Raw genomic sequence first — 55,635 nt, 5'->3', positions numbered from 1 at the left:
CGAACCGCACGGAAGCGACCACGTCGATGAGGCCGCCGCCGCCATCGACGCCGCACTGGACGCCGGAATCACGCTCTTCGACCACGCGGATATCTACCGCAACGGCAAGTCGGAGGCGGTGTTTGGCGAGGTCCTGGCCGCCCGGCCGGGGCTGCGGGACCGCATCCGGCTGCAGACCAAATGCGGCATCCGGCTTAGCGAACCCGGGATACCCGGACACTACGACCTGAGCCGGGACGCCATCCTGGAGCGGGTCAATGCCAGCCTCAAGCGGCTGCGGACGGACTACGTGGACATCCTCCTCCTGCACCGCCCGGATCCGCTGGCGGACCCCGCGGAGGTGGCCGGCGCCGTCGGCCACCTCATGGCGGAAGGCAAGGTCCGGCAACTGGGCGTGTCCAACATGTCCGCCGCGCAGATCGAGGTGCTGCAGGACCAGTTGGAGACGCCCGTGGTGGCCAACCAGCTGGAAATGAGCCTGTTGAAGAGGGCATGGCTGGAGAGCCACGTGCTGGTAAACCACTCCGAGCACCTGGACTACAGCTTCCCGCATGGCACCGTGGAGCACTGCATCCGGAACGGCATCACGCTTCAGGCCTACGGGTCGCTGGCCCGCGGGCTATACACGGGCGCCGAACCGGACAGTCCGTCATCCGCCGAAACCGCCACCTCTGAACTGGTGGCCCGGCTGGCTGCGGACTACGGCACCTCGGGTGAAGCCGTCCTGCTGGGCTGGCTGATGAAGCACCCGGCGGGGATCGCGCCCGTGATTGGGACGGTCAACCCCGGGCGGATCCGGGCCTGCCGGGACGCCGGCCGGGTGGCGCAGGCCATGACCCGGGCCGAGTGGTACCAGCTGTGGGTCACGGCGCGGGGGAGCAACATCCCCTGACCGGCGCTGACCGGCGCTGACCGGGCGGGTGGCCAAAGTGGGCTTTAAGTTCTTATTGGTCCCCGCCCGGCGGCCGTTTTCTTGGCACTGCCGGTCTCCGGCCAGATACGGTAGGAACATGACGTCTACCATCGCCGCCGAGACCGTAAGGCCGGAACGCAATATCCCCGCAGAAATCGCCCGCTCCTGGCTCCTCGTGAACGCCATGAAGACGGAACTGTTCGACCAGTCGGCAGTGTCCCGCGCGGACTCGATCATCCTGGATATTGAAGATGCCGTAGACCCGTCCCAGAAGGACCAGGCCCGCGGCCACGTGGTGGACTGGCTGACGGCCGGCGGCAAGGCATGGGTCCGCATCAATGACGCCACCAGCCCGTTCTGGGCCGATGACCTCGCGGGCCTGCGCGGCACCCCGGGCCTGCTGGGCGTCATGCTCGCCAAGACTGAATCCGCGGACCAGGTCACCGAGAGCTTTCACCGCATGGACGGCAAAACCCCAGTGATCCCGCTGGTGGAATCCGCCTTGGGCATCGAAGAAGCCAACCACATCGCCAAGGCCCAGGGCGCCTTCCGCCTGGCCTTCGGCTCAGGCGACTTCCGCCGCGACACCGGCATGGCTGCCACTCCGGAGGCAATGGCCTACCCCCGCGCCAAGCTGGTCGTGGCCAGCCGCGTGGGCAACCTGCCGGGCCCCATCGACGGTCCCACCGTGGGCACCAACCACCCCATCCTGCGCGAGCAGACCGGCATCACCGTGATGATGGGCATGACCGGCAAACTCTGCCTTGCCATCGACCAGACCCCGGTGATCAACGAAGTCATCAGCCCCACGCCCTCTGACGTCGCCTGGGCCACGGACTTCATGAACGACTTCGAAGCCAATGGCCGCGTCATCCGCGACGGCTCCGACCTGCCACGCCTGGGCCGCGCCGAGAAGATCATGAAGCTCGCAGTGGCATTTGGAGTCAAGCCGGCGCTGTAGGCCCCGGCCGGTAGACTGTCACGGTGCTGAACGAATTCTGGGCCACCGCGCCAACCCGCTACAAAGTCCTGGTCTTCAGTGCAATGGGGCTTATCGGCGTCGGAATCATCCTGAGCCTGGTGGGCAACGCCGGCGGCAACCAGGCCTTGGCCATGGTGTCCCTGCCGCTCATCGGGCTGGGCCTGGTGCTGCACATCGTGGGCCTCGTGGTCCGCGGTCAGGCCATCCGCAACAACCTCCGCCGGTAGTTCCGCCTGTCTTTCCTGCAGGCCTGCGGCGGGCGATAGTCTTGAGGCCATGACTATCAATCCGGACCTGCAGGGCCGCAGCTACCCTGCCGCAGAGGTGTACGACGTTGGCCGCGAGAAGATCCGCGAGTTCGCCCGCGCCGTCAAAGCCATCCACCCTGCGCACTTCGACGTCGAGGCCGCCAGGGCCCTGGGCCACGCGGACCTCGTGGCGCCGCCCACGTTCGCCATCATCGTCGCCCAGCGCGCCGACGCCCAGCTGATCGAAGACCCGGAAGCCGGCATCGACTTCTCCCGTGTGGTCCACGCGGACCAGCGCTTCACGCACCACCGGCCCATCCTGGCCGGCGACCGCCTGGTGGCCGAGCTGCATGTGGACGGGGTCCGGGCCATGGGCGGCGGAGCCATGCTCACCACCCGCTCGGAGATCTACGCGCTGGGTGACGGCGACTCCCGGCAGCATGTCACCACCACCACGTCATCCATCCTGGTCCGCGGAGAGGGACAGTAGCCATGAGCCCCACCTTCAACGAACTTAGCGCCGGCCAGGAGATCGGCAGCCGCACCGTCGAGGTCACCCGCACGGACCTGGTCAAGTATGCCGGCGCCTCAGGGGATTTCAACCCCATCCACTGGAACGAGGCTTTCGCCACCAGCGTGGAATTGCCCGGCGTGATCGCGCACGGCATGTTCACCATGGGAGCAGCCGTCCAGCTGGTGACTGACTGGGCAGGCGGCCCCGCCGCCGTCGTCGATTTCCAGACGCGTTTCACCAAGCCGGTACTGGTCACGGACACCACCGGAACACCGGATCCCGGCGCCAGCATCGAGGTCAGCGGCACCATTGGAAAGCTCGACGCCGATGCGGGCACCGCGCGCGTTGACCTCACCGTGGTTTCCGGCGGACAGAAAGTCCTGATGAAGGCCCAGGCCCTCGTCAGGGTCTCCTGAGCCTCCTCCCATGACCGCCCGGACCGGCGTCAGGCCTTCCGCCGTCGAGGTCACGCAATGGCGCAACGCCGTGGTGGTGGCCTATGCGGCAAGTGGCATCGCGTTTGCGTCCTGGGTGTCCCGGCTTCCGGCGATCCGGGACGGGTTGGGCCTGACTCCGGCGAACGTTGGGCTGCTGCTGCTCTGCATGACGGTGGGGTCGTTCCTGTCCGTCTCCGCCTCCGGTCTGATCGTGCTGCGGCTCGGCTCGCGGCGGACCATCCGGACCGGAAGCATCATGGTGGGCGTGGGCCTGGCTGTTGCCGGCTTCGGCACCTCGGTCCTGGTCAGCCCCCTGGCAACGGCGGTCGGCCTGGCCATCATCGGCCTGGGCACCGCCAGCTGGAACACCGCCTCCAATGTGGAGGGCGCCGCAGTGGAGCGCGCCGTGGGCCGGCACATCATGCCGCGGCTGCATGGCTCGTTCAGCATCGGAACGGTGGCAGGTGCCGGCCTGGGGGCGTGGGCCGCCGCAGTTTCCATCCCAGTGTTCTGGCACCTCGCCGCAGCCGGTGCCTTGGTAGCCGTTTCGGTGACGACGGCGGCGGCCCGGTTCCGCGCGGACCTCACCCCGCACGGGGGTGAACGCAGTTACGCGCCGGATGCGTTCGGCGACCCTTCCACCGGGCCCATCCCCGTCATCCCGCCCGGCGGGGCAGCGGCCGGCGAGGAACCGCTGGACAACAAGCGCAAGGTCGCCCAGGCCTGGCGTGACCGCCGCACCGTGCTCCTCGGTGTCCTGGTGCTGGGCCTGGCCCTCGCCGAGGGTGCCGCGGGCGACTGGGTGGCGCTGGCCCTTGCGGACGGGCACGGGCAGAGCGACGCCGCGGGTGCGGCCGGCTACGGCCTGTTCGTGTCGTTCATGACAGTCGGCCGCTTTGCCGGAACCGCGGTCCTGGACCGCTACGGCCGGGTGCCGGTCATGCGGTGGTGCGCGGCCATGGCCGTCCTGGGCCTGGGCCTGTTCGTCTTCGCCCCGGAGCCCTGGGTGGCTTACGCGGGTCTCGCTGTGTGGGGGCTCGGCGCATCCCTGGGCTTCCCGGTAGGGATGTCCGCGGCCGCCGACGATCCCGCCAAGGCCGCCGCCCGGGTCTCTGTGGTGTCCACCATCGGGTACGGTGCTTTCCTGTGCGGGCCGCCGCTGCTGGGCCTGCTGGCCGAACATGTTGGCATTCTGCACTCGCTCCTGGCCGTCATGGTCATGCTGGTGGTCAGCTTCCTGCTCTCGCCGGTGGCCCGAAAGGTTACCTAGTTTTCCCTAGTATTGTGGCAGGGTGACTCCCACGATGCTCTCCCAGCTGACCACGTCCGCCGTCGGCGGCCCCGCCGGCGCCTACATTGCGGCCCGGACCGAGGCTGAAATCATCGACGCCCTCCGTTCCGCGGACGCGGCAGGGGAGCAGGTCCTCATCATCAGCGGCGGCTCCAACCTGCTGATTTCCGACGACGGGTTCCCCGGTACCGTAGTCCGCATCGCTTCCGAGGGGCTCACCGTCAACGCGGAAGACTCCTGCGGCGGGGTCTCCGTTGTAGCACAGGCGGGCCACAACTGGGACGCCCTCGTGGAGCATGCCGTCCGACATGCCTGGTCCGGGCTTGAGGCGCTCTCCGGCATCCCCGGTTCAACGGGTGCTACGCCGGTCCAGAACGTGGGTGCCTACGGCGCGGACGTTTCCCAGACCATTGCCGCTGTCCGTACCTGGGACCGGCAGCGGAACGCCGTGCGGACGTTCACCAACTCCGAGCTCAAGTTCGGATACCGCGACTCCATCCTGAAGCAGACCACGGTCAACGGCTCGCCGCGCTACGTGGTGCTGACCGTGGAGTTCCAGTTGCCGCTTGGCCGGATGAGCGCGCCCATCCGCTACGCCGAACTGGCGCGCTCCCTGGGGGTCGAACCGGGCAAGCGGGCATACGCCAACGATGTGCGCCGTGAAGTGCTGCGCCTGCGTGCCTCCAAAGGCATGGTGCTGGATGCCCGGGACCGGGACACCTACTCGACGGGTTCGTTTTTCACTAACCCGGTGGTGGCCGCGGATGTTGCTGCCACCCTTCCCGAGGGTGCTCCACGGTACCCGGCGGGTGAGGAAGGGCTCGTGAAGCTCTCTGCGGCGTGGCTGATCGACCAGGCCGGCTTCGGCAAGGGCTACGGGCTGGAACCGGACAGCGTCTCCGGGGGCCGCGCGTCGCTCTCCACCAAGCACACCCTCGCCATTACCAACCGCGGCTCAGCCAGCGCCGCGGACATGCTGTCCGTCGCGCGGGAGGTGCGTGCCGGCGTCGAGCGCCGTTTTGGCATTCTCCTGCACCCAGAACCGCTGCTGATCGGCCTGGAACTCTAACCCCGCCCCATAACCGGCCCGCCCCAACATAACCGGCGTCGGCGGACACCGCTTATGCTGCCCCGGGCCGCCCATGCCCGCAGATCGGTCGGCGACCGTAGGATGGGGGCATGGCTCCGCTGGCGGGAAAGCGCCTCAACGGCAGGATCATGGGACGGCTCAGACTCGCCTCGCAGTGGCTGCTGCCGTCTTTCACCGGTGAGCGTCCGGAGGCGGCTGACATAGTCCGTTGGATGACGGCCATGCAGGCGCAGGATCTTCAGGCTGCACTCTGGGCTGTCGGTGTCCGGCTCCCGGTGGGGGGCCTCATGGCGGTTCGGGCGGCCCTGAACTCGGGGACCATTGTCCGGTCCTGGCCGATGCGTGGCACCCTGCACCTGGTGGCGCCCGAAGACCTTCGCTGGATGCTGGAGCTCACTGCGGACCGCCTGACCAAGGGCATGGCCGCCCGCCACCGGGAACTCGGCATCACCTGGGCGGACGTGGAGAAATGCCGGGACCTCGCCCTGGACCATATCTCGGCCGCGGGACCGGTCAGCCGCAGTGAGCTGTTTGCTGTGTTCGATGCCGCCGGCCAGGCCACGCAGGGCCAGCGCGGCATCCATATCCTCGGCACACTCTGCCGCTATCGCTGGCTGGTTCTGGGACCGCTGGCCGGCAACCAGCAGCTGATGGTGGCCTTTGACGACTGGATTCCAGCATCGCGCCGGCTGGAGCGTGCGGAGGCGGTTGCCGAGTGGCTGCTCCGGTACTTCCGCAGCCATGGGCCAGCCACCGTCCATGACTTCGCCTGGTGGACGCAGTTGCCGCTCACCGAGGTCCGGGCCGCCCTGGAGGAAGTCCGCGGGCAACTGGCGGAGCTGGAGTTCGATGGTTCCGTCTACTGGATGTCGCCCGGGACGGCGGCGCTGCTGGACGGGACAGTCCCCGGAGGCCGGTCAGTCCTGTTGCTGCCCGGTTTCGACGAGTTCCTCCTGGGCTACAAGGACCGGAGCCTGGTGCTGCCGGCGGAGTACGCCAACCATATCGTTCCCGGCGGCAACGGAGTATTCAAGAAGACAGTTGTGGCTGCTGGCGAGGTGGTTGGCACCTGGGCCGTGGAGGGAAAGGGCCGCCGTGCCGCCGTCGTACATGATCTCTTTGTTGGCGGGCAGCCCGGTCCGGCCCCGCAGGCTGCCTTCGACCGCGCCGCCCGACGGTACCTGGAATTCCTGGCCACCTGACGCACACTCCCGTATAACCGGCCCGCGCCGGCTTGACCGGCGTTGGTCAACCGCGCTCATGCGGCCACGGACCGCTCATGGCGCCGGGGTTTATCCACATAGCCGCGCCCGGGGTACCCGTCCAACAGCCGCCCGGCGAGTGTTGAACCATGAATTCCAAAAAGATCCGGGCCGTAGTGGACGGCCGGTGGCCGCAGGTGGATGTTGCGTCAACCCGGCACCTGGCAGCGGCCGGCCTGGAGAGCAGGCTGGTCAAGAAAGCAACGGACGACGGCGCGCTGCTGCGACTTCGCAGGGGTGCCTACGTTCGGCGGAGCTACTGGGACAGCCTGAAACCGTGGGACCAGGACCTGCTGCGGATCCTCGCGCACTTCGAATCGACGGACGGCGATTCCCGGTACAGCCACATCAGCGCGGCCCGGCTGCACCGCTGCGATGTGTGGGAGGTGGGCCCGTTGATCCATGTCACCACCGGCTACTCGAACTCCCGGGCCAGCGCAGGTAACGATGTCAGGACGCATCGGCTGCCGTTGGCGGAGCACGAGCTGGCCACGGCGCGGACAGTGGACGGCCGGGAGGTCCTGACCACCAGCCTGGAACGGACGGTGCTGGACTGCACCCGGATCCTGCCGCTGGACCGGGCCGCGGTGATCGGGGACCACGCCCTCCGCAAGGGTGCCAGCCTGGAGCGCATGCGGCAACTCCTGGATGAGAGTCCCACCAAGCGCGGCAGCAGGAGGGCTGCGGCCCTGCTGGAGGTGATCGACGGGCGCTCGGAGTCGGCCGGGGAGACCCGGACCCGTCTGCTGCTGCGCTCCTTTGGCCTGGACAGTTTCATTCCGCAGGTGGACATTCCAACGCCCCAGGGCCTGTTCCGGGCGGACTTCGCGGACCCTCAGGCCAGGGTCATCATCGAATTTGACGGCCGCGCCAAGTACTCCGACTACAAGCCCGCAGAGGAAGCCCTCCTCAACGAGCGGTGGCGGGAAACAGCGCTGCAGGAGCTCGGCTGGTCAGTGTTCCGGATCAAGTGGCCGCAGCTGGACCGGCCCGGCGAACTCCGGAGGCGGCTCTTCGCGTTCCTTGCCACGCAAAAGCGGCCCTGACCCGCATGAGCGGCGCTCGGAAGCACCGGTTATGTGGGCCAGGGCCGCTTATGGCGGACAAAAACTACAGGTTCCCGGTGGCGATGTTGAGCATGCGGCGCAGGGGCTCGGCGGCGCCCCAGAGGAGCTGGTCGCCCACGGTGAAGGCACTGATGTACTGCGGGCCCATCTCCATCTTGCGGATGCGGCCCACCGGGATGTCCAGGGTGCCGGAGGCCGCAACGGGCGTGAGGTCGGCCATGGAGGCTTCCTTGGTGTTGGGAACCACCTTGGCCCACTCGTTATCCTCCGCCAGGAGCTTCTCGATCTCCGCGACGGGCAGGTCCTCGCGCAGCTTGAGCGTCAGCGCCTGGGAGTGGGAGCGCATGGCGCCGATCCGGACGCACAGCCCGTCCATGATGATCCGGTTTTCCTCGGTCGTGCCCAGGATCTTGTTGGTCTCCACCCCGGCCTTCCACTCTTCCTTGGACTGCCCGTTGCCCAGGTCGGCGTCGATCCAGGGGATCAGCGAGCCGGCCAGCGGCACGCCGAACTGGGTGGCGTCGATGTCGGTGCGCTGGTGGGCGAGCACCTTGCGGTCGATCTCCAGAATGGCCGACGCCGGGTCGTCCAGTTCCGTGCTGACCTCGGCGTTTAGCGTGCCGAACTGGCTGAGGAGCTCGCGCATGTGCCGGGCGCCGCCGCCGGAGGCTGCCTGATAGGTCATGGAGGTGCCCCACTCGACCAGCCCGTTCTTGAACAGTCCGCCGAGGCCCATGAGCATGCAGGAGACGGTGCAGTTGCCGCCGATGAAGTCCCGGGTGCCGTTGACCAGGCCCTTGTCGATGACATCGCGGTTGATGGGGTCCAGCACGATGATGGAATCGTCGTTCATCCGGAGGGTGGAGGCGGCGTCGATCCAGAGGCCGTCCCAGCCGCGGCCGCGCAGCTCCGAGTGGACGCGCTTGGTGTAGTCCCCGCCCTGGGCGGTGACGATAATGGGCAGCTTGGCCAGGGTGTCGAGATCGAACGCGTCCTTGAGCTTGCCGGCGCTGCCCCCTGCTGTTCCAGCAATAGACGGCCCGGCACCTCCCGCGTTGGAGGTGGAGAAGAACACCGGGTTGATGTTGGCGAAGTCGCCCTCGTCCTGCATGCGCTGCATGAGGACGGAACCGACCATGCCGCGCCATCCGACCAGGCCGACGGAAGGGGTAGCTGCTGTAGTCATTGGATCAGTTTAGACTTCGCAACCGGCCCGGCGCAGTCGGTTACGTCACGCGGGACGGGCGGAACAGGGGGCCTAGCGGCGCTCCGGGTCCTCCAGCACGGCGGCCTTGCGGGCGCGGAGGGCGAAGAAGGCGCCAAAGGCGAAGACCTGCGTCACCACCACCAGCACGATGGCGCCGGCGATCTTGTTCCCGCCGAGGATCATGGTCAGTCCCACGATGGCGGACAGCAGGGCCAGCAGCGGCAGGAGCATGTAGCCCAGGATGAAAAGCGTTTCGGGTTTTTTCAGCATGTTCCTAGCCTTCGGTCCGTGACCATTTGGTGAAGCGGTAGCGCGTGCCGTTGGCGCCGGTCAGCCATCCGTCCGGTGGGACGGAGGCAGTTGCCTCCCAGCCTGGGCCGAGTTCGGGGGCGTAGGTGTCGCCGTCGGCTTTTACATCGATGGTGGTGACCACCGCGGTGGTGGCGAGGTCGGCGGACTGCCGGAATATCTCCCCGCCACCCACAATCCAGACCGTTTCACCGCCGTCCACGAACTGCGACTCGAGCAGGGCGTCATCCAGGGAGGAAACCACGACGGCGCCCTCCGCCTCGGGCGTTTCGGCCCACCCTTCCTGCCGGGTAATGACGATATTGGTGCGCCCGGGCAGCGGACGGTATTTGGCCGGGAAGGACAACCAGGTTTTGCGGCCCATCACCACGGGGTGGCCCATGGTGAGGCGGGTGAAGTGCTTCAGGTCCTCAGGAAGGTGCCAGGGCATGTCCCCGCCCTTGCCGATGACACCGTCCGGGGTCTGCGCCCAGACGAGTCCGACGCCGGTGATGGAGGCGGCGAGCTCCTCCGTGAATGCCTGCGGGTTCCCGGTGTTCATACGGCGATCGGGGCCTTGATGGTGGGGTGGTGCCGGTAACCGACCACGTCGAAGTCCTCCAGTGTGTAATCGAAAATCGAGGCGGGCCTGCGGGTGATCCGCAGCTGCGGGTATTCGTATGGTTCCCTGTCCAGCTGCTTGAGCACCTGGTCCATATGGTTCTCGTAGATGTGCACGTCGCCGCCGGTCCAGATGAACTCGCCCGGTTCCAGGCCCACCTGCTGAGCGACCATGCACGTGAGCAGCGCGTAGGAGGCGATGTTGAAGGGAACGCCCAGGAACATGTCCGCGGAGCGCTGGTAGAGCTGGCAGGAGAGCCTGCCGTCCGCCACGTAGAACTGGAAGAACGCATGGCATGGCGGCAGGGCCATGTCCTTGAGCTCCGAGACATTCCAGGCGGAGACGATGTGGCGCCGGGAATCGGGATTGGACTTGAGCCCCTCGATGAGCTCGGCAATCTGGTCGATGTGGCCGCCGTCGGGGGTGGGCCAGCTGCGCCACTGCACGCCGTACACGGGGCCGAGATCGCCGTCCGCGTCCGCCCATTCATTCCAGATGGTGACGCCTTGGTCCTGCATCCACCTGACGTTGGTTTCCCCGCGCAGGAACCACAGGAGTTCCACGGCCACCGACTTGAAGTGCACCCGCTTGGTGGTGATCAGCGGGAAACTTTCGCCGAGGTCAAAGCGAATCTGCCGGCCGAAAACGCTGGTGGTCCCGGTGCCGGTACGGTCCGATTTATGGGTGCCGTTGGCCAGGACGTCGCGCAGGAGGTCTTCGTAGGGGGTTGGGATGCTCACGGTTCAAGTCTACTTTCGAAAGCGCGGGGTCTGGTGGGCAACACTAGTCGTCAAAAGGCTTGAACTGCTCCACCGCCACAATCCGGTCCTTGCCGCCGTGGGCCACGTGGCACACCACCAGCTCGCCCGGGCTCAGATACGGCTCCTCCGCGGGCAGCAGGACCTGCAGTTGCTTGGCCATGTGCTTGGCCAGCTGTCCAAAGACCGTCGGAAGTGCCGGGCGGTGGGTGCAGACCACCACGGGCCGCTGCTTGTCGAAAAGGTTCTCGATCACGCCCGCGGTCTTCTTGGGACTGCGGTGGTGCCGGTGCTCCGTGAGGGCTTCAGCGAGCTTCACCTTGGCACCGCTTGCCTTGGCGTAGGGCGCCACCGTGGCAACGCAGCGCAGCCACGGGCTGGTCACGACCCGAACCGGCTGCCAGGCCTGCAAGAGCCTGCCCACGGCCTGGGCCTGCCTGGTGCCGGTGGCAGCGAGGGGCCGCTCGCCTTCGGCCTTGGTCCAGGAAGAGCGCGGTTTGGCCTTGGCATGCCGGAGCACCAGCAGTGGCCAGGTGTCCAGTTCCCGGCGCCGGTACATTTCCCACAGGTATTCGAGCGGCAACAGGTCCGAAGGATTGGACAGGAGGGACGCCGCCTTTTCCGGCGTGCACCACATCACGCTGTCCACCTCCTTGCCGTCGGGCTGCAGGCGGTTTCCGTTGACCTTGAGGGCCCAGTAGTGGACCACTTTCAAGCCCGACTGGACGTGGTAATGGATGGGGGGAAGCGGAATCCCCAACTGCGCGGTGAGGCCGATTTCCTCCCGGACCTCACGCACGGCGCACTCAGGGATGGTCTCGCCGTCGTCGATCTTTCCCTTAGGCCATGACCAGTCGTCATAGCGCGGCCGGTGGATCAGCAGGACTTCGAGCCGGTCCCTGGCAATCCGCCACGGGACGGCCCCAGCCGCCGTAATGGCGATGGGTTCTCCCGGGTGGTCCGTCTGGTCAGCTACGAGTGCATCGCTCGACAAAGCGGGGCCCTTACCGGCGGCTGAGGCTGCGCTGCCGGGGACGGGATGCGAGCAACCAGGACTGGACGTCCTCCAGCGGCCTGCCCTCGTCCGAAAGGTGGTGGCGGGTCCAATTCCCTTCATTGTCCAGGTGCCAGCTGGCGGTTTCCGGGGCCATGTAGCGCTGCAGCAGGGCCAGCACGTAAGCGATGTCGTCCGCGCTGCCCAGCTGGACCAGGGCTTCCACCCGGCGGTCCAGGTTGCGGTGCATCATGTCCGCTGAACCTATGTACACCACCGGGTCACCGCCGTTCGCGAACGCAAACACGCGCGAGTGCTCCAGGAACCTGCCCAGGATGGAGCGGACCGTGATGTTTTCGCTCAGGCCCGGCACGCCGGGGCGCAGGGAACAGATGCCGCGGACCACCACGTCCACCTTGACCCCGGCCTGTGATGCCCGGTACAGCGAATCGATGATGGCCTCATCCACCATGGAGTTCACCTTGATCTGCACCCGGCCCGGAATGCCGGCGCGGGCGTTGCGGATCTCGGTCTCGATCCGGTCAATCAGGCCGGACCGCACGGACCGCGGTGCCACCAGCAGGCGCTTGAACGTGGACTTGGGCGCGTACCCGGAGAGCTGGTTGAACAGCTTGGACAGGTCCTCACCCACCTGGTCATTGGCGGTGAGAAGGCCCAGGTCCTCGTAGTAGCGCGCGGTGCGGGGATGGTAGTTGCCGGTGCCGATGTGGCAGTAGCGGCGCAGCCCGTCCACCTCCTGGCGGACCACCAGCGAGAGCTTGCAGTGCGTCTTGAGTCCTACGATGCCGTAGACCACGTGGACGCCGGCCTGTTCAAGCTTGCGGGCCCAGGAGATGTTGGCCTGCTCGTCGAACCGTGCCTTAATCTCCACCAGGGCCAGGACCTGCTTGCCGGCCTCCGCGGCGTCGATGAGCGCGTCCACGATGGGGGAGTCGCCGGATGTCCGGTACAGGGTCTGCTTGATGGCCTGGACCTTCGGGTCCGCCGCAGCTTGTTCCAGGAACGCCTGCACCGAGGTGGAGAAGGAGTCGTACGGGTGGTGCAGCAGGATGTCGCGCCGCCGCATGGCGGCGAAAACGTTGGCTGCCTTAGAGGTCTCGGACTCGTTGAGGTACCGCGACGTGTGCGGGACGTGCTTGGGGTAGTGCAGGTCTGCGCGGTCGATCGCTGCAATCACGGACAGCCCGCGGAGGTCCAGGGGCGCCGGGACGGAATAGACCTCGGCCTCCTCGACACCCAGTTCCCGGATCAGGAGCGCCCGGATGTTCGGGTTGATGTCGTTGGTGACCTCGAGCCGGACGGGCGGGCCGAACCGGCGCCGCAGCAGTTCCTTCTCCAAGGCCTGGAGGAGGTTCTCTGCGTCATCCTCTTCCACCTCCACGTCCTCGTTGCGGGTGACGCGGAAGGTGTGGTGCTCCAGGACTTCCATTCCGGGGAACAGCCGGTCCAGGTGGACGGCGATGACCTCTTCCAGCGCGATGAAGCGGGCCACCCGGCCCGGTACCGCGCCGGCACGGGGCCCGTCAATGGAGATCAGCCGGGGCAGCTGGTCCGGGACCTTGACACGGGCAAACAGTTCCTTGTCGCTCACCGGGTTCCGGACCACTACCGCCAGGTTCAGGGAAAGGCCGGAAATGTAGGGGAACGGGTGGGCCGGGTCCACTGCCAGCGGGGTGAGGATCGGGAAGACCTTCTCCGCGAACATGACGGTCAGCTGCTGCTTGGCGGCGTCGTCCAGTTCATCCCAGTGCATAAGGTGGATGTGTTCGTAGGCCAGGGCCGGCCGGATCTGCTCGGCGTAGACCTGCGCGTGGCGCTGCTGCAGGCGGTGTGCTTCCTCGCTGATGCGCTCCAGGACCTCCACCGGGCTCAGTCCAGCGGGCGAGGGGACGGCCAGTCCGGTGGCGATACGGCGCTTCAGCCCGGCCACCCGGACCATGAAAAACTCATCCAGGTTGGAGGCGAAGATGGACAGGAAGCCCACGCGTTCCAGCAGGTGAAGGGTGGGGTCTTCCGCCAGTTCCAGGACTCTGGAGTTGAACGCCAGCCAGCTCAGCTCACGGTCCAGGAACCGGTCCGGGCGGATGTCACCCTCGGGCTGCAGGTTGGGTGCGAATTCGGGGATGTCGATCCGGTCCTGGGTGGCCCGGGAAGCCGGAACCTCGGAGGAGCCGAAGCGGGCGCGCACAGGTGCCGCAACATCCTGGGGCGTGGCGGTTCCGGACGGTTCCGGGGTCATGGCATCTCCTTTACCTGGCGCCTGGACCGGCTGGTCCGGCCCGCGCGCCCTGCTTCAACCTTACAAGTTTTCCGGCCGGCAGCAGGGGCGGTTTGCACCCTTCCCCGGCCCGCATCCTCAGGCGGTGGCCCGGCCGAGCGGTCCGTACATGACATCCATGTCCCAGCGGGTGAACCCCAGGCTGCGGTAGAGGGCCACGGCGGCCGCGTTATCCGCATCGGTGTAGAGCATGACGGCATGCAGTCCCAGGTCCTGCAGGTATCTGATGCCGGCAACGGTGAGGGCTTTGCCCAGCCCCATGCCCTGCGCCTCAGGGGCGACGCCCACCACGTACACCTCGCCGATCGCCGGATGCGGCCCGTGCTTGGGGTGGACCTTGGTCCAATGGAAACCCAGCAGCCGGCCGTCCCGGTCCTCAGCCAGCAGGAACCCGGCCGGGTCGAACCAGTCCTCCGTCATGCGGGCCTCAAGGTCTGCCCGGGTCAGGCTGCCCTGCTCCGGGTGGTGCGCGAACGCCGCCCGGTTTACTTCCAGCCAGGCGTCCTCGTCCCTGCCCGGCAGGAACGGCCGGAGCGACACGCCCTCCGGAAGCGCCGTCCCGGGAAGGCGGGTCCCCGCCGTCGTCATCCGCATTTTCCAGAGCTCGCGCACAGGGCCGAAGCCATAGCGGGCGGCGAGGTCCGCGGCGGCCTCATGGTTGCCGTGGGACCAGGCCTTCAGGCCGTCCAGTCCTCGGGCTTCCTTGAGCGCGCCCACCAGGCGGTCCGCCACGCCCTGGTTGCGATAGCTGGGGTGCACGGCAATTTCCAGGACGCCGGTGCCGTCAGGTTCATCGATGACGACGGCGAATCCCGCCAGATCCTCGCCGGTGGCCGGGTCGGAATCCTCGTCAGGGGCGTAGAGGGCCAAGGTGAGGAGCGCGTGGGGGCCGGCAGCGGCGGAGCGCATGGTCACCAGGGTCTGCTCCGAAATGGCCGGGTTCCCGTCAGACTCTTCGGCGGCAGCAAGGAGGTCCCGGCAATCCTTCAGGAGCTGCCGGTCAACCCCGCCGCGGATAACCTGGACGGGCCATTTCTCGGGGTGCGCTGCAGTCATGAGGCAAGGCTATACGGGTTGGGCCGGATCCGGTCGAGGCTGCGTCAGGCCTCGGTGAGTTCGTCTTCCTGCTGGCGTACCAGGGTGAGGCGGTAGCCCACGTTCCGGACCGTGCTGATCAGGTTTTCGTGGTCGGCACCCAGTTTGGCCCGCAGCCGCCGGACGTGGACGTCCACGGTGCGGGTGCCGCCGTAATAGTCGTAACCCCACACCTCTGTCAGAAGCTGCTGGCGGGTGAACACGCGGCCCGGATGCTGTGCCAGGTACTTCAGGAGCTCAAACTCCTTGAAGGTCAGGTTCAGGGCCGCGCCGTTGACCCGGGCCGTGTAACTGGCTTCATCGATGACCACACCGGCGGCGCGGATTTCGGTGGGGGTCTCGTCCGCTTCGGGCACTGCCCGGGCAACGGCGAGCCGGATCCTGGCTTCCACCTCTGCGGGCCCCGCGGAATCCAGCACGATGTCGTCAACGGTCCATGCGGAGGATACCGCCGCCATGCCGCCCTCGGTCAGGATCAGCATCAGGGGTGCGCTCAGGCCGGTGGCCTTCAGGAGCTGGGTGAGGGACCGGGCGCCCACCAGGTCTTTGCGGGCGTCGAGCAGGACGATGTCGCACGGATCCGTTTCCAGCAGTGCGGTGGGTTCCGCGGGAAGGATATGGACGCGGTGGTTCAGCAGTTCCAAGGCAGGAAGGATGTCCACCGAAGAGCCGGTGCTGTTCGTCAGTAACAGGATGTGCGACATTGTTCCTCCAAGGGCTGTCCGCGCATCATTGGGCGACTGAACCGGGTTTCCACCGGCTGGTACTGTCTCCCTGCGCCGGTTCCGGCCGCTGCGAAAACGGGCCGGCGAGCCACCGAAACAGGAAGCCTAGCTGAACTTTGAGTATACCCGGCAGGCCTTTCCAAGCCACGGATCCTGCCCTCATGCGGGGACGTTTTACGACATATCCGATTCATATAGGGCAGGATTGGGACAGGGGCCGCTTGCCCCGCAACCGGCGCTGCCGCCCTGCACCAGGGCATATGCGCCCAGCCACGGTCCACGCCACGATGGGAAAGCAACGCAGTGAGTGCACAGACTAAGCCCCGGCCGGTTTCCGCATGACGGCCGGGCTGCAGGCGCCAGTCCGCTCGCTGGGCTCGTGGGTGGTCGGGGTTATCGGAATCGCCGGACTCGTGGCGATCATCGCCGGCGTCTATTCCTCCACGGGCGTGCTGGTGACCGTAGCCGTCCTGATCGCCGTCGCCGTGGGCATCGGCTGGCCGCATTTCCTCCGCATCCCTGCCAAGAAGACCCTTGCCGCCGTCATCGCGCTGCCGGGCGCGGGCTCGGCGCTCGCCGCCGCCTCTGCGCCCGCCCCCGGCTACCTCGACCGGACGCCGGCCTTCATCGCCTTGGGCATCATGGCGGTCTTCGTGGTCCAGCTGATCCGCGGAACCGGCCAGGCCCAAAGGCTGGAGTCCACGCTGGGCTGCTGTGCGGGCGTGCTCCTGTCCTGCCTGGGTGCCGGCTGGATCGCCGGATCCCGCTTCAACGGCGTCCGCGAGATGCTGCTGGTGGCCGCCATCAGCGCAGCCGCAGCCCTGCTGGCCGGGCTGATCCGCTGGCCGGACAACATCGTTGCGCCGCTGGAAATCTCCCTCGCCGGACTGGCCGGGCCGCTTGCCGGGCTGGTGCTCTCCGACATTGCCGTCCTGCCCGCGGCGATCTTCGGCGTGGTGGTGGGCGCAGTGCTCGCCAGCTTCCGCCGGCTGGTCACGCTCCGGGGGGCGCCGCTTAACATTCCCTCCGCCGTAGCCATCGGGCTCGCCCCCGTCTCTGCCGTCGGGTCACTCGCCTACTTCATAGACAAACTACTCATCTACTAGCGGTTAGGATGGCATCATGTCCGTACTTGCATTTGAAATCTTCTTCCTTGTCCTGCTCGGCATCGCGAGCCTGGCCATGGCCTGGTTCGCAGGCTTCGTGGTCTACCGCCTCTTCAAGGGCCAGAAATAGGCTGCTGGGTTCCGAGCCTTTCCATACCGCGAGGTAAATGCTGTGCCCATTGAGATTCCCACAGACCTGACACCCGAACTCGTTCCTCTTTCCTGGCTCATCGGTGAGTGGGAAGGCCGCGGCCGGCTGGGCAGCGGGGACGAGGACTCCGAGCATTTCCTGCAGCACGTTTCCTTTACGCACAACGGTCAGCCTTACCTTCAGTACCGCGCGGAGAGCTGGCTGACGGACGACGACGGAACGCGCCTTAGGCCCCTCACCGTCGAGACGGGTTTTTGGTCGCTGGAGCGCAAACAGCTCGAAGCCGACGGCGGCCCGGGACTCGTCCCCTCAGACATCGTCCCCGTGCTCAAGAGCGCGGAAGAGGTCGAGGCCCTGCGGAACAAGGACGGCGGGTTCGATATTTCCGTCTCCATTGCGCACCCCGGCGGTATCTCCGAGCTGTACTACGGCCAGATCAAGGGCCCGCAGATCCACCTGAGCACGGACATGGTGATGCGCGGCAGCCACTCCAAGCCCTACACCGCCGCCACCCGGATTTTCGGACTGGTGGACGGGAACCTGTTGTGGCGGTGGGATGTGGCCACCGGCTCGGAAGGCGGCAAGGGCCTCGAAGCCCACGCTTCGGCCTTCCTGAAGAGAGTTGCCTGAGCCGGGCAGCACCAGCCAACCGGGCAGTACCAATGCGAGGGAGCGGCGCCGTGGAAGATGCAGGCAAGACTGGCAAGTACAGCGGCCTAAAGGCTGTTTTCTTTAACGGCACCCTGAAGAAGTCGCCCCAGACGTCCAATACGGACGGGCTGATCACCATCAGCCGCCGCATCATGGAAAAACAGGGTGTCAGCACCCGCCTGATCCGCACCGTGGATCATGACATCGCCAGTGGTGTCTATCCGGACATGACCGAGTACGGCTGGGCCACGGACGAGTGGCCGGAACTGTACCCGGCGGTGCGGGAAGCCGACATCGTGGTGCTTGCCGGCCCCATCTGGCTCGGCGACAACTCCTCGCAGACCAAGAAGCTGATCGAACGGCTGTACGCGCACTCCGGTGAACTTAACGGGAAGGGCCAGTGGGCGTTCTATCCCAAGGTGGGCGGAGCCCTGGTCTCCGGCAACGAGGACGGCATCAAGCACTGCGCCATGAACCTCCTCTACAGCCTGCAGCACATCGGCTTCAGCATTCCGCCACAGGCGGACGCCGGCTGGATCGGCCCGGTGGGCCCCGGTCCCAGCTACCTGGATGAAGGGTCCGGCGGGCCGGAGAGCGACTTCACCAACCGCAACGTCACCTTCATGACCTGGAACCTGATGCACCTGGCCAGCATCCTCAAGGCAGCGGGCGGGTATCCGGCCTACGGCAACCTGCCCGAAGAATGGGATGCAGGCACCCGGTTCGATTTCGAAAATCCGGAATACCGCGCACCCTAAAGGACGTTTCCCCAGTATGACTACCCCCAGCCCCCTGTTGTCGCGCCCGGGCGCGGTCGAAGCCGCCGGCGCGGACACCGGAGTTGCCGCCCACTATGGTGAGCCCCTCCGAGAGCAGCGCGCCCTCGCGGCCGGTACCGCCGTCGTCGACCTTTCCCACCGCGGCGTGGTGACGGTGACCGGCCCGGACCGCCTCAGTTGGCTCAACACCCTGTCCTCCCAGCAGGTGGCGGCGCTGAAGCCGGGGGAGTCCAGCGAGCTGCTGCTCCTGAGCGTGCAGGGCCGCATCGAGTTCGACGCCCGGGTGATTGACGACGGCGGGACCACCTGGCTGATCGTCGAGGCCGCCGAGGCAGGGCCGCTGGCGGAGTTCCTCAACCGGATGAAGTTCATGCTGCGGGTCGAGGTGGCGGATGTTTCGGCCGCCTGGGCCCTGGTGGGCAGCACCCGGGCGGTGCCCGAATGGTCCGGCCTGCTGGCCTGGGAGGATCCGTGGCCGCATGTTGGTGCCGGCGGCTACTCTTACGCAACCGTCGCCGAGGAGGGCCACCCTGGCCTGGAGCGCCCCTGGTTTGAGTACCTCGTGCCCGCCGCTGAGCTGGAACAGACGGTCGGGGAGCGTCCCCTGGCCGGCGTCATGGCGGCGGAGGCGCTGCGCATCGCCGCCTGGCGGCCCAGGATCGGCGCGGAGACGGACGACAAGACCATTCCGCACGAACTCGACCTTATCCGCACCGCCGTGCACCTGGCCAAGGGCTGTTACAAGGGCCAGGAAACCATCGCCCGCGTCCACAACCTGGGGCACCCGCCGCGGCGCCTCGTGTTCCTGCAGCTGGACGGGTCGCAGCACACCATGCCGGCCGCCGGCAGCCCGGTACTGGCCGGGGAACGGAAAGTCGGCGCCGTCACGTCCGTGGCGCAGCACTACGAAATGGGCCCGGTGGCACTCGCCGTAATCAAGCGTTCCGTGGCGCCCGACGAAATACTGACCGTCCAGGACGGCGACGAGCCTTACACCGCTGTCCAGGAACTCATCGTTGCCCCCGACGCCGGCCAGGTGGTGGGGCGCCAGACCGGATTCCTCAGGGGGCCTCGCGCATGAGCGAAACCAACCCTGCTGGTTCCGGCACCATGCCGGGAACGCCCGACGACGACGCCCTGGCACTGGCGCATACCCTCTTCCAGGCTGCCAGGGAGGGGAACACGGAACTGCTGGGTGCCTACCTCGCCGCCGGTGCACCGGCGGGGCTCACCAATGCTGCCGGCGACTCCCTCCTGATGCTCGCGGCCTACCATGGACACCCGGACGCCGTGCAGCTGGTACTCCGTCACGGTGCCGACCCCAACACGGCCAACGACCGCGGCCAGACGCCGCTGGCCGGCGCCGCCTTCAAGGGCTACACGGACGTGGCCCGGGCGCTGCTGGACGCCGGAGCGGACCCCGACGCCGGAGCTCCCTCCGCCCGCGCCGCGGCCCGGATGTTCGCCCGGACGGAGATCCTGGCCCTGCTGGACTAAACCCCGGACGCTCTCTCACCTAACGTGCCTTTTCCCCGGACGCTCTCTCACCTAACGTGCCTTTCCCCCGGACGCTCTCTCGCTTTACGTGCCTTTCCGCGAAGGGAGGCGAGGCGTTTGTAACCGGTTTGTGTCGTACCCCACACGTCCCACTAGAATCTAGGGTGAGCTCAGCGTGGCGCTCTGCCAGTTATCCCCTCACTCCAGGATTTGAGCCGAAACATGAAAATTGGAATCCTCACCAGCGGTGGCGACTGCCCCGGTTTGAACGCGGTCATCCGCGGCGCCGTCCTTAAGGGCATTGCCATCCATGGCCATGAATTCGTCGGTTTCCTCGACGGATGGCGCGGTGTTGTTGAGGGCGACATCATCGATATCCCCAGGACCATGGTGCGCGGCATCGCCAAGCAGGGCGGCACCATCCTGGGCACCTCCCGGACCAACCCGTTCGAGAACGGCGGCGGGCCGGAGGTCATCAAGGCGCACATGGACCGCCTGGGGATCGACGCCATCATTGCGATCGGCGGCGAAGGAACCCTGGCGGCCGCCAAGCGCCTCACGGATGCGGGCCTGAAGATCGTCGGCGTTCCCAAGACCGTGGACAACGACCTCGACGCCACCGACTACACATTCGGTTTCGACACCGCCGTCCAAATTGCCACCGAAGCCATCGACCGGCTGCGGACCACCGGCGAATCGCACCACCGGTGCATGATCGCCGAGGTCATGGGCCGGCATGTGGGCTGGATCGCCCTGCACGCCGGAATGGCCGCCGGCGCCCACGCCATCCTGATTCCGGAACAGAAGGTCAGCATCGAGCAGATCACCGAGTGGGTCAATGAGGCCCACGCCCGTGGCCGCGCACCCCTTGTGGTGGTGGCGGAAGGCTTTGTGCCGGAGCACATGGAATCCCCGCACTCAGAGCGAGGCCTGGACACTTTCGGCCGGCCACGCCTGGGCGGCATCGCGGACCAGCTGGCTCCTGAACTGGAAGCCCGGACCGGCATCGAAACCCGCGCCACCATCCTGGGCCACATCCAGCGGGGCGGCGTCCCGTCCGCCTTCGACCGTGTCCTGGCCACCCGCCTGGGCATGGCGGCCATCGATTCGGTGGTTGAAGGCTACTGGGGCACCATGGTGGCGCTGAAGGGGACGGACATTGAGCACGTGGTCTTCGAAAAGGCGCTGGGCCAGCTCAAGACAGTGCCGCAGAACCGCTACAACGAAGCTGCGGTCCTGTTCGGCTAGGCGCCGGCCCCCCGCCTAGGCTGGGAGCATGACACTCGACCCCGGTTCCGCCGCCATCATCCAACTCGCCTGGGCGCGCCGCCTGGGACTGGAGGACCACGCCTTCAGCGACGCCCTGGCTTCCGGCGAACGGATCATCCGCGTGGATGACACGGCGCCAAGGGCGGAGTTCGTCCGGTTGTTCGGCACCTCGGCGCTTGTGGGTCCGCAATGGCTTGTTGATGCTGCCGGGGACATCCCGGACGCAGAAATGGCGCAGCACGTCACGCTCCTGACGCTGACCCGGTCGCATGGCGGGCATGGGCTCGGAGCTGCGGCGTTGTTCTTCGCGGACGACCTCCCGCTCAAGCAGCCCTCCGAAGAGATGACTGTTTCCCACGGAAACCCCGAAGCCATCGAACTGGAAGGCCACTGCCCGCCGGATGACGTCAACGAGGTCGGCCTCTCAGACCTGGAGAACCGCTACACCATCGTGCACGAGATTGAGGGCAGCCGGGTGCCCCTGGCCTGCGGCGCCTACACGGAATGGGAAGGCCTGCTGGCCCAGCTGGGCGTGTTGGTTGATCCCGGCTGGCGCCGCCGCGGGCTGGGCCTCCTGGCGGCCTCCATCGCCGCCCACGAGGCCCTGGCCGCCGGCCTCACCCTGCAGTGGCGGACGGACGTCAGCAACACCGGCTCCCTGGCACTGGCACGGAAACTCGGCTTCACGGCCGGCGGGATCCAAACCAGCGTCCACTTGGGCGGCTCCTGAGACGGCGCCGAATACCCGCCGACCCGTTAGCGGCCGTTGAGAGAGCGCCGCTCCAGGAAGGACTGGAGCAGGATGGTGTTCCGCTGGTCCGGGATGACCGCCCAGGCAATGAGGTAGAACACGAAGGCCGGCCCCGGCAGGAGCGAGAGCACAAGGAACGCGATGCGGACGTACGCCACATCCACGTTCAGCTTGGCCGCGATGCCGCCCAGCACCCCGCCCAGCCAGCGTTCCGGGCCGCGCTTCAGGCCGAGGCCCCTGACGATGTTGAAGAACTTGTCCATGGCTTAAGGCTTCCCTGTCGCGGAGCCGTTGTCACGTTTTCGGGCCGACAGCACTCCGCCGAGGACCAGTGCCGCGCCAGCACCGATCATGAGACCGATCAGCACGTAGGTTCCGTTGAGCACCACCAGGCCAAGCTGCGCGATGATGGTGAGCGCTGCGAGGGCCAGGACGATCAGCCCCCACACTATGGTTCCCACCCGTGCAGGTGCCGGGCCGCCCGGGACAGCGCCCGCCGCCGTCGAATTTTCCGCTGCCGGATTGTTGTTGCTCATCTCAATTGCCTTCCTGGATGGTGACGTTGCTGAATGCGCCATCGATTTCGATAACGAGGTGGCCGCCGGGTTCTCCGGTGTTGTAGTTGCTCTCCCGCTGGGTGGTGCCGCCGCGCTGGCCGCCCGGTTCGTTGAGATTGCCCATGGTCATGTCCGTCTGGACGTCCACGGGAATATTGCCGGGGATTACCACCGTCACATTGCTGGCGGTGACGTCGAGGGGAATTACGACGTCGGACGGCAGCGGCGCGTCCAGGTCAAGGTCCGTGAGGTCAATTGTTCCGCGGCCCGCCGTGATGTCGAAGCCTTCGGCGGCTTCCTCAACGGTGATCGGTGTCCAGTCCACTTCCTGGAACCGTGCGCGGTCCCCGGCGCCGAGGACGGTGGAGATGCCGCCCGCAACCAGGGCCACCACGGCGAAGAGGCTCAGGATCCCGGCTGTCCGGCCACGGGCCCCGGCAATGAGGATGGCCAACCCGAAGACTGCCGCCGCCGAAGCCCAGACCACCGCGTTCGCCGACAGCCCCAGGTTGACGGCATCCGCGGCGTCGAGTGCCTTGAGGCCGCCGCCCACCAGCAGTGCCAGGCCGGCCGCGATCGCTACGGCCGGTGCGCCCGGTCCGTCAGGGCGGGGACGGTGCACGGGGGGAGTGTAGGTGTAGTTGTACGTGTAGTCCGGTGCCGCATGGTTCCCGGATCCGTACCTGCCGGTCCCGTACCCCTGGCTGGCGGCGAACTGCGCGCCATAGCTTTGCCCCGGAGGCTGTGGAACAGACGGAGCTTCTCCCGGCATCGGCATCGGCGCCTGTACTGGTGCCTGGGGCTGCAGCGCAGGCCGCGGTCCGTTGTTTCGCTGGGAGAGGTAGTAGACGAGGTAAATGGCGCCGCCCACCCAGACAACGGTCCAGAGGAATCCGCCAAAGCCCTGGTTGTTCCAGCCCCACACACCGCCGCCCAGGCCGGTCAGGCCAAGGATGGTGGCAATCAACGCCCCGGTCATGCCGCTGGACCAGCGCCCGGCTCCCGCTTCCTGCGTGTGGATCCGCCCATCCGGCTCAGGAAGCAGCGCCCAGGCGAGCCCGTACAGGAGCACGCCAACGCCGGCAAAGACGGTCAGCACAATGAAGACGCCGCGTATGATCAGCGGGTCCACGCCAAGCCGGTACGCGATGCCACCGGACACGCCGCCTATCCAGCGGTCGTCACTCCGGTAGACGCCGTGGCTGCGGATCCAGTTGAAGAAGTCGGTCCGCGGTGCGGCGCCAGGCGGAGGCGTTGCGCCGGAACGCGGCGCCGGATCTGGCGGGGGAGGAGTTTGTCCCGAACCTGTCGTGCCGGGCCAGCCGGCCCCGGGGGAGCTGCCGGAGTCAGCGCGGGGGGTGTCGTTCGAGTCGTTGCCGTCCGGGGACGGAGTGTGCGGATTCATACCAAAATCCTCCCGCTTCGGCGCGTTCCGACTCTACTGGGGGATACCCTGAGCCGTCCCTGAACGGTCCCCGGTTGGCGGACAATACTGGTCCGGGAGACCCTGATCCGTGCTTGGATTGACCCATGGCAACAATCCCCGCCGGGCAGCCATCCGAACGGTCGATCCCGGCATGGCAAGCGGCTGCACGGCCGCCCCTGGTCCGCAGCAGCGACCGCGTCATTGCCGGCGTCTGCTCCGGTCTTGCCGCGCACCTGGGCTGGCCGGTCCGGAACGTCCGCGTCGGCATGGCCATCGCCGTCCTGGCCGGCGGCGCCGGAATCCTGTTCTACGCATGGCTGTGGATCATGGTTCCCACCGCGGATGAGGCCGCGCGCAGGGAAGCCCGGCGGCCGTCGTCGCCCGTTGCTCCCGCCGCAGCGGCCCCCGCAGGTGCACCGGCAGCAGCCGGCGCACCGCACGCACCCTGGTTCCGGCCCGGGGGCATGCGGTACGGCAAGGAAATCCTGCTCGGCGCCGGGCTGCTTCTGGTGGCTGGCATCATGATCGCCCAGGTGTTGGGTGTGGACGTGCCCCTCGGGACGCTGATCCCGGCGGCCGCAGTGCTGGGTGGAGCGTCGATTGCGTGGATGCAGCTGGACGAAACGCGCCGCGCCGGCCTGGTGGACAAGACCAAGGCAGACCAGGCCGGGGGGTGGGCACGGCTCGCGGCGGGCATGGCCCTGGTGGTGGCGGGCGTCCTGGTGATGGTTTCCGGTTCGGGCTCGTGGGAACAGACGTGGCTGGCACTGCTCGCGTCGGTGGCGGTGTTGGGCGGGGTGGTGTTGGTACTGCTGCCCTGGGCGCTCAAGTTCTGGCGCGAGCTCGAGTCCGAGCGTGCCGGCCGCGTCCGCGAAATGGAGCGCGCCGAGATCGCCGCGCACCTGCACGATTCGGTCCTCCAGACCCTTGCGCTGATCCAGCGGAGGGCTGGAAACGAGCACGACGTCGTCCGGCTGGCCCGGGCGCAGGAGCGTGAACTTCGCGGGTGGCTCTTCCAGGATCCGGGCCGGGAGGCAGGACAGCTATCGGACCGGATCAAGGCGGTTGCCGGCGAAGTGGAGGACCTGCTGGCTAACCCCGTGGAGGTGGTGGCTGTGGGTGACGCTGCCATGACAGAGGCACACGAGGCGCTGGTCCAGGCGGCCCGGGAGGCCATGGTGAACGCATCCCGGCACGGCGGCGGCCCCGTGTCCGTGTACGTGGAGGCCACTGCATCGCAGGTGGACGTTTTCGTCAAGGACCGCGGACCGGGTTTCGACCTCCAGGAGGTGCCGGCGGACCGGCTCGGGGTGCGCGAGTCGATCATCGGCAGGATGCAGAGGCATGGCGGCTCGGCCACCATCCTCAGCAGCGCGGACGGAACTGAGGTCAGGCTGCGGCTGCCACAGGTTGTACACAACGTGGAAGGAACGGCATGAACATCGGCTCCGGCGGCGACGAAGCGGCCAACTCCGTGCGGGTAGTGATCGTGGACGACCACGCGATCTTCCGGTCCGGACTCAAGGCCGATCTTGGCCCCGCCATCGACGTGGTAGGCGAGGCCGCCACCGTGGAACAGGCCATCGCCGTCATAACCGACAAGCGCCCGGACGTAGTGCTGCTGGACGTCCACCTTCCCGGCGGGCTGGGCGGCGGCGGGCGCGAGGTCATCGCCGGCTCCGCGCAGTTGCTGGCCACCACAAGGTTTCTGGCTTTGAGCGTCTCCGATTCCGCGGAGGATGTGGTGGCCGTGATCCGCGCCGGCGCCCGCGGCTACGTCACCAAGACCATTTCCGGCGCGCAGATCACCGATGCGGTGTTCCGGGTGGCCGGCGGCGATGCCGTGTTCTCGCCCCGCCTCGCAGGGTTCGTGCTGGATGCCTTCGGCACCGCGCCCGCGGACATCGCCGACGACGAGCTGGACCGGCTCTCCGCCCGGGAACTCGAGGTCATGCGGCTTATTGCCCGCGGCTACAGCTACAAGGAGGTGGCCAAGGAACTGTTCATCAGCATCAAGACCGTGGAAACCCACGTGTCCGCGGTGCTCCGCAAGCTGCAGCTCTCCAGCCGGCACGAACTCACCAGGTGGGCCGCGGAGCGCCGCCTCCTCTAGTACCCCGGCAGACGCTCTCCCACTTAATGCCTCTTTCCCCGAAACGCTCCCTCACTTGATACGGCTTAAACCCCAACGCTCTATCACTCTCAGGAAGAAGAGTGACAGAGCGTTGGGGTTTCTCCTGCGTTAAGTGAGAGGGCGTCCTACTGGGCCTTGCCGAGGAACTCCTGGAGGCGCTGCACGCCCGTGGCCAGGTCCTCGTCGCCGAGCGCGTACGAGAGCCGCAGGTAGCCGGAGGGACCGAACGCCTCGCCCGGAACCACCGCCACCTCAACCTCATCCAGGATCAGGGAAGCCAGTTCGGCGGAGGTCTGCGGCGTGGCGCTGCCGGCCGCCGTCGGGAATTCCTTGCCCAGCAGGGCACGGACGTCCGCGTACACGTAGAAGGCGCCCTTCGGCGTCGGGCATTCCACACCCTCGATGGCATTGAGGCCCGCGACGATCGCCTTCCGGCGGCGGTCAAACGCAACCTTCATCTCATCCACGGCGGTCAGCGGGCCGGACACGGCTGCCAGGGCAGCGATCTGCATGATGTTGGAGACGTTGGACGTTGCGTGCGACTGCAGGTTGGTGGCCGCCTTGATGACGTCCGCCGGGCCGATCATCCAGCCCACGCGCCAGCCGGTCATCGCGTACGTCTTGGCCACGCCGTTGAGGATGACCACCTTGTCGCCGAGCTCCGGGGCGGCGGTGGCGATGGACGTGAAGGGAACGCCGTCGTACGTCAGGTGCTCATAGATCTCGTCGGTGACCACCCACAGGCCCTTCGCAGCGGCCCACTTGCCGATCTCCGCCACCTGCTCCGGCGAGTAGACCGACCCGGTGGGGTTGGACGGCGAAACAAACAGCAGGATCTTCGTCTTGTCCGTGACCGCGGCTTCGAGCTGCTCAACCGTCACGAGGTAATCCTGCTCCGGGCCGGCAAACACCTCTACGGGAACGCCGCCGGCGAGCCGGATTGCCTCGGGGTAGGTGGTCCAGAACGGGGTGGGGACAATAACCTCGTCGCCCGGGTCCACCAGCGTCGCGAAGGTGTTGTACACGGCCTGCTTGCCGCCGTTGGTCACCAGGACCTGGGAAGGCTCGACGGCGTACCCGGAGTCCCGCAGCGTCTTCGCGGCGATGGCCTTCTTCAGCTCGGGCAGCCCGGCTGCGGGGGAATAGCGGTGGTACTTCGGCTGGCCGGCCGCTTCGATGGCCGCCCGCACGATGTAGTCCGGGGTGGGGAAGTCCGGTTCGCCCGCCCCGAACCCAATAACCGGCCGGCCCGCTGCCTTCAGCGCCTTGGCCTTGGCGTCAACGGCCAGGGTTGCGGATTCGGCAATGGCGGAAATGCGCTTGGAAACGCGGGCGGCAGACATGGCAGGTCCGTTCTACGCTTGCAGCCGGGAGGCTGAATGTGGGATTCGACGTGATCTACTCTATGCTGATCTGCGGATCCTCCGGGGAGCCCGTTCTGATTTATGACTGACCGCCTGCCGCGTGCCGGCAGCGGCTGGCAGGACCGGTGCGGCACGCGGCAGGACCGGAACGGGCTGGTTCGACTAACGCGCAGATGTTGCGTAGACTGGTTCACCGGTGTTGAAAACACGGATGATGGCGTGCGCCTCAGTGAAAGCTGGCGGTTCGTGCCGAAACGTGGAATTCGCTCCATAGGGTAGTGGCGCAATTGGTAGCGCAGCGGTCTCCAAAACCGCAGGTTGCAGGTTCGAGTCCTGTCTGCCCTGCGCAAGCTGTCCCGGACACAATCCGGGGCAAGCGCAGCAACCATGGTTCTGATCAGGGCCGGGTAATCCAACACTTTGCAGATGAGCGAGGACCAGGTGACCGAAACAGCTGCCAGCAGCTCCAAGGGCCGCCCAGCTAAGAAGGACGCCAAGGCAAACTTCTTCGCCCGCATTGCGCTCTTCGTCCGCCAGATCATCGGCGAACTGAAGAAGGTTGTTGCACCTACCCGCAAGGAACTGATCAATTACACGATCGTGGTGCTGGTATTCGTGGCCATCATGATGGTCATCGTCAGCCTGCTGGACCTCGGTTTCGGAAGCGCTGTCGGCTGGCTCTTCGGCGGTACCGGCCCCACGGACAGCTAAGGCTGAAAGGTCCGCAGGCTGCGTGTTCCTCCTCCGGGAAACCGGAGGGAACACCGGTGTGCGGAATTGAGCCATTTAAATAGGCATGTTAGGCAATGAGGAAGCAGGAGACCAAGTGTCTGAGCAGGAGCTCGAGGTAACCGAGACTGAGCTGGAAGAGTCCGCGGATGTCACGGCGGAAGCCGGCGACGCGTCTGAGGTTGAGTCCTCCGCGCCCGAATCCGACGCCGCTGATTCCGATGCCGCCGCTGATTCGGACGCTGCTGACAGCGCCGCTGAAGAAGCGGACGACGACGAAGCCGCAGAAAGTGCCGACGTCGCCGATTCGGAAGAGGCAGGCGACGCCCTGGCTGCCGCTGCTGCCACCGCAGCCGCGGACCCCGCCGAAGAGTTTAAGGCCAAGCTGCGCCGCCAGGAAGGTGACTGGTACGTCATCCACTCCTACGCCGGCTATGAGAACCGCGTGAAGGCAAACCTGGAGACCCGCATCCAGACCCTGGACATGGAAGATTACATCTTCGAGATCCAGGTGCCCATGGAAGAAGTCGTTGAGATCAAGAACGCCCAGCGCAAGGTCATCAACCGCGTCCGCATCCCCGGCTACGTCCTGGTCCGCATGGACCTGACCGACGCCTCCTGGGGCGCCGTCCGCCACACGCCGGGCGTCACCGGCTTCGTGGGTAACGCGCACAACCCGGTCCCGTTGCGCCTGGACGAGGTCTTCTCCATGCTCGCCCCGGTCTTCGAAGAAGAGCAGGCGGAGAAGGGCAAGCCGGTCAACAAGCAGCACCAGGCCCCCGTGGATGTGGACTTCGAGGTCGGCGAGTCCGTCATCGTCAAGGAGGGCCCGTTCGAGACCCTCCCCGCCACGATTTCCGAAATCAAGGTTGAATCCCAGACCCTCGTGGTCCTGGTTTCCATCTTCGAGCGTGAAACGCCGGTCACCCTGGCGTTCAACCAGGTCACCAAGATCTGATCATCCAAGAATTCGTCCCGGCACTGCCTGCTTAGCGGTGCCGGAACGGCCGGCCGCCTCGCCATGGCGGCCAAAAACCTGAGGCACGCTCCTGTGCCCCAGGACGTTATTGAGAGAAGGACCCTACATTGGCTCCCAAGAAGAAGGTCACCGGCCTCATCAAGCTGCAGATCCAGGCAGGTGCCGCTAACCCGGCCCCGCCGATCGGTCCCGCGCTTGGCCAGCACGGTGTCAACATCATGGAATTCTGCAAGGCGTACAACGCTGCCACGGAATCCCAGCGCGGCAACGTCATCCCCGTGGAAATCACCGTCTACGAGGACCGTTCCTTCACGTTCATCACCAAGACCCCGCCGGCTGCAGAGCTCATCAAGAAGGCTGCAGGCGTTGCCAAGGGTTCGTCCACCCCGCACACCGTCAAGGTTGCCAAGCTGACCCAGGCCCAGGTCAACGAGATCGCCAGCACCAAGATGGAAGACCTCAACGCCACCAGCCTCGAAGGCGCAGCAAAGATCATCGCCGGTACCGCCCGCTCCATGGGCATCACGGTCGAGGGCTAATAACCCCCTTCCGGCCGTTCAGGTTCGTGCCATTGGCCACGGCGAACGGCACCGCCGGGAAACCGGCACCATCGAAACATTGAAATGTTGGTCATCCGGCCCGGATAACGCTCCGGATCACCGACTGTGGCAGGGCCCAGCGCGGTCCGCAGACCACAACTGCACAAGGAGAAATAAGCAGCATGGCAAAGCGCAGCAAAGCATATGAGGCAGCAGCCGCCAAGATCGACGCGGAGAAGTTCTACGCGCCGTTCGAGGCAGTAACGCTCGCCAAGGACACCAACCCGTCCAAGTTCGACGCCACCGTCGAGGTCGCCTTCCGCCTGGGCGTTGACCCCCGTAAGGCCGACCAGATGGTCCGCGGCACGGTCAACCTGCCCCACGGCACCGGCAAGACCGCCCGCGTCCTGGTATTCGCCACCGGTGACAAGGCTGAGGCAGCAATCGCAGCCGGCGCCGACTTCGTTGGTTCCGACGACCTGATCGAAAAGATCGCCGGCGGCTGGACCGACTTCGACGCGGCCGTTGCCACCCCTGACCTCATGGGCAAGGTTGGCCGCCTCGGAAAGGTGCTGGGTCCCCGTAACCTGATGCCGAACCCCAAGACGGGCACCGTGACCGCAGACGTCACCAAGGCTGTCAACGACATCAAGGGCGGCAAGATCGACTTCCGCGTCGACAAGCACTCCAACCTCCACTTCATCATCGGCAAGGTGTCCTTCGACGCCGTCAAGCTGGCTGAGAACTACGCAGCAGCACTGGAAGAGGTGCTTCGCCTGAAGCCGTCCGCTTCCAAGGGCCGCTACATCCAGAAGGCGACGGTTGCCACCACCTTCGGTCCCGGCATCTCCGTTGACCCCAACGTCACCAAGGTGCTCACCGAGGCATAAGTCCTCGTTGGAAACTCCCGCTCCGAATGGAGCCACGAAAACCGCCCGGCGAATGCGCCGGGCGGTTTTCGCTTAAGACATCCCGCTTAACCCGGCGGGGCTCCAACCGGCATATGCTGGCAGAATGCCCCCAATGGCAAAAGACGTGAAGATCGAACAGCTTTGGATTCCCGAATCGCTGGAAACCGCGGACGCCGCAGACTTCCTGGCCGCCGTCGAGGTGGGCCGGAAAGTGCGCATGCAGACCTGGGGGAGCGATGACCTCGCGTACGGTCCCCTTGAGAAGCTGCTGGAATTCCAGGATCCCTACGAGCGCCAGCTGATCCTCGTGGCCAAAGTGGAGGGCGCCATCGTGGGCACCGTCGACATTGCCCTCCCGCTGACGGATCATCTGGACATCGCCGAATTTACCCTGGACATCCTGCCCGAATTCCAACGGCAGGGCGTGGGGCGCCGCCTGCTGGAGGCTGCGGAGCAGTTCGCCCGGGGCGAGGGCCGCACCATGATCCTGGTGGACACCAACCATCCCGGTGCCTCGCTGCATGAGTTCGAGCCCGAGCAGCTGGTCCCGGGCTCCGGCCAGGGGTTCGTGCCGCTGGAAAGCCGCGAGGTGGAGTTCGCCCGGAAGATGGGCTACACGCTCCAGCACATCGAACAATTCAGTTCCTGTGCGCTGCCCCTGGACACCAAGCTCGTGGCGGACCTTCAGGCGGAGGCCGAGGAAGCCAACCACGGCCGCTACCGCCTCCATCACTGGACGGACCGCTGCCCCGAGCGCTGGCTGGAGGCCGTGGCCGCCCTGGAGAACCAGGCCGGTGCCAACGTGGACCCCGACCTTGACGTGCCGGTGGAGCAGGACGTGGTGTTCGACGGCGGCATCCTCAGGGAAGCCGAAGAGGTCGCCATCGCGCAGGGCCGGCGCACGGTGGTCACCGCCGTCGAGCATCTCGCCAGCGGAGCCCTGGCGGGGCTGACCACCATCACTGTCCTGGCCCACCGCGCGGACGTGGTGTTCCAGGACGACACGATCGTCCTCCAGGAGCACCGGGGCAACAAGCTGGGCCTGCTCATCAAGGTGGCCAACATGGAACGCCTCACCGAGCAGTTCCCTGATGCCCGGGTGATCTACACCTGGAACGCCCCGGAAAACAGGTACCTGCTGACGGTCAACCAGCAGCTGGGCTTCCACACAGCGGGCGTCACCGGGATCTGGCAGAAAGAGCTCCCGCGGCTCCACACCAGCACCAGTTGAGCCCCGATTTGGTGCGCTGCGCCGGCTCCCGTAGACTGGGATGACCAAAGACCGTCGGTTGTTGGAAATCCACTCTCCCGAACATGACTCAATTCTGCAGTCATGCGCGGCAGGCCCAGTGGCTTTCCGGACGAAGGACCCTCAACGCAGGGCGGCCGGCGCAGGTGAACGAAGCAACGCTCCGCGGAACACCGTGTTGAGCCAAGCCCCGTGCATCTGCGCGGGGCGTTTTTAGTTTTAGCTCTTCTGAGCGGGGACCGTCGAATACCGGCACTATCCCCGGAAGGAGGGTTATGGCAACGCCTACCAAGGTTTCAGCAGTAGCTGAGATCACTAACGATTTCAAGGAATCGAACGCCGCTGTCCTGACCGAATACCGCGGGCTCACCGTTGCACAGCTCAAGCAGCTGCGTGTTTCTCTCGGCCAGGACACCAAGTTCGCGGTCGTCAAGAACACCCTGACCGCCATTGCAGCCAAGGAAGCCGGCGTCGAAGCATTCGACGGCCAGCTTGCCGGCCCCACTGCAATCGCGTTCATCAAGGGTGACGCAGTTGCCGCTGCCAAGAGCCTGACGGATTTTGCCAAGGCCAACAAGCAGCTGGTCATCAAGACCGGTTACTTCGAGGGCAAGGCACTGAACGCCAGCGAAGTTGCTGCCCTGGCAGCACTCGAGTCCCGCGAGCTGCAGCTCGCCAAGGTTGCAGGCGTCCTCAAGGCACCCGCAGCCGCAGCTGCACGCATCATTGACGCACTGCGCCTCAAGCTTGAAGAAGAGAACGGTGCACCGGCAGCTGCCGAGGCGCCCGCCGCTGAAGAAGCTCCCGCCGCTGAAGCAGAAGCCGGTGCTGAAGCACCTGCCGAAGCCGCAGCTGCCGAAGAGAACTAATTCTCTTTACCCCACAAGACTCCGGTGTGATGCACGGCCCCGCGCCGCTGAACACCACAACAGGAAGGACGCCTACCATGGCGAAGCTCAGCAACGAAGAGCTCATTGAAGCTTTCAAGGAACTGACCATCATCGAGCTCTCCGAGTTCGTTAAGCTCTTCGAAGAGACCTTCGAAGTTACCGCTGCTGCTGTTGCAGTTGCTGGCCCCGCTGCCGGCGGCGCTGCAGAAGAGGCTGAAGAGAAGACTGACTTCGACGTCATCCTCGAAGCTGCTGGCGACAAGAAGATCGCAGTGATCAAGGAAGTCCGCGCCATCACCTCCCTCGGCCTCAAGGAAGCCAAGGACCTGGTTGACGGTGCACCCAAGGCTGTCCTCGAAGGTGCCAACAAGGAGACCGCCGAGAAGGCCAAGGAGCAGCTCGAGGCTGCAGGCGCAACCGTTACCCTCAAGTAACAGCGTTTATTCCGCAAAGAACCCCGTCCACTCCGGTGGGCGGGGTTCTTTGCGTCTACCGAAGGCTGGCGGGGCTAGTTGGGATCGCTGATGTCCGCAACCACCGCTCCAAGGGCTTCCGTCAGGGCGTCGGCGTCCACGAAGGCGCTGACGCCCTGCGCCCCGGCACCCATGGAGATGCGGCGGCCGGTGATGCTGGCATCCGCGTATACCGGCCAGGCGGTGGTGCTGCCCAGCGGCGTGATGGTGCCGCGCTCATAGCCGGTGGCCTCCAACGCCACGCCCGCCGGCGGGAGCGAGAGCCTGTTCACCCCCACCAGAGCGCGCAGCTTGGGCCACGAAATCTGCCGGTCACCGGGAACCAGGGCGAAGAGGAAAGTACCGTCCTTATGCTTCACCACCAGGGACTTGACGATGTCCGCGGGGGAGATGCCCATCCCGGCCGCGGCTTCCTCCAGACTCCGGGCTGCCGGACGCTCCACCACTTCAACGTGGAGCCCCCGCGCCGCGGCGTCGGCCAGGAAACGTTCACGGCCGACGCCGTCCCCCGCCTCCCCGCGGGCGTTCGCCATCAGTCGCGGTACAGCAGGAGGGCTTCGCCCTGGCCGCCGCCGCCGCACAGGGCCACGGCGGCCTTGCCCGAGCCGCGGCGCTTCAGCTCATGCGCTGCATGGGTGGCCAGCCGGGCACCGGAGGCGCCGATCGGGTGGCCCAATGCGATGGCACCGCCGTGGATGTTGCACTTCTCCAGCGGGTAGTCCAGGTCCTTCAGGGACTGGACGGCGACGGATCCGAACGCCTCGTTGATCTCGATGAAGTCCAGGTCCGAGGTGCTCCAGCCGGCGCGGCCAAGGGCATGCGCGATGGCGTTCGCGGGCTGGGAATGCAGCGAGTTATCCGGCCCTGCCACCTGTCCGGGCTTGCCCACTACGGCCAGGTACTCAAGGCCGTGCTGTTCCGCGTAGCCCCGTGAGGTAAGGATCAGCGCAGCCGCTCCGTCCGACAGGGGAGAGGAGTTCCCGGCTGTGATGGTTCCGTCCGTGACGAATGCGGCGCGAAGCCCTGCCAGTGATTCCACCGACGTGTTGGGCCGGACGCCCTCATCGGTTTCCACCTGAAGGGGGTCGCCCTTGCGCTGCTTCACGCTCAAGGCGACGATCTCGTCGTCGAACGTTCCATTCTTGGCCGCCAGCGCAGCGCGCTGGTGCGACTGCGCAGCCACCTCGTCCTGCGAGGTCCGGTCGATGCCGAGTGTCAGGTTGCGCTTCTCCGTGGACAGGCCCATGGATTCACCGTCGAAGGCGTCCGTCAGCCCGTCATGGGCGGCCGAATCCAGGGCACCGATGGTGCCGTAGGTCCAGCCCTGGCGCGATCCGGGAAGGACGTGCGGAGCGCGGGTCATGGATTCCTGTCCGCCGGCCACCACCACGGTGGCCTCGCCGGAGCGGATCAGCCGGGCCGCATCGATGACGGCGGTGAGGCCGGACAGGCACACCTTGTTCAGGGTGACCGCGGGAACGTCCCAGCCGATGCCTGCGGCGACGGCGCTCTGGCGGGCCGGGTTCTGGCCGGCTCCCGCCTGCAACACCTGGCCCATGATCACGGCGTCCACCTGCTCCGCGTCCAGGCCGCTCTTGGCCAGCGCGGCCTTGATGGCGTGGGCGCCAAGGTCCACGGCGGTGAAGCTGGCCAGCTGGCCGTTGATGCGGCCCTGCGGGGTCCGCGCTGCTGCGACGATGACAACGTCGCCGTTGTCGGGGGTGTTGCCCATTGCTATCTCTTCCCATCTGATCCGGTGTAAGGCCACTAAGGCTATCGTGACCCCGGTCACCCAACTATTCAAACCCTGGCCTCCGGAACCCGGGGAGCGGCTTACGGGCCCGGGGGACAGCAGTGAATCCGTGCTTGCAATCCGGCGGGATGTGGGGTAGACACGTAGGATATTTTGCCGTATCGTGGATATTTGCGTCTTCCCTGTTTACCTTCAGCCTTCATATAGCGGTGGGCTTCGCCTGGCAGCTGGCAATCGACGTGCCGCGACACCTGTCGCAGCACGGCCGGCACGGGCCCCGGGTCATATAGCGGAACCGGATGGTAGCGCTGCGGAGCATTCCGCAGGGTGCACAGCGGGGGAGATCTGAAAACGCCTGAAGGTCTGTGGAAGGATCCCTCTTGGTCGCCTCGAGCACCTCTAATAACGAAACCGCTAACACCGCCGACAGCACTGATGGTGCCACTCGCCGGCTCTCATTCGCAAAGATTCACGAACCTCTTGACGTTCCGAATCTGCTTGCCCTCCAGACGGACAGCTTCGACTGGCTGGTCGGAAATGAGCGCTGGCAGGCACGCGTCGCGAAGGCTGTCGAAGAAAACGATCTCAGCGTCGCCACCACGTCCGGCCTGTCGGACATCTTCGAAGAGATCTCCCCGATCGAGGACTTCCAGGGCACCATGTCCCTGAGCTTCTCCGATCCGGAGTTCGCCGACCCCAAGTACACCATGGCCGAATGCAAGGACCGGGACGCTACGTACTCGGCTCCGTTGTACGTCAAGGCCGAGTTCATGAACAACAACACGGGCGAAATCAAGCAGCAGACCGTGTTCATGGGTGACTTCCCGCTGATGACCGAGAAGGGCACCTTCGTGGTCAACGGCACCGAGCGTGTCGTCGTCTCCCAGCTGGTCCGTTCCCCGGGTGCCTACTTCGAGCGTGCCGCCGACAAGACCAGCGACAAGGATATCTTCACCGCAAAGATCATCCCGTCCCGCGGTGCCTGGTTCGAACTCGAAATCGACAAGCGCGACCAGGTCGGCGTACGCCTCGACCGCAAGCGCAAGCAGTCCGTCACGGTGCTGCTGAAGGCCCTGGGCTGGACTGAAGGCCAGATCCTCGAAGAGTTCGGCCAGTACGACTCCATGCGGGCAACCCTGGAGAAGGACGCCACCGAAACCCGCGAAGACGCCCTGCTGGACATCTACCGCAAGCTGCGCCCGGGCGAGCCGCCCACCGTAGAGGCTGCCCAGTCCCTGCTGGACAACCTGTACTTCAACTCCAAGCGCTACGATCTGGCCAAGGTGGGCCGTTACAAGATCAACCGGAAGCTCGGCATCGACCGCTCCCTTGGCGACAAGGAAGCTTCGGTCCTGCACGTTGAAGACATCGTGGCCATGATCAAGTTCCTCGTGGCGCTGCATGCCGGCGAGAAGACCATCAAGGGCACCCGCGACGGCCAGGAAGTGGACCTGCGCGTCGACATCGACGACATCGACCACTTCGGCAACCGCCGCATCCGCGCCGTCGGCGAGCTCATCGAGAACCAGGTCCGCACCGGCCTGTCCCGCATGGAGCGCGTTGTCCGGGAGCGTATGACCACCCAGGACGTCGAGGCCATCACGCCCCAGACCCTGATCAACATCCGCCCCGTGGTTGCAGCCATCAAGGAGTTCTTCGGAACGTCCCAGCTGTCGCAGTTCATGGACCAGAACAACCCGCTTTCGGGCCTGACCCACAAGCGCCGCCTGTCGGCCCTTGGCCCCGGTGGTCTGTCCCGTGACCGCGCCGGCATGGAAGTCCGTGACGTGCACCCGTCCCACTACGGACGTATGTGCCCCATCGAAACCCCTGAAGGCCCGAACATTGGTCTGATCGGTTCGCTGGCATCCTACGGACGCATCAACCCGTTCGGCTTCATCGAGACCCCCTACCGCAAGGTCAAGGACGGCGTTGTTTCCGACGACGTCCAGTACCTGACGGCCGACGACGAGGCTGAGGTGCTGATCGCCCAGGCCAACGCGCCGCTGGACGAAAACAACCGCTTCGCCGAAGAGACCGTCCTGGTCCGTGCCCGCGGTGGTGGAGGCGAGCCTGTGCTGGTCCCCGCCGAGGACGTCGAGTTCATGGACGTTTCCCCGCGCCAGATGGTGTCCGTGGCTACCGCCCTGATCCCGTTCCTCGAGCACGACGATGCAAACCGCGCACTCATGGGCGCCAACATGCAGCGCCAGGCCGTGCCGCTGGTCCGTTCCGAGGCCCCGTTCGTGGGTACCGGCATGGAGCGCGCCGCTGCCGTTGACGCCGGTGACGTCGTCATTGCCAAGAAGGCCGGTGTGGTCACCGAGGTTTCCGCAGAACTCGTCATCATGCTCAACGACGACGGCACGGAGACCAACTACCGCATCAACAAGTTCGCCCGCTCCAACCAGGGCAACTGCTACAACCACCGCGTCCTGGTCAACGAAGGCCAGCGCCTGGAAGTCGGCGGCATCATCGCTGACGGCCCGGCAACGGACCAGGGTGAGCTCGCCCTCGGCAAGAACCTGCTCGTGGCATTCATGTCATGGGAAGGCCACAACTTCGAGGACGCCATCATCCTCTCGCAGCGCATCGTTGCCGAGGATGTCCTTTCCTCCATCCACATCGAGGAGCACGAGATCGATGCCCGCGACACCAAGCTTGGTGCCGAGGAAATCACCCGTGACATCCCCAACGTGTCCGAGGAAGTCCTGGCAGGCCTGGACGAGCGCGGCATCATCCACATCGGTGCCGAGGTCGAAGCCGGCGACATCCTGGTCGGAAAGGTCACCCCGAAGGGTGAAACCGAGCTGACCCCGGAAGAGCGCCTGCTGCGCGCCATCTTCGGCGAGAAGTCCCGCGAAGTGCGCGACACCTCCCTGAAGGTGCCCCACGGCGAGTCCGGTACGGTCATCGGCGTCCGCGTCTTCGACCGCGACAACGACGACGAGCTGCCCCCGGGCGTCAACCAGCTGGTCCGCGTCTACGTGGCTGCCAAGCGCAAGATCACCGACGGCGACAAGCTCGCAGGCCGCCACGGCAACAAGGGTGTTATCTCCAAGATCCTTCCGGTCGAGGACATGCCCTTCCTTGCAGACGGCACGCCCGTTGACATCGTCCTGAACCCGCTGGGTGTTCCGGGCCGTATGAACGTGGGCCAGGTCCTGGAGACCCACCTCGGCTGGGTTGCCAAGACCGGCTGGAAGATCGAAGGCGAGCCGGAATGGGTCAAGCAGCTGCCCAACCTGCCGCGTGAGAGCGGCCAGACCACCGTTGCCACCCCGGTGTTCGACGGTGCCCGGGAAGAGGAAATCACGGGCCTGCTGGACTCCACCAACGTGACCCGCGACGGTGACCGCCTGATCGATTCCTCGGGCAAGACCCGCCTGTTTGACGGCCGCTCCGGCGAGCCGTTCCCGGATCCGATCTCGGTCGGCTACATGTACATCCTGAAGCTCCACCACCTGGTGGACGACAAGATCCACGCGCGCTCCACCGGCCCGTACTCCATGATCACGCAGCAGCCGCTGGGTGGTAAGGCACAGTTCGGGGGCCAGCGCTTCGGTGAAATGGAAGTGTGGGCGCTCGAAGCTTACGGCGCCGCCTACACGCTCCAGGAGCTCCTGACCATCAAGTCCGATGACATCCACGGCCGCGTCAAGGTCTACGAAGCCATCGTCAAGGGCGAGAACATCCCCGAGCCGGGCGTTCCCGAGTCCTTCAAGGTCTTGATCAAGGAAATGCAGTCGCTGTGCCTGAACGTGGAAGTGCTGTCCACGGACGGAACCACAATTGAAATGCGTGACTCTGATGACGCAGTCTTCACGGCTGCGGAAGAACTGGGCATCGATCTGTCTCGAGCAGAGCCCAGCTCCGTAGAAGAGGTCTAGCAGGCGGGCGTACGACGGCGGGTGCCCACCCGCCGTCGTGCCCCACCTCCCTCATCCCGCACCAAGACTTCAGAATTTAGAGAACAAGAGAGAACAGGGACCATATGTCCAGCGAATCCTCCTTCGGCCTCATGCAGATCGGCCTCGCCACCGCGGAAGACATCCGCGGCTGGTCGTACGGCGAGGTTAAGAAGCCGGAAACCATCAACTACCGCACGCTCAAGCCCGAGAAGGACGGCCTCTTCTGCGAGAAGATCTTCGGCCCGTCCCGCGACTGGGAATGCTACTGCGGCAAGTACAAGCGCGTGCGCTTCAAGGGCATCATCTGTGAGCGCTGTGGCGTTGAAGTCACGCGCGCCAAGGTCCGCCGCGAACGCATGGGCCACATCGAGCTGGCCGCACCGGTCACGCACATCTGGTACTTCAAGGGTGTTCCCTCCCGCCTGGGCTACCTCCTTGACCTGGCACCGAAGGACCTCGAAAAGGTCATCTACTTCGCTGCCTACATGATCACCAGCGTTGACGAGGCCGCCCGCCACGAGGAACTGCCCAACCTGCAGGTTGAGCACGACATCGAGAAGAAGCAGCTGATTGACAACCGCGACTCCGACATCGCGGCGATCGCCCGCGACCTCGAAGGCGAAATCGCCCGCCTTGAGGGTGAAGGCGCAAAGGCTGCGGACAAGAAGAAGGCCCGCGACTCCGCCGACCGCCAGATGGCAAACGTGCGCAAGCGTGCGGACGCAGACATCGAGCGCCTTGAGCAGGTCTGGGACCGCTTCAAGAACCTCAAAGTCGCCGACCTCGAGGGCGACGAAGGCCTGTACCGCGAACTGCGCGACCGCTACGGCATGTACTTCGAAGGCTCCATGGGCGCCGAGGCCATCAAGAAGCGCCTTGAGAACTTCGACATGCAGGCCGAGTCCGAGGCTCTGCGCGACATCATCGCCAACGGCAAGGGCCAGCGCAAGACCCGTGCCCTCAAGCGCCTGAAGGTGGTCAACGCGTTCCTGACCACCAACAACAGCCCGCTTGGCATGGTCCTCGACGCCGTCCCGGTGATCCCGCCGGAACTGCGCCCCATGGTCCAGCTGGACGGCGGCCGCTTCGCGACCTCCGACCTCAACGACCTGTACCGCCGCGTGATCAACCGGAACAACCGCCTCAAGCGCCTGCTTGACCTCGGCGCTCCGGAGATCATCGTCAACAACGAGAAGCGCATGCTTCAGGAAGCTGTTGACAGCCTCTTCGACAACGGCCGCCGCGGCCGTCCCGTCACCGGCCCGGGCAACCGTCCGCTGAAGTCCCTGAGCGACATGCTCAAGGGCAAGCAGGGCCGCTTCCGCCAGAACCTCCTCGGCAAGCGCGTCGACTACTCCGGCCGTTCGGTCATCGTGGTCGGTCCGCAGCTGAAGCTGCACCAGTGCGGCCTGCCCAAGCAGATGGCCCTGGAGCTCTTCAAGCCGTTCGTGATGAAGCGCCTGGTTGACCTCAACCATGCGCAAAACATCAAGTCGGCCAAGCGGATGGTTGAGCGTTACCGCCCGCAGGTTTGGGACGTCCTCGAAGAGATCATCACCGAACACCCGGTGCTGCTCAACCGTGCACCTACCCTGCACCGCCTGGGCATCCAGGCGTTCGAGCCGCAGCTTGTTGAAGGCAAGGCCATCCAGCTTCACCCGCTGGTGTGTGGTGCGTTCAATGCCGACTTCGACGGCGACCAGATGGCAGTGCACCTGCCGCTGAGCCCCGAGGCGCAGGCTGAGGCGCGCATCCTGATGCTGTCCTCGAACAACATCCTGAAGCCTTCTGACGGACGTCCGGTCACCCTGCCTTCGCAGGATATGATCATCGGCCTCTACCACCTGACCACCAAGCGTGTTGGTTCAGCAGGTGAAGGCCGCGTCTTCGGTTCGGTTTCCGAAGCCATCATGGCGTTCGACGCCCGCGAGCTGCACCTGAACTCGCAGGTCAAGATCCGCCTGGAAGGCTTCGTGCCGTACGCCGGCTGGGAAGCCCCAGAGGGCTGGGAGCCGGGTCAGCCCGCGCTCGTCCAGACCTCCCTGGGCCAGGTCCTCTTCAACGAGACCCTGCCTGAGGACTACCCGTGGGTTGAGGCTGTCGCCGATAAGGGCGAACTGTCCCGCATCGTCAACGACCTTGCCGAGCGCTACCCGAAGGTTGTCACGGCCGCCACGCTGGACAACCTGAAGGATGCCGGTTTCTACTGGGCCACCCGCTCGGGCGTCACCGTTGCCATCTCCGACATCGAGGTCCCGGCCGCCAAGCCGGAGATCCTCGCCGGTTACGAGGAGCGGGCCGCCAAGATCCAGGGCCAGTACGACAAGGGCCTGATCGACGACGACGAGCGCCGCCAGGAACTGATCGAGATCTGGAACAAGGCCACCAACGAGATCGCTTCGGTGATGCGCGAGAGCCTGTCCCCGATGAACACGATCAACCGCATGGTGTCCTCCGGTGCACGTGGTAACTGGATGCAGGTCCGCCAGATCGCGGGTATCCGTGGCCTGGTGGCCAACCCGAAGGGTGAGATCATCCCGCGTCCCATCAAGTCCTCCTACCGCGAGGGCCTGTCGGTGCTGGAATACTTCATCGCCACCCACGGTGCACGTAAGGGTCTTGCCGACACCGCGCTGCGTACCGCCAACTCGGGTTACCTGACCCGTCGTCTGGTGGACGTGTCCCAGGACGTCATTGTCCGCGAAGAGGACTGCGGCACCGAGCGTGGCCTGGTCACGCCCATTGCCGTCGCCGATTCCAACGGCGAGCTGGTCCTGGACGAGAACGTCGAGAACAGCGCCTACGCACGTACGCTGGCCGTTGACGTCGTCGACTCCGAGGGCAACGTCCTCGCAGCCGCCGGCACCGACTGCGGCGACGTTGTCATCGACGAGCTGTTCAAGGCAGGCATCACCGAGGTCAAGGTCCGCTCCGTACTCACCTGTGAGTCCAGCGTCGGTACCTGCGCGCTTTGCTACGGCCGTTCGCTGGCCACCGGCAAGACCGTGGACATCGGCGAGGCCGTGGGCATCATCGCCGCACAGTCCATCGGTGAGCCGGGTACCCAGCTGACCATGCGTACGTTCCACACCGGTGGTGCAGTCTCCGCCAGCGGTGGCGACGACATCACCCAGGGTCTGCCCCGTATCCAGGAGCTCTTCGAAGCCCGTACTCCGAAGGGTGTCGCCCCGATTGCAGAAGCAGCCGGCCGCATCACCATCGAAGAGTCCGAGCGCCAGATGCGCCTGGTCATCACGCCGGACGACGGAACAGAAGAGATCGCTTACCCGGTCCTGCGCCGTTCACGCCTGCTGATCGAAGACGGCGACCACGTTGCCGTCGGCCAGAAGCTGATCAACGGTCCCGTGGACCCCAAGCAGGTTCTGCGCATCATGGGTCCCCGTGCAGCACAGAAGTTCCTGGTGGACGAGGTCCAGGGCGTGTACCGCAGCCAGGGCATCGGTATCCACGACAAGCACGTCGAGGTTATCGTCCGCCAGATGCTGCGCCGCGTTACGGTCATCGAGTCCGGCGAATCGGACCTGCTGCCCGGCGAGCTCGCTGAGCGCAGCCGCTTCGAGGAGGCCAACCGACGCGTTGTATCCGAGGGTAAGACGCCGGCTTCCGGCCGTCCCGAGCTCATGGGTATCACCAAGGCGTCGCTGGCCACCGAGTCCTGGCTGTCCGCAGCTTCCTTCCAGGAGACCACCCGCGTCCTGACGCAGGCGGCCATGGAAGGCAAGAGCGATCCGCTGCTGGGCCTCAAGGAGAACGTCATCATCGGTAAGCTGATCCCGGCCGGCACGGGCCTGCCGCGCTACACCGAGGTCACCGTGGAGCCCACTGAGGAAGCAAAGGCCAACCTGTTCACCGGCCCCAGCGCGTTCAGTGACTTCTCGTACGACACCCTGGGCGGCGACGGAGCTCCTGAGTTCCACGCCATCCCGCTGGATGATTACGACCTGGGCAACGACTTCCGGTAACGGGCAGGGTGGTCCCTTTCGTGTCGCGTTCAGCGCCACGTAGGGGACCCTCCGCCGGGCCCTTAGGCCTTAAAAGGGATGGTCCCGCACCGCAGGGTTCGGGACCATCCCCGTTTAACCCGCCGATTAAGGCCTGGCAGCCGTCCATGCTAGACTTGTTACTAATTGTTATTGTGGCAGTGGATGAGAGCGCCGGTTCCAGCTGAAAGGCTTGAGCCAGAGCGACGTTTCCGGTTTGCAGGGTTCTTGTGCAACGTATGCCACATTTTTGCATGCCTAGGGAACATTGCAGATGCTTTGCCGGCCCGGGTGTGCGATCCGACTATTAAGGCTTCGCCTTCGCCGCCTGGAGTTCAACTTCGAGGCCCGGGCGGCGGGGCAACGCAACAGGAGAGTGGCCGGAAGCGGCTGCTCCGGATAAAACGGAGAACACGAGAGTGCCTACGATTAACCAGCTGGTCCGCAAGGGCCGCACGCCTAAGGTCTCAAAGACCAAGGCTCCCGCGCTTAAGGGCAGCCCGATGCGCCGCGGTGTTTGCACCCGCGTCTACACCACCACCCCGAAGAAGCCGAACTCGGCTCTGCGTAAGGTGGCACGTGTGCGCCTCAACGGCGGCGTGGAAGTAACCGCCTACATCCCCGGTGTTGGCCACAACCTGCAGGAGCACTCCATTGTGCTCGTTCGCGGTGGTCGTGTTAAGGACCTTCCGGGTGTCCGCTACAAGATCGTCCGTGGCGCCCTCGATACCCAGGGTGTGAAGAACCGTAAGCAGGCCCGCAGCCGCTACGGCGCAAAGATGGAGAAGAAGTAATATGCCTCGCAAGGGTCCGGCCCCCAAGCGGCCGCTCGTTTCGGATCCGGTTTACGGCTCCCCGCTGGTAACCCAGCTCATCAACAAGGTGCTCGTTGACGGCAAGAAGTCCACGGCAGAGCGCATCGTCTACGGTGCCCTCGAAGGCGCACGCGCCAAGTCCGGCGGCGACCCCGTCGCAGCACTCAAGAAGGCCATGGACAACGTCAAGCCTTCCCTCGAGGTCCGCTCCCGCCGTGTCGGTGGCGCAACCTACCAGGTCCCGGTTGAGGTCAAGCCGGGCCGCTCCACTGCACTCGCACTGCGCTGGCTGGTCGGCTACTCCAAGGCCCGCCGCGAGAAGACGATGACCGAACGCCTCCAGAACGAAATCCTGGATGCATCCAACGGTCTCGGTGCCGCTGTGAAGCGTCGCGAAGACACCCACAAGATGGCCGAGTCCAACAAGGCCTTCGCACACTACCGCTGGTAATACTTCCCGGACGCCGCCGGCTCAACCGAGCCGGCGGCGAACGTGTAGTCCATCCCAAAAGGAGACCCCGTGGCACAGGACGTGCTTACCGACCTTAGTAAGGTCCGCAACATCGGCATCATGGCCCACATCGATGCCGGCAAGACCACCACCACCGAGCGCATCCTGTTCTACACGGGTGTGAACCACAAGATCGGCGAAACGCACGACGGCGCTTCGACCACTGACTGGATGGAACAGGAAAAGGAACGCGGCATCACCATCACGTCTGCCGCCGTGACCTGCTTCTGGGAAAACAACCAGATCAACATCATCGACACCCCCGGCCACGTTGACTTCACCGTTGAGGTTGAGCGCTCCCTGCGCGTCCTCGACGGTGCCGTTGCCGTGTTCGATGGCAAGGAAGGCGTTGAACCGCAGTCTGAGACCGTATGGCGGCAGGCTGACAAGTACAACGTTCCCCGCATCTGCTTCGTCAACAAGATGGACAAGCTCGGTGCTGACTTCTACTTCACCGTAGACACCATCATCAGCCGCCTCGGCGCCAAGCCGCTGGTTATGCAGCTGCCCATCGGTGCCGAGAACGACTTCATCGGCGTCGTGGACCTGCTCTACATGCGCGCACTGGTGTGGCCCGGCGACGCAAAGGGCGATGTCACCATGGGTGCCAAGTACGAGATCCGCGAGATCCCGGCTGACCTCCAGGAAAAGGCTGAAGAGTACCGCGCAGCGCTCGTTGAGACCGTGGCGGAGTCCTCCGAAGAACTCATGGAGAAGTACCTCGAGGGCGAAGAGATCTCGATCGACGAGCTCAAGGCCGGCATCCGCAAGATGACGATCAACTCCGAGCTGTACCCGATCTTCTGCGGTTCTGCCTTCAAGAACCGCGGCGTTCAGCCCATGCTCGACGCAGTGGTGGACTACCTGCCGAACCCGCTCGACGTCCCGCCGATGGTCGGCCACGACCCGCGCGACGAGGAGAAGGAACTGACCCGCAAGCCTTCCGCTGAAGAGCCCTTCTCCGCACTGGCCTTCAAGATCGCTGCGCACCCGTTCTTCGGTCAGCTCACCTTCATCCGCGTGTACTCCGGTCACGTGGAAGCCGGCGCCCAGGTGGTCAACTCCACCAAGGGCAAGAAGGAGCGCATCGGCAAGCTCTTCCAGATGCACGCCAACAAGGAAATGCCTGTTGAGGGCGCTACCGCGGGCCACATCTACGCCGCAATCGGCCTCAAGGACACCACCACCGGCGACACCCTGTGCGACGCTGCCAACCAGATCGTCCTGGAATCCATGAGCTTCCCGGAGCCCGTGATCTCTGTTGCCATCGAGCCGAACACCAAGGGTGACCAGGAGAAGCTGTCCACGGCCATCCAGAAGCTCTCCGCTGAGGACCCCACCTTCCAGGTGTCCCTCAACGAAGACACCGGCCAGACGATCATCGCCGGCATGGGCGAGCTCCACCTGGACATCCTGGTGGACCGCATGCGCCGCGAGTTCAAGGTCGAGGCCAACGTGGGCAAGCCCCAGGTTGCCTACCGCGAAACCATCAAGCGTGCTGTGGAGCGTCACGACTACACGCACAAGAAGCAGACCGGTGGTTCGGGCCAGTTCGCAAAGGTCCAGATCGCGATCGAGCCCCTGGACACCGCAGAGGGCGAGCTGTACGAGTTCGAGAACAAGGTCACCGGTGGCCGCGTTCCGCGCGAGTACATCCCGTCTGTGGACGCTGGTATCCAGGATGCGCTGAACGACGGCGTCCTGGCCGGCTACCCGGTTGTCGGCATCAAGGCGACGCTGGTTGACGGCGCCTACCACGATGTTGACTCCTCGGAAATGGCGTTCAAGATCGCCGGCCGGATGGCTTTCAAGGAAGCCGCCCGCAAGGCGAACCCTGTTCTGCTCGAACCGCTGATGGATGTAGAGGTCCGCACCCCTGAGGAATACATGGGTGACGTTATCGGTGACCTCAACTCCCGCCGTGGCCAGATGCAGTCCATGGAGGACGCGCAGGGTGTCAAGGTCATCCGCGCGCACGTTCCGCTGTCCGGCATGTTCGGCTACATCGGTGACCTGCGTTCGAAGACCCAGGGCCGTGCTGTGTACTCCATGACGTTCAACAGCTACGCCGAGGTCCCGAAGGCAGTTGCCGACGAGATCATCCAGAAGACCCGCGGCGAATAGTCCTTCGGACGCTCGCAGCGAACAACCTCGGGTGTGCCTTCCGGTTTCGGAAGGCCCAGCCGGTGCAGGTGGCCGGGAACGGCCGGCACAGTCCGTTCAACCGGATTCCGGCCATCTGCACGAACAGGCTCAAGGGACTAGTATTAGTTCCTGAATCTGCAATTTCACCAATCCAAAGCCCCCCAAGTAGACTTGCCTGAGTTTCTGCCGCGAGAAGCGCGGCCGAAGGGCAAGCCATTTGAAAACGTTCTAGGAGGAACCTGTGGCAAAGGCAAAGTTCGAGCGGACTAAGCCGCACGTCAACATCGGCACCATCGGTCACGTTGACCACGGTAAGACGACGCTGACGGCCGCCATTTCCAAGGTGCTGTACGACAAGTACCCGGATCTCAACGAGAAGCGCGACTTCGCGTCGATCGACTCTGCTCCCGAAGAGCGTCAGCGCGGTATTACCATCAACATCTCCCACGTGGAGTACCAGACCGAGAAGCGTCACTACGCACACGTTGACGCCCCCGGTCACGCTGACTACATCAAGAACATGATCACCGGTGCTGCCCAGATGGACGGCGCAATCCTCGTGGTTGCCGCCACCGACGGCCCCATGGCACAGACCCGCGAGCACGTTCTGCTCGCCCGCCAGGTTGGTGTTCCCTACCTGCTGGTCGCGCTGAACAAGTCCGACATGGTTGAGGACGAGGAACTCCTCGACCTCGTGGAAATGGAAGTTCGCGAACTGCTCAGCTCGCAGGGCTTCGACGGCGACGAGGCCCCCGTGGTCCGCGTTTCCGGCCTGAAGGCACTGGAAGGCGACCCCGAGTGGGTCAAGTCCGTCGAGGACCTGATGGCTGCAGTCGACGAGTCCGTTCCGGACCCCGTACGTGACCGCGACAAGCCGTTCCTGATGCCGATCGAAGACGTCTTCACCATCACCGGCCGTGGCACCGTTGTTACGGGCCGCGCCGAGCGTGGAACCCTCGCCATCAACTCCGAGGTCGAGATCGTCGGCATCCGCCCGGTCCAGAAGACCACGGTTACCGGTATCGAGATGTTCCACAAGCAGCTCGACGAAGCATGGGCCGGCGAGAACTGTGGCCTGCTGCTCCGTGGCCTGAAGCGCGACGATGTCGAGCGTGGCCAGGTTGTCGTCAAGCCGGGTTCCATCACCCCGCACACCGACTTCGAGGCAAACGTCTACATCCTCTCCAAGGACGAAGGCGGACGCCACAACCCGTTCTACTCGAACTACCGCCCGCAGTTCTACTTCCGCACCACGGACGTAACCGGCGTTATCACCCTGCCCGAGGGCACGGAAATGGTTATGCCCGGCGACAACACTGAGATGACCGTTGCGCTCATCCAGCCGATCGCAATGGAAGAGGGCCTCGGCTTCGCAATCCGCGAAGGCGGCCGCACCGTTGGTTCGGGACGTGTCACCAAGATCATCAAGTAATACTTGCTGAACTGAAGGAGGGCCCCGCTGCTGCTGCAGCGGGGCCCTCCTTTTTCTTTAACGCGCTGCTGCTACTGTTGCAGGGTCGAAAGGAGTCCGTGGTGGACTGGCTTATCTTCCTGGTAGTTGCCGTAGCCGTGGTGGCAGGTGCTTTCTGGGCGAAGAAGTATTTCCGGCACGAGATCGGCCGTGCCAAGCGGATCAACCGCGCCAACAAGAACCGGTAGGACTATTCCCGGGATGCCTTCCGCGCCCGGGAAAGTGTCCGGTACCAGTAGAACGATTGCTTCGGGGTGCGTTTCTGGGTTTCGAAGTCAACATGGACCAGGCCGAACCGCTGTGAGTAGCCGGCAGCCCACTCGAAGTTGTCCATCAGCGTCCACACGTAGTAGCCCCGCAGGTCCACGCCCTCAGCGGCGCCGCCGGGGGCGGTCGCATCAAGTGCCGCGCGCAGGTGTGACGCCAGATAGCTGACCCGCTGCCCGTCGTCGTACGTTCCAGAGACGGTGTCCGGCTCAGGGAAGCTGGCCCCGCCCTCGGTGATGTAGACCGGAGGCAGCGCGGAACCGTACCGGTCACGGAGTTCGGCGAGGAGGACGCCCAGGTGGTCAGGGGCCACGGGCCAGCCGAACCCGGTGCTGCCGTACTCGGGGTAGCCCACCTCGTGGAAGGGGAGCCTGGCAACCGACTTGTGCACGTCCGCGGGGATCGAGGCGCTGCCGCGGCCCATCGCTACTTTCACCGGGAAGTAGTAGTTCAGCCCATAGAAGTCCAGCGGCTGGTGGATGGTCCGCAGATCGGCGTCGGTGATCCTGCCGATGGAGCGGAGCCATGGCTTGGCATACACCGGAAGCTTCGGATACCGGCCCAGCAGCACCGGATCTGCGTAGATCCTGTTCATCAGCAGGTCATAGAGGTGCGCCACCAGCCGGTCACCGATCTTCCGGCTCGCCGGCCGGACAGGGGCATGCAGGTTGGTTACACCGATGCCCCCGGCCACGCCGGCCGCCCGCAGGGCCTGCGCGCCGAGCCCATGGGCCAGGAGCTGGTGGTGGATGGACGGGAGTGCATCGAACAGCAGCGCGTGCCCGGGGGCGTGGACACCCAGCGCGTACCCGTTCAGCGTGACGGACACCGGCTCATTCAGTGTGACCCATTGGGCCACGCGGTCGCCGAACCGTTCGCCTGCCGCCGTTGCGTAGTCCGCAAACCGCAGCGCCGTCTCCCGGTTCATCCAGCCGCCGCGGTGTTCCAGCGGCAGGGGAGTGTCCCAGTGGTAGAGCGTGGCCATGGGGGATATGCCTGCGGCGAGGAGCTGGTCGATCAACCGGTCGTAAAAGTCCAGGCCCTCACTGTTGAACGCACCGCGGCCGTCCGGCTGGATGCGCGGCCAGGACAGCGAGAAACGGTAGGAGTCCACCCCGAGATACTGGAGAAGCGCCACGTCTTCGGGCAGCCGGTTATAGTGATCGCAGGCAATGGCGGGGGAGTGGCCGTCGATGATGGCACCGGGCTTCTCGGCGAAAGCGTCCCAGCCGGACGGTCCGCGGCCGCCGGTACGGAGTGCGCCCTCGATCTGGAAGGCGGCGGCTGCCACGCCCAGGATAAACGACGGCGGGATGCGGCCGGCGAGGCCGGTCACGGAATCGGTGCTTTCCAGCGTCATCCCCCTATCATCCATTCACGGGGCGGGGCAGGCAATGGCCGCAGGCCCGGCGGCCAAGGCCGGATTCGCTTCTGCCGAAGATTTCCGGCATACTAGATGAGTTGTTCAAGCGCTTCTTCGCGTCCCGATCCGGATAATGCCGGGTGCCAGGGTCCAAGTGGAAGACCAAACATAACCCACCCCAATGGAACTGCGGATTTATGCGTGAAACTGCGCGACACGCCCGACCGCGGGGGTCGGTTGCGCCGGCAAGGTGAGGAACCCGGATTCATCCGGATTCAGTTTGTGCGGCGGATGGTGGTTACGACCTCAAATGCTTCGGCAGCCATACAACGAGTAAGTGAACAGGGCAGCCCTAACCAGGGGAAGCACAGACTGAAAGAGAGTCAGGCGACATGGCGGGACAAAAAATCCGCATCCGGCTGAAGTCATACGACCACGAGGTCATTGACGTTTCAGCACGGAAGATCGTTGAGACGGTCACGCGCGCAGGCGCAACGGTAGTCGGCCCCGTGCCGCTGCCGACGGAGAAGAACGTGTACTGCGTGATCCGCTCTCCGCACAAGTACAAGGACAGCCGCGAGCACTTTGAAATGCGCACGCACAAGCGTCTTATCGACATCATCGATCCCACGCCCAAGGCCGTCGACTCGCTTATGCGCCTCGACCTGCCGGCCGACGTGAACATCGAAATCAAGCTGTAGGGAGGTGCTGAGAAACTATGACCGCAACCCGTAACGTTAAGGGCCTGCTGGGCACGAAGCTCGGCATGACCCAGGTCTGGGACGAGAACAACAAGCTCATCCCCGTCACTGTGGTCCAGGCAGATTCGAACGTCATCACCCAGCTGCGCAACGCTGAGACCGATGGCTACGTCGCCGTTCAGATCGGCTACGGCCAGATCGACCCCCGCAAGGTCACCAAGCCGCTGGCTGGTCACTTTGAGAAGGCAGGCGTCACGCCTCGCCGCCACGTCGTCGAACTCCGTACCGCAGATGCTGCTGAGTACGAGCTGGGCCAGGAGCTCTCCGTTGAGCTCTTCGAAGCCGGCCAGAAGATCGACGTCATCGGCACCACCAAGGGTAAGGGCTTCGCCGGTGTTATGAAGCGTCACGGCTTCTCCGGTGTCGGCGCTTCCCACGGTGCCCACAAGAACCACCGTAAGCCCGGTTCAATCGGTGGCGCATCCACCCCGAGCCGCGTCTTCAAGGGCATGAGAATGGCCGGCCGCATGGGCGCCGTTCGCCACACCACGCTGAACCTCACGGTCCACGCGGTTGACGTCGAGAAGTCGCTGCTCCTGATCAAGGGTGCCGTTCCCGGTGCCCGCGGCCAGGTCGTCTTCGTACGCACTGCCGTGAAGGGAGCCTAGTTCAATGGCTAACACTGTCCAGGTTGACCTGCCTGCAGAGATCTTCGACGTTCAGACCAACGTGCCGCTGCTGCACCAGGTTGTCGTTGCCCAGCTCGCTGCTGCTCGCCAGGGTACCCACAAGACCAAGACCCGCGCCGAGGTTTCCGGTGCAGGCCGCAAGCCGTTCAAGCAGAAGGGCACCGGCCGCGCCCGTCAGGGTTCCATCCGTGCTCCGCACATGACCGGCGGTGGCGTTGTCCACGGTCCCACCCCGCGTGACTACAGCCAGCGCACCCCCAAGAAGATGATTGCTGCTGCACTGCGCGGCGCACTGTCTGACCGGGCACGCAACGGCCGCATCCACGTTGTTGCAGACCTGGTTGAAGGCTCCAAGCCCTCCGCCAAGACTGCACTGGCTACGCTGCGCGGCGTTTCCGACCGCAAGAACCTGCTGGTCGTTATCGAGCGCGCCAACGATGTTGCTGCACTGTCCGTGCGCAACCTCGCCGGTGTTCACGTTCTGTACGCAGACCAGCTGAACACCTACGACGTTCTCGTGTCTGATGACGTTGTCTTCACCAAGGCTGCCTACGACGCATTCGTTGCCGGCAAGGCAGTGGCAAAGAACGAGGAGGATGCCAAGTGAGTGCAGCCACCATCAAGGATCCGCGCGACGTTGTGCTTGCACCCGTCGTTTCGGAAAAGAGCTACGGCCTGATCGACGAGGGCAAATACACCTTCCTGGTGGACCCCCGTTCGAACAAGACCGAGATCAAGCTGGCCGTGGAGAAGATTTTCTCCGTCAAGGTCGAATCGATCAACACCATCAACCGTGCCGGTAAGCGCAAGCGCACCAAATTCGGATGGGGTACCCGCAAGAACACCAAGCGTGCGATTGTCACCCTCAAAGAAGGCACCATCGACATCTTCGGCGGTCCGCTCTCGTAGCGGAGACCACTTTAACGAGGAAATAAATTATGGGAATCCGTAAATACAAGCCGACTACCCCGGGCCGTCGTGGCTCGAGCGTAGCGGACTTCACCGAAATCACGCGGTCAACGCCGGAAAAGTCGTTGGTACGTCCGCTGCCCAAGAAGGGCGGCCGTAACAACACCGGTAAGATCACCACCCGCCACAAGGGTGGTGGACACAAGCGCCAGTACCGTCTGATCGACTTCCGTCGCCACGACAAGGACGGCGTCAACGCCCGCGTTGCCGAAATCGAGTACGACCCGAACCGTACGGCCCGGATCGCTCTCCTGCACTACGTTGATGGCACCAAGCGTTACATCATCGCTCCCAACAAGCTGTCCCAGGGTGACGTTGTTGAAGCAGGTGCCGGCGCTGACATCAAGCCCGGTAACAACCTGCCGCTGCTCAACATCCCCGTGGGTACCGTTATCCACGCAGTTGAACTGCGTCCGGGTGGCGGCGCCAAGATGGGCCGCTCCGCCGGTGCGTCCATCCAGCTCGTTGCCAAGGAAGGCCGCTTCGCCCAGCTGCGTCTGCCTTCCGGCGAAATCCGCAACGTTGACGTGCGCTGCCGCGCAACCGTCGGCGAGGTCGGCAACGCCGAGCAGTCCAACATCAACTGGGGCAAGGCCGGCCGTATGCGGTGGAAGGGCGTCCGCCCGACCGTCCGTGGTGTGGCCATGAACCCGGTTGACCACCCGCACGGTGGTGGTGAGGGTAAGACGTCCGGTGGACGTAACCCCGTCAACCCGAACGGTAAGCGGGAAGGCCGCACGCGCCGCCCCAACAAAGAGAGCGACAAGCTTATTGTGCGTCGCCGTCGTACTGGCAAGAACAAGCGATAGGAGCCTGGACACATGCCACGCAGCCTGAAAAAAGGTCCTTTCGTTGACCAGCACCTCTTTGTGAAGGTAGCCAGGGAAAACGAAAAGGGCACCAAGAACGTCATCAAGACCTGGTCCCGCCGTTCGATGATCATCCCCGACATGCTCGGACACACGATCGCCGTACACGACGGACGCAAGCACATCCCGGTGTTTGTCACTGAGTCGATGGTCGGGCACAAGCTCGGCGAATTCGCTCCCACGCGGACTTTCCGCGGCCATGTCAAGGACGACCGTAAGGGCAAGCGCCGCTAGGCGCCTGCACTTACGTCAAAGACGAGAGAAGGAAAGCAATGGAAGCCAAGGCAATTGCGCGTCACATCCGCGTAACGCCTATGAAGGCCCGGCGCGTCGTCAACCTTGTTCGTGGATTGCAAGCGAATGAGGCTCTGGCAATTCTGAAGTTTGCCCCGCAGGCAGCTTCGGAGCCGGTATTCAAGGTAGTACAGTCGGCAATCTCCAACGCCCGGGTCCTCGCGGACCGCGACGGTGTTGCGTTTGACGAAGGTGACCTCATCATCAGCGAAGCGTTTGTTGATGAAGGCCCGACCATGAAGCGGTTCCAGCCGCGCGCCCAGGGTCGTGCATTTCAGATCAAGAAGCGCACCAGCCACATCACCGTGGTAGTCGCTACCCCGGAGAAAGAGGAGGCTCGCTAAGTGGGACAGAAAGTAAACCCGCACGGGTTCCGACTCGGCATCACCACCGATCACGTATCGCACTGGTTCGCTGACAGCACCAAGGCCGGACAGCGGTACAAGGACTTCGTTCGCGAAGACATCCGCATCCGCCAGCTCATGTCCACGGGCATGGAGCGCGCCGGCATCGCCAAGGTCGAGATCGAGCGCACCCGTGACCGCGTCCGCGTGGACATCCACACGGCACGTCCGGGCATCGTCATCGGCCGCCGTGGGGCAGAAGCAGACCGCATCCGCGGCGAGCTCGAAAAGCTCACCGGCAAGCAGGTACAGCTGAACATCCTCGAGGTCAAGAACCCCGAGATGGAAGCACAGCTTGTTGCCCAGGGCGTTGCTGAACAGCTGACTTCCCGCGTGGCTTTCCGCCGTGCGATGAAGAAGGCCATGCAGTCCGCACAGCGTGCAGGTGCCAAGGGCATCCGTATCGCCTGCTCCGGTCGACTGGGTGGCGCTGAAATGTCCCGCTCGGAGTTCTACCGTGAAGGCCGTGTGCCCCTGCACACCCTCCGCGCGAACATCGACTATGGTTTCTACGAAGCCAAGACCACCTTCGGCCGCATTGGCGTGAAGGTCTGGATCTACAAGGGTGACGTCACCGCCAAGGAACTGGCCCAGCAGGCCGCTTCCGCCCCGTCCCGCGGCCGCTCCGGCGACCGTCCGGGCCGTCCGGGTGGCGCTGACCGTGGTGACCGCCGCCGTCGTAACGACCGTCCGGCCGCCGAAGCAGCTCCCGCTGCCGAGGCACCCGCGGTTGAGGCTGCACCCGCTGCAGCAGTAGAAGGAGGACAGGCTTAAATGCTTATCCCACGTCGAGTCAAGCACCGCAAGCAGCACCACCCGGGTCGTTCCGGCGCTGCTACGGGCGGCACCAAGGTCACCTTCGGTGAGTACGGCATCCAGGCCCTGAGCCCGGCATACGTCACGAACCGGCAGATCGAGTCTGCACGTATCGCGATGACCCGCCACATCAAGCGTGGCGGCAAGGTCTGGATCAACATCTACCCGGACCGTCCCCTGACCAAGAAGCCGGCCGAAACCCGCATGGGTTCCGGTAAGGGTTCGCCGGAATGGTGGGTCGCAAACGTCAAGCCGGGTCGGGTTCTCTTCGAGATCTCCGGCGTCGAAGAATCGGTAGCACGCGAGGCACTCCGCCTGGCAATCCACAAGCTCCCGTTGAAGGCACGCATTCTGCGTCGCGAAGGTGGTGAATAGAAATGGCAGTAGGATCCAAGGATCTGGCTCCCGCACAGCTGGACGGTTTCGACAACGAGCGTCTCGTTGAAGAACTCCGCAAGGCCAAGGAAGAGCTGTTCAACCTGCGTTTCCAGTCCGCCACCGGTCAGCTGGAGAACCACGGTCGTCTGCGCGCGGTAAAGAAGGACATCGCCCGCATCTACACCGTTCTCCGTGAGCGCGAGCTGGGCATTCGTGCCGAGGTTGCCGCACCGGTTGTGGAAGCCAAGGAAGAGAAGAAGTCCAAGAAGGCTGCAACCAAGAAGGCCGAAAAGGCTGAAACGGTTGAGACCGAGGAGGATGCCAAGTGAGTGAAAAGGACCAGAACGTGACGGAAACTGCTACCGCAGCCACGGCTGAGCAGCGCGGTTACCGCAAGACGCGTCGCGGCTACGTGGTCTCGGACAAGATGGAAAAGACCATCGTTGTCCAGGTTGAGGACCGCGTGAAGCACGCACTGTACGGCAAGGTCATCCGCCGTACCTCCAAGGTCAAGGCACACGATGAGAACAACACCGCCGGCATCGGCGACCTCGTTGTCATCGCCGAGACCCGTCCGCTGTCCGCCACCAAGAACTGGCGGCTCGTGGAAATCCTCGAGAAGGCCAAGTAGCAGCAGCTGCTTCGCCGTGTGGCCCTCGCTCCCGTCGCGGAGCGGGGGCTGCCTCGTTTAACCGCCACGGGTTGTATGCGCGTCACGGAGAGCACGCTTCTAGTAACAGTACGACGGCGGGACCGCGGCTTTCCGGGGGAGGGGCACTCGGGGCGGGCCAAAAGGCTGCCGTGCGTGACGCCGTCGTCCGTCTTGCGGGGGAGCGCTGCCGGGTGATATGGGGATCCGGGCGAAACGTGCTAGGATATTGAGTTTGTATGGCGCCTTTTGCGCGCCGTCATCAACCTCGTAAACAAGCGTGCCACAGCATAGTGCCCCCTTGCGCCCAGGAGCAGTCCTGGACCGGATGGGAGCAACTGCTTCTGGCACGGGAGTTTAGGCCTGGTCTGGCAAAATCCAG

The 55,635-nt window shown here is 65.2% G+C and carries 58 protein-coding genes and 1 tRNA gene (1 of these 59 only partly in view); 44 read left to right on the top strand and 15 right to left on the bottom strand.

The genetic code is table 11. From position 1 onward, the window contains the following. The 9 genes from ACIQCM_RS05270 to ACIQCM_RS05230 form a co-directional block, all read left to right on the top strand. A protein-coding gene (locus tag ACIQCM_RS05270) for an aldo/keto reductase family oxidoreductase (protein ID WP_400604475.1) crosses the window boundary here: on the top strand, window positions 1-892 show its 3' portion. 50 nt of this gene lie to the left of the window's left edge; the window shows 892 of its 942 coding nt (coding positions 51-942); the start codon falls outside the window, past its left edge; it ends in the stop codon at window positions 890-892. A gap of 118 nt (window positions 893-1,010) precedes the next feature. Continuing rightward, complete coding sequence (locus ACIQCM_RS05265; protein ID WP_400604474.1) at window positions 1,011-1,874, top strand: HpcH/HpaI aldolase/citrate lyase family protein; 864 nt, start codon at window positions 1,011-1,013, stop codon at window positions 1,872-1,874. 23 nt (window positions 1,875-1,897) lie between these two features. Further along, window positions 1,898-2,122 carry a DUF3188 domain-containing protein gene (locus ACIQCM_RS05260; protein ID WP_400604472.1) on the top strand — a complete coding sequence of 75 codons (225 nt, stop codon included), beginning with the start codon at window positions 1,898-1,900 and terminating at the stop codon, window positions 2,120-2,122. A gap of 49 nt (window positions 2,123-2,171) precedes the next feature. Further along, on the top strand, window positions 2,172-2,633 hold the full coding sequence (locus tag ACIQCM_RS05255) for a MaoC family dehydratase N-terminal domain-containing protein (protein ID WP_400604471.1): 462 nt from the start codon (window positions 2,172-2,174) through the stop codon (window positions 2,631-2,633). A 2-nt stretch (window positions 2,634-2,635) separates the two neighbouring features. After that, a complete protein-coding gene (locus ACIQCM_RS05250; RefSeq protein WP_400604469.1) occupies window positions 2,636-3,073 on the top strand; it encodes a MaoC family dehydratase in 438 nt (145 codons plus the stop codon). A gap of 10 nt (window positions 3,074-3,083) precedes the next feature. Continuing rightward, window positions 3,084-4,364 carry an MFS transporter gene (locus tag ACIQCM_RS05245; protein WP_400604468.1) on the top strand — a complete coding sequence of 427 codons (1,281 nt, stop codon included), beginning with the start codon at window positions 3,084-3,086 and terminating at the stop codon, window positions 4,362-4,364. A 22-nt stretch (window positions 4,365-4,386) separates the two neighbouring features. Then, window positions 4,387-5,454: a UDP-N-acetylmuramate dehydrogenase gene (locus ACIQCM_RS05240; RefSeq protein WP_400604466.1), complete on the top strand. Its 1,068-nt coding sequence runs from the start codon at window positions 4,387-4,389 to the stop codon at window positions 5,452-5,454. 110 nt (window positions 5,455-5,564) lie between these two features. Then, window positions 5,565-6,677 (top strand): winged helix DNA-binding domain-containing protein, encoded by a 1,113-nt coding sequence (locus ACIQCM_RS05235; RefSeq protein ID WP_400604464.1) that lies wholly within the window; start codon window positions 5,565-5,567, stop codon window positions 6,675-6,677. A 149-nt stretch (window positions 6,678-6,826) separates the two neighbouring features. Then, window positions 6,827-7,783, top strand: coding sequence for a hypothetical protein (locus tag ACIQCM_RS05230; RefSeq protein WP_400604462.1), 957 nt, complete (start codon window positions 6,827-6,829; stop codon window positions 7,781-7,783). A gap of 64 nt (window positions 7,784-7,847) precedes the next feature. Here ACIQCM_RS05230 and asd read toward each other — a convergent pair whose 3' ends face one another. The 8 genes from asd to ACIQCM_RS05190 all read right to left on the bottom strand — a co-directional run bounded on the left by asd (window position 7,848) and on the right by ACIQCM_RS05190 (window position 15,771). Continuing rightward, on the bottom strand, window positions 7,848-8,990 hold the full coding sequence (asd, locus tag ACIQCM_RS05225; protein WP_400604461.1) for an aspartate-semialdehyde dehydrogenase: 1,143 nt from the start codon (window positions 8,988-8,990) through the stop codon (window positions 7,848-7,850). A gap of 72 nt (window positions 8,991-9,062) precedes the next feature. Continuing rightward, the gene (locus tag ACIQCM_RS05220) at window positions 9,063-9,281 is read right to left on the bottom strand and encodes an NF038396 family protein (protein WP_400604459.1); all 219 of its coding nucleotides are present in this window, start codon (window positions 9,279-9,281) and stop codon (window positions 9,063-9,065) included. A gap of 4 nt (window positions 9,282-9,285) precedes the next feature. Further along, on the bottom strand, window positions 9,286-9,861 hold the full coding sequence (locus tag ACIQCM_RS05215) for a dihydrofolate reductase (RefSeq protein ID WP_400604457.1): 576 nt from the start codon (window positions 9,859-9,861) through the stop codon (window positions 9,286-9,288). Then, window positions 9,858-10,661: a thymidylate synthase gene (locus ACIQCM_RS05210; protein ID WP_400604455.1), complete on the bottom strand. Its 804-nt coding sequence runs from the start codon at window positions 10,659-10,661 to the stop codon at window positions 9,858-9,860. The genes ACIQCM_RS05215 and ACIQCM_RS05210 overlap by 4 nt, the downstream gene beginning before the upstream one ends. A gap of 43 nt (window positions 10,662-10,704) precedes the next feature. After that, window positions 10,705-11,673: an NUDIX domain-containing protein gene (locus ACIQCM_RS05205; protein ID WP_400604454.1), complete on the bottom strand. Its 969-nt coding sequence runs from the start codon at window positions 11,671-11,673 to the stop codon at window positions 10,705-10,707. A 10-nt stretch (window positions 11,674-11,683) separates the two neighbouring features. Further along, on the bottom strand, window positions 11,684-13,933 hold the full coding sequence (locus ACIQCM_RS05200) for an RNA degradosome polyphosphate kinase (protein WP_400604453.1): 2,250 nt from the start codon (window positions 13,931-13,933) through the stop codon (window positions 11,684-11,686). A gap of 117 nt (window positions 13,934-14,050) precedes the next feature. Next, window positions 14,051-15,028, bottom strand: a complete 978-nt coding sequence (gene mshD / locus ACIQCM_RS05195) for a mycothiol synthase (RefSeq protein ID WP_400604451.1) — start codon at window positions 15,026-15,028, stop codon at window positions 14,051-14,053. Between the two features lie 44 nt (window positions 15,029-15,072). Continuing rightward, a complete protein-coding gene (locus tag ACIQCM_RS05190) occupies window positions 15,073-15,771 on the bottom strand; it encodes a winged-helix domain-containing protein (RefSeq protein WP_400604449.1) in 699 nt (232 codons plus the stop codon). Between the two features lie 359 nt (window positions 15,772-16,130). Between ACIQCM_RS05190 and ACIQCM_RS05185 the strand changes: the two genes are divergently transcribed. The 7 genes from ACIQCM_RS05185 to ACIQCM_RS05155 all read left to right on the top strand — a co-directional run bounded on the left by ACIQCM_RS05185 (window position 16,131) and on the right by ACIQCM_RS05155 (window position 21,975). Further along, the gene (locus tag ACIQCM_RS05185) at window positions 16,131-16,898 is read left to right on the top strand and encodes a permease (protein ID WP_400604448.1); all 768 of its coding nucleotides are present in this window, start codon (window positions 16,131-16,133) and stop codon (window positions 16,896-16,898) included. Between the two features lie 172 nt (window positions 16,899-17,070). Then, complete coding sequence (locus tag ACIQCM_RS05180) at window positions 17,071-17,679, top strand: FABP family protein (RefSeq protein WP_400604446.1); 609 nt, start codon at window positions 17,071-17,073, stop codon at window positions 17,677-17,679. A gap of 50 nt (window positions 17,680-17,729) precedes the next feature. Beyond that, on the top strand, window positions 17,730-18,458 hold the full coding sequence (locus ACIQCM_RS05175; protein ID WP_400604445.1) for a flavodoxin family protein: 729 nt from the start codon (window positions 17,730-17,732) through the stop codon (window positions 18,456-18,458). 16 nt (window positions 18,459-18,474) lie between these two features. Next, window positions 18,475-19,560 (top strand): YgfZ/GcvT domain-containing protein, encoded by a 1,086-nt coding sequence (locus ACIQCM_RS05170; RefSeq protein WP_400604443.1) that lies wholly within the window; start codon window positions 18,475-18,477, stop codon window positions 19,558-19,560. After that, window positions 19,557-19,976 (top strand): ankyrin repeat domain-containing protein, encoded by a 420-nt coding sequence (locus ACIQCM_RS05165; RefSeq protein WP_400604441.1) that lies wholly within the window; start codon window positions 19,557-19,559, stop codon window positions 19,974-19,976. Before ACIQCM_RS05170 ends, ACIQCM_RS05165 begins: the two co-directional genes overlap by 4 nt. Window positions 19,977-20,198: 222 nt before the next feature. Beyond that, on the top strand, window positions 20,199-21,224 hold the full coding sequence (locus tag ACIQCM_RS05160) for an ATP-dependent 6-phosphofructokinase (RefSeq protein ID WP_400604439.1): 1,026 nt from the start codon (window positions 20,199-20,201) through the stop codon (window positions 21,222-21,224). A 28-nt stretch (window positions 21,225-21,252) separates the two neighbouring features. Beyond that, window positions 21,253-21,975: a GNAT family N-acetyltransferase gene (locus ACIQCM_RS05155; protein WP_400604437.1), complete on the top strand. Its 723-nt coding sequence runs from the start codon at window positions 21,253-21,255 to the stop codon at window positions 21,973-21,975. A gap of 26 nt (window positions 21,976-22,001) precedes the next feature. On the opposite strand, the gene ACIQCM_RS05150 is transcribed toward ACIQCM_RS05155, so the two are convergent. Genes ACIQCM_RS05150 through ACIQCM_RS05140 form a run of 3 tightly spaced genes read right to left on the bottom strand, consistent with a single transcriptional unit; the run spans window position 22,002 to window position 23,958 of the window. Continuing rightward, the gene (locus tag ACIQCM_RS05150) at window positions 22,002-22,259 is read right to left on the bottom strand and encodes a PspC domain-containing protein (protein ID WP_400604435.1); all 258 of its coding nucleotides are present in this window, start codon (window positions 22,257-22,259) and stop codon (window positions 22,002-22,004) included. 3 nt (window positions 22,260-22,262) lie between these two features. Next, window positions 22,263-22,532 carry a hypothetical protein gene (locus tag ACIQCM_RS05145; RefSeq protein WP_400604433.1) on the bottom strand — a complete coding sequence of 90 codons (270 nt, stop codon included), beginning with the start codon at window positions 22,530-22,532 and terminating at the stop codon, window positions 22,263-22,265. 1 nt (window position 22,533) lies between these two features. After that, complete coding sequence (locus ACIQCM_RS05140) at window positions 22,534-23,958, bottom strand: PspC domain-containing protein (protein WP_400604431.1); 1,425 nt, start codon at window positions 23,956-23,958, stop codon at window positions 22,534-22,536. A gap of 125 nt (window positions 23,959-24,083) precedes the next feature. Here ACIQCM_RS05140 and ACIQCM_RS05135 point away from each other — a divergent pair, with 125 nt between their 5' ends. Further along, a complete protein-coding gene (locus ACIQCM_RS05135; RefSeq protein ID WP_400604429.1) occupies window positions 24,084-25,418 on the top strand; it encodes a PspC domain-containing protein in 1,335 nt (444 codons plus the stop codon). Then, window positions 25,415-26,092 carry a LuxR C-terminal-related transcriptional regulator gene (locus ACIQCM_RS05130; protein WP_400604427.1) on the top strand — a complete coding sequence of 226 codons (678 nt, stop codon included), beginning with the start codon at window positions 25,415-25,417 and terminating at the stop codon, window positions 26,090-26,092. Before ACIQCM_RS05135 ends, ACIQCM_RS05130 begins: the two co-directional genes overlap by 4 nt. Window positions 26,093-26,238: 146 nt before the next feature. Here ACIQCM_RS05130 and ACIQCM_RS05125 read toward each other — a convergent pair whose 3' ends face one another. Continuing rightward, a complete protein-coding gene (locus tag ACIQCM_RS05125) occupies window positions 26,239-27,456 on the bottom strand; it encodes a pyridoxal phosphate-dependent aminotransferase (protein ID WP_400604426.1) in 1,218 nt (405 codons plus the stop codon). Between the two features lie 293 nt (window positions 27,457-27,749). Between ACIQCM_RS05125 and ACIQCM_RS05120 the strand changes: the two genes are divergently transcribed. From ACIQCM_RS05120 to rplL, 8 genes are all read left to right on the top strand, one after another. Further along, window positions 27,750-27,822, top strand: a tRNA-Trp gene (locus ACIQCM_RS05120). Window positions 27,823-27,903: 81 nt separating this feature from the next. Then, window positions 27,904-28,188: a preprotein translocase subunit SecE gene (secE, locus tag ACIQCM_RS05115; protein WP_400604424.1), complete on the top strand. Its 285-nt coding sequence runs from the start codon at window positions 27,904-27,906 to the stop codon at window positions 28,186-28,188. Between the two features lie 115 nt (window positions 28,189-28,303). Then, a complete protein-coding gene (nusG, locus tag ACIQCM_RS05110) occupies window positions 28,304-29,164 on the top strand; it encodes a transcription termination/antitermination protein NusG (RefSeq protein WP_400604422.1) in 861 nt (286 codons plus the stop codon). A gap of 128 nt (window positions 29,165-29,292) precedes the next feature. Further along, a complete protein-coding gene (gene rplK, locus ACIQCM_RS05105; protein ID WP_377214654.1) occupies window positions 29,293-29,724 on the top strand; it encodes a 50S ribosomal protein L11 in 432 nt (143 codons plus the stop codon). 182 nt (window positions 29,725-29,906) lie between these two features. After that, window positions 29,907-30,614, top strand: a complete 708-nt coding sequence (rplA, locus tag ACIQCM_RS05100) for a 50S ribosomal protein L1 (RefSeq protein ID WP_377214655.1) — start codon at window positions 29,907-29,909, stop codon at window positions 30,612-30,614. A gap of 133 nt (window positions 30,615-30,747) precedes the next feature. Further along, window positions 30,748-31,866 (top strand): GNAT family N-acetyltransferase, encoded by a 1,119-nt coding sequence (locus ACIQCM_RS05095; RefSeq protein WP_400604420.1) that lies wholly within the window; start codon window positions 30,748-30,750, stop codon window positions 31,864-31,866. 293 nt (window positions 31,867-32,159) lie between these two features. Then, on the top strand, window positions 32,160-32,753 hold the full coding sequence (gene rplJ / locus ACIQCM_RS05090) for a 50S ribosomal protein L10 (RefSeq protein WP_400604418.1): 594 nt from the start codon (window positions 32,160-32,162) through the stop codon (window positions 32,751-32,753). 77 nt (window positions 32,754-32,830) lie between these two features. Then, on the top strand, window positions 32,831-33,208 hold the full coding sequence (gene rplL, locus ACIQCM_RS05085; RefSeq protein WP_377214658.1) for a 50S ribosomal protein L7/L12: 378 nt from the start codon (window positions 32,831-32,833) through the stop codon (window positions 33,206-33,208). 74 nt (window positions 33,209-33,282) lie between these two features. Here the strand turns inward: rplL and ACIQCM_RS05080 are convergent, their stop codons facing one another. Both ACIQCM_RS05080 and ACIQCM_RS05075 read right to left on the bottom strand, forming a co-directional pair. Continuing rightward, a complete protein-coding gene (locus ACIQCM_RS05080; protein WP_400604416.1) occupies window positions 33,283-33,780 on the bottom strand; it encodes an aminoacyl-tRNA deacylase in 498 nt (165 codons plus the stop codon). After that, window positions 33,780-34,979, bottom strand: coding sequence for an acetyl-CoA C-acetyltransferase (locus ACIQCM_RS05075; RefSeq protein WP_400604414.1), 1,200 nt, complete (start codon window positions 34,977-34,979; stop codon window positions 33,780-33,782). Before ACIQCM_RS05075 ends, ACIQCM_RS05080 begins: the two co-directional genes overlap by 1 nt. Window positions 34,980-35,380: 401 nt before the next feature. Here ACIQCM_RS05075 and rpoB point away from each other — a divergent pair, with 401 nt between their 5' ends. The 7 genes from rpoB (at window position 35,381) to ACIQCM_RS05040 (ending at window position 48,042) form a co-directional block, all read left to right on the top strand. Then, the gene (gene rpoB / locus ACIQCM_RS05070) at window positions 35,381-38,890 is read left to right on the top strand and encodes a DNA-directed RNA polymerase subunit beta (RefSeq protein WP_400604412.1); all 3,510 of its coding nucleotides are present in this window, start codon (window positions 35,381-35,383) and stop codon (window positions 38,888-38,890) included. A 104-nt stretch (window positions 38,891-38,994) separates the two neighbouring features. Continuing rightward, window positions 38,995-42,894: a DNA-directed RNA polymerase subunit beta' gene (locus ACIQCM_RS05065; RefSeq protein ID WP_400604410.1), complete on the top strand. Its 3,900-nt coding sequence runs from the start codon at window positions 38,995-38,997 to the stop codon at window positions 42,892-42,894. 437 nt (window positions 42,895-43,331) lie between these two features. Beyond that, a complete protein-coding gene (rpsL, locus tag ACIQCM_RS05060; RefSeq protein WP_009358312.1) occupies window positions 43,332-43,706 on the top strand; it encodes a 30S ribosomal protein S12 in 375 nt (124 codons plus the stop codon). Window position 43,707: 1 nt separating this feature from the next. Continuing rightward, window positions 43,708-44,178: a 30S ribosomal protein S7 gene (gene rpsG / locus ACIQCM_RS05055; protein ID WP_003803829.1), complete on the top strand. Its 471-nt coding sequence runs from the start codon at window positions 43,708-43,710 to the stop codon at window positions 44,176-44,178. Window positions 44,179-44,247: 69 nt separating this feature from the next. After that, the gene (fusA, locus tag ACIQCM_RS05050) at window positions 44,248-46,362 is read left to right on the top strand and encodes an elongation factor G (RefSeq protein WP_400604408.1); all 2,115 of its coding nucleotides are present in this window, start codon (window positions 44,248-44,250) and stop codon (window positions 46,360-46,362) included. Between the two features lie 262 nt (window positions 46,363-46,624). Beyond that, complete coding sequence (tuf, locus tag ACIQCM_RS05045; RefSeq protein ID WP_377214664.1) at window positions 46,625-47,815, top strand: elongation factor Tu; 1,191 nt, start codon at window positions 46,625-46,627, stop codon at window positions 47,813-47,815. 101 nt (window positions 47,816-47,916) lie between these two features. Then, entirely contained in the window at window positions 47,917-48,042 is a 126-nt protein-coding gene (locus tag ACIQCM_RS05040; protein WP_400604407.1) for a hypothetical protein, read from the top strand. 2 nt (window positions 48,043-48,044) lie between these two features. Here ACIQCM_RS05040 and ACIQCM_RS05035 read toward each other — a convergent pair whose 3' ends face one another. After that, window positions 48,045-49,481 carry a GH1 family beta-glucosidase gene (locus ACIQCM_RS05035; protein ID WP_400604405.1) on the bottom strand — a complete coding sequence of 479 codons (1,437 nt, stop codon included), beginning with the start codon at window positions 49,479-49,481 and terminating at the stop codon, window positions 48,045-48,047. Window positions 49,482-49,876: 395 nt separating this feature from the next. Here ACIQCM_RS05035 and rpsJ point away from each other — a divergent pair, with 395 nt between their 5' ends. The 11 genes from rpsJ to rpsQ are packed head-to-tail and all read left to right on the top strand — an operon-like array spanning window position 49,877 to window position 55,235. Continuing rightward, complete coding sequence (rpsJ, locus tag ACIQCM_RS05030; RefSeq protein WP_003803825.1) at window positions 49,877-50,185, top strand: 30S ribosomal protein S10; 309 nt, start codon at window positions 49,877-49,879, stop codon at window positions 50,183-50,185. Window positions 50,186-50,202: 17 nt separating this feature from the next. Then, window positions 50,203-50,853, top strand: coding sequence for a 50S ribosomal protein L3 (gene rplC / locus ACIQCM_RS05025; protein WP_377214667.1), 651 nt, complete (start codon window positions 50,203-50,205; stop codon window positions 50,851-50,853). Window positions 50,854-50,857: 4 nt separating this feature from the next. Next, window positions 50,858-51,481 carry a 50S ribosomal protein L4 gene (rplD, locus tag ACIQCM_RS05020; protein WP_377214668.1) on the top strand — a complete coding sequence of 208 codons (624 nt, stop codon included), beginning with the start codon at window positions 50,858-50,860 and terminating at the stop codon, window positions 51,479-51,481. Continuing rightward, entirely contained in the window at window positions 51,478-51,783 is a 306-nt protein-coding gene (gene rplW, locus ACIQCM_RS05015; RefSeq protein WP_009358306.1) for a 50S ribosomal protein L23, read from the top strand. Before rplD ends, rplW begins: the two co-directional genes overlap by 4 nt. Window positions 51,784-51,812: 29 nt before the next feature. After that, window positions 51,813-52,652 carry a 50S ribosomal protein L2 gene (gene rplB / locus ACIQCM_RS05010; protein WP_050684394.1) on the top strand — a complete coding sequence of 280 codons (840 nt, stop codon included), beginning with the start codon at window positions 51,813-51,815 and terminating at the stop codon, window positions 52,650-52,652. Between the two features lie 12 nt (window positions 52,653-52,664). Beyond that, on the top strand, window positions 52,665-52,946 hold the full coding sequence (gene rpsS, locus ACIQCM_RS05005; protein WP_003803803.1) for a 30S ribosomal protein S19: 282 nt from the start codon (window positions 52,665-52,667) through the stop codon (window positions 52,944-52,946). Between the two features lie 38 nt (window positions 52,947-52,984). Continuing rightward, a complete protein-coding gene (rplV, locus tag ACIQCM_RS05000; protein WP_009358304.1) occupies window positions 52,985-53,350 on the top strand; it encodes a 50S ribosomal protein L22 in 366 nt (121 codons plus the stop codon). Next, entirely contained in the window at window positions 53,351-54,184 is an 834-nt protein-coding gene (gene rpsC / locus ACIQCM_RS04995) for a 30S ribosomal protein S3 (RefSeq protein WP_400604403.1), read from the top strand. Continuing rightward, the gene (rplP, locus tag ACIQCM_RS04990) at window positions 54,185-54,601 is read left to right on the top strand and encodes a 50S ribosomal protein L16 (RefSeq protein WP_050054315.1); all 417 of its coding nucleotides are present in this window, start codon (window positions 54,185-54,187) and stop codon (window positions 54,599-54,601) included. A gap of 2 nt (window positions 54,602-54,603) precedes the next feature. Beyond that, the gene (gene rpmC, locus ACIQCM_RS04985) at window positions 54,604-54,933 is read left to right on the top strand and encodes a 50S ribosomal protein L29 (protein WP_018760452.1); all 330 of its coding nucleotides are present in this window, start codon (window positions 54,604-54,606) and stop codon (window positions 54,931-54,933) included. Continuing rightward, on the top strand, window positions 54,930-55,235 hold the full coding sequence (gene rpsQ, locus ACIQCM_RS04980; protein WP_009358300.1) for a 30S ribosomal protein S17: 306 nt from the start codon (window positions 54,930-54,932) through the stop codon (window positions 55,233-55,235). Before rpmC ends, rpsQ begins: the two co-directional genes overlap by 4 nt. Window positions 55,236-55,635: the final 400 nt, after the last annotated feature.

The sequence above is a fragment of the Pseudarthrobacter sp. NPDC092439 genome (genome assembly GCF_044754945.1).
Lineage (GTDB): Bacteria > Actinomycetota > Actinomycetes > Actinomycetales > Micrococcaceae > Arthrobacter.
Note: the sequence above shows the minus strand (reverse complement) of the source record. Positions and strands in the feature narration are given on the sequence as shown.

Excerpts from the sequence above, each read along its gene's own strand:
- rplV (WP_009358304.1), top strand. The coding sequence starts at position 52,985 with ATGGAAGCCAAGGCAATTGCGCGTCACATCCGCGTAACGCCTATGAAG.
- ACIQCM_RS05125 (WP_400604426.1), bottom strand. The coding sequence starts at position 27,456 with ATGTCTGCCGCCCGCGTTTCCAAGCGCATTTCCGCCATTGCCGAATCC.
- ACIQCM_RS05235 (WP_400604464.1), top strand. The coding sequence starts at position 5,565 with ATGGCTCCGCTGGCGGGAAAGCGCCTCAACGGCAGGATCATGGGACGG.
- ACIQCM_RS05250 (WP_400604469.1), top strand. The coding sequence starts at position 2,636 with ATGAGCCCCACCTTCAACGAACTTAGCGCCGGCCAGGAGATCGGCAGC.
- rpsS (WP_003803803.1), top strand. The coding sequence starts at position 52,665 with ATGCCACGCAGCCTGAAAAAAGGTCCTTTCGTTGACCAGCACCTCTTT.
- ACIQCM_RS05145 (WP_400604433.1), bottom strand. The coding sequence starts at position 22,532 with ATGAGCAACAACAATCCGGCAGCGGAAAATTCGACGGCGGCGGGCGCT.
- ACIQCM_RS05220 (WP_400604459.1), bottom strand. The coding sequence starts at position 9,281 with ATGCTGAAAAAACCCGAAACGCTTTTCATCCTGGGCTACATGCTCCTG.
- ACIQCM_RS05190 (WP_400604449.1), bottom strand. The coding sequence starts at position 15,771 with ATGTCGCACATCCTGTTACTGACGAACAGCACCGGCTCTTCGGTGGAC.
- ACIQCM_RS05200 (WP_400604453.1), bottom strand. The coding sequence starts at position 13,933 with ATGACCCCGGAACCGTCCGGAACCGCCACGCCCCAGGATGTTGCGGCA.
- rplP (WP_050054315.1), top strand. The coding sequence starts at position 54,185 with ATGCTTATCCCACGTCGAGTCAAGCACCGCAAGCAGCACCACCCGGGT.
- ACIQCM_RS05155 (WP_400604437.1), top strand. The coding sequence starts at position 21,253 with ATGACACTCGACCCCGGTTCCGCCGCCATCATCCAACTCGCCTGGGCG.
- rplC (WP_377214667.1), top strand. The coding sequence starts at position 50,203 with ATGACCGCAACCCGTAACGTTAAGGGCCTGCTGGGCACGAAGCTCGGC.
- rplB (WP_050684394.1), top strand. The coding sequence starts at position 51,813 with ATGGGAATCCGTAAATACAAGCCGACTACCCCGGGCCGTCGTGGCTCG.
- ACIQCM_RS05150 (WP_400604435.1), bottom strand. The coding sequence starts at position 22,259 with ATGGACAAGTTCTTCAACATCGTCAGGGGCCTCGGCCTGAAGCGCGGC.
- secE (WP_400604424.1), top strand. The coding sequence starts at position 27,904 with ATGAGCGAGGACCAGGTGACCGAAACAGCTGCCAGCAGCTCCAAGGGC.
- ACIQCM_RS05170 (WP_400604443.1), top strand. The coding sequence starts at position 18,475 with ATGACTACCCCCAGCCCCCTGTTGTCGCGCCCGGGCGCGGTCGAAGCC.
- rplD (WP_377214668.1), top strand. The coding sequence starts at position 50,858 with ATGGCTAACACTGTCCAGGTTGACCTGCCTGCAGAGATCTTCGACGTT.
- ACIQCM_RS05095 (WP_400604420.1), top strand. The coding sequence starts at position 30,748 with ATGGCAAAAGACGTGAAGATCGAACAGCTTTGGATTCCCGAATCGCTG.
- ACIQCM_RS05130 (WP_400604427.1), top strand. The coding sequence starts at position 25,415 with ATGAACATCGGCTCCGGCGGCGACGAAGCGGCCAACTCCGTGCGGGTA.
- rplA (WP_377214655.1), top strand. The coding sequence starts at position 29,907 with ATGGCAAAGCGCAGCAAAGCATATGAGGCAGCAGCCGCCAAGATCGAC.
- ACIQCM_RS05245 (WP_400604468.1), top strand. The coding sequence starts at position 3,084 with ATGACCGCCCGGACCGGCGTCAGGCCTTCCGCCGTCGAGGTCACGCAA.
- rpsJ (WP_003803825.1), top strand. The coding sequence starts at position 49,877 with ATGGCGGGACAAAAAATCCGCATCCGGCTGAAGTCATACGACCACGAG.
- rpmC (WP_018760452.1), top strand. The coding sequence starts at position 54,604 with ATGGCAGTAGGATCCAAGGATCTGGCTCCCGCACAGCTGGACGGTTTC.
- ACIQCM_RS05135 (WP_400604429.1), top strand. The coding sequence starts at position 24,084 with ATGGCAACAATCCCCGCCGGGCAGCCATCCGAACGGTCGATCCCGGCA.
- rpsG (WP_003803829.1), top strand. The coding sequence starts at position 43,708 with ATGCCTCGCAAGGGTCCGGCCCCCAAGCGGCCGCTCGTTTCGGATCCG.
- ACIQCM_RS05185 (WP_400604448.1), top strand. The coding sequence starts at position 16,131 with ATGACGGCCGGGCTGCAGGCGCCAGTCCGCTCGCTGGGCTCGTGGGTG.
- rplL (WP_377214658.1), top strand. The coding sequence starts at position 32,831 with ATGGCGAAGCTCAGCAACGAAGAGCTCATTGAAGCTTTCAAGGAACTG.
- ACIQCM_RS05160 (WP_400604439.1), top strand. The coding sequence starts at position 20,199 with ATGAAAATTGGAATCCTCACCAGCGGTGGCGACTGCCCCGGTTTGAAC.
- ACIQCM_RS05140 (WP_400604431.1), bottom strand. The coding sequence starts at position 23,958 with ATGAATCCGCACACTCCGTCCCCGGACGGCAACGACTCGAACGACACC.
- ACIQCM_RS05165 (WP_400604441.1), top strand. The coding sequence starts at position 19,557 with ATGAGCGAAACCAACCCTGCTGGTTCCGGCACCATGCCGGGAACGCCC.
- ACIQCM_RS05255 (WP_400604471.1), top strand. The coding sequence starts at position 2,172 with ATGACTATCAATCCGGACCTGCAGGGCCGCAGCTACCCTGCCGCAGAG.
- ACIQCM_RS05265 (WP_400604474.1), top strand. The coding sequence starts at position 1,011 with ATGACGTCTACCATCGCCGCCGAGACCGTAAGGCCGGAACGCAATATC.
- mshD (WP_400604451.1), bottom strand. The coding sequence starts at position 15,028 with ATGACTGCAGCGCACCCCGAGAAATGGCCCGTCCAGGTTATCCGCGGC.
- asd (WP_400604461.1), bottom strand. The coding sequence starts at position 8,990 with ATGACTACAGCAGCTACCCCTTCCGTCGGCCTGGTCGGATGGCGCGGC.
- ACIQCM_RS05230 (WP_400604462.1), top strand. The coding sequence starts at position 6,827 with ATGAATTCCAAAAAGATCCGGGCCGTAGTGGACGGCCGGTGGCCGCAG.
- rplJ (WP_400604418.1), top strand. The coding sequence starts at position 32,160 with ATGGCAACGCCTACCAAGGTTTCAGCAGTAGCTGAGATCACTAACGAT.
- ACIQCM_RS05075 (WP_400604414.1), bottom strand. The coding sequence starts at position 34,979 with ATGGGCAACACCCCCGACAACGGCGACGTTGTCATCGTCGCAGCAGCG.
- ACIQCM_RS05065 (WP_400604410.1), top strand. The coding sequence starts at position 38,995 with ATGTCCAGCGAATCCTCCTTCGGCCTCATGCAGATCGGCCTCGCCACC.
- ACIQCM_RS05215 (WP_400604457.1), bottom strand. The coding sequence starts at position 9,861 with ATGAACACCGGGAACCCGCAGGCATTCACGGAGGAGCTCGCCGCCTCC.
- ACIQCM_RS05080 (WP_400604416.1), bottom strand. The coding sequence starts at position 33,780 with ATGGCGAACGCCCGCGGGGAGGCGGGGGACGGCGTCGGCCGTGAACGT.
- ACIQCM_RS05035 (WP_400604405.1), bottom strand. The coding sequence starts at position 49,481 with ATGACGCTGGAAAGCACCGATTCCGTGACCGGCCTCGCCGGCCGCATC.